This window comes from Pasteuria ramosa (genome assembly GCF_056496785.1).
On the sequence record NZ_CP143099.1, the window covers coordinates 1,633,087 to 1,690,757 of the forward strand.

Sequence of the window (57,671 nt, forward strand, 5' to 3'; positions counted from 1 at the left end):
AAACCAAGGTCTACGAAAAATCGTAGACCCATAACTAATGCCATTATCCTAAACGACAAAGCATAAATAATGCAAGCAAAACTAATTAGTAGCCTTTTGTAATAAACCTTGATCTTTAAGCACACCGTAAACCGTTTTACCAATTTCTGCAGGTGTCTTCGCCATATAAACACCAGCTTTACTCAAGGTATCAATCTTTGCTTTTGCTGTTCCTTGACTACCAGCAATAATTGCCCCAGCATGTCCCATACGTTTACCAGGAGGAGCAGTTTGACCGCCAATGAAACCAACCACAGGCTTCCGCATATGTTTACTTATCCATTCAGCTGCCTCTTCTTCGTCCGTACCCCCAATTTCTCCGATTAAAACAACAACATCCGTATCAGGATCAGCATCAAAGGCAGCTAAAGCATCGATAAAGCGCGTGCCGATCAATGGATCCCCACCGATACCTACAGCAGTTGATTGACCCAATTGCAACTTCGTCAATTGGTGCACAGCTTCATAGGTTAAGGTACCACTACGAGATATAACACCCACACGTCCTTTGGTATGTATATAACCAGGCATAATACCGAGGCGACAAGCGCCAGGCGTGATAATACCTGGACAATTAGGACCAATCAGTCGGGTTGTATGATGTTTTAAATAGTTACAAACATAAACCATATCCGAAACAGGTATACCTTCAGTAATACAAACAACTAAAGGAAGTCCTGCATCCGCCGCTTCAAGAATAGCATCAGCAGCAAATGGAGGTGGTACATAGATGATAGAAGCATTAGCATCTGTTGCCTGTACAGCTTCCCTAACCGTGTTATAAATCGGAATACCTTCTTTATCTGTTCCACCTTTACCAGGTGTAACACCTGCTCCAATTTTGGTACCATACGCTAAAGATTGCTTCGTATGAAACCACCCTGTATTACCTGTAATACCTTGAACAATAATACGCGTTGTATCATCAACCCAAATACTCATTTCTGATCACCCTCCCTCAAGCTTTCTTTGCTTGTTTAGCAGCCAAGACAGCTAATTCAGCACCTTCATCCATGGACATAGCCGTTGTAATCGGTAAATCACTATCATTTAAAATAGCCAAGCCTTCTTTCACCCTCGTACCTTCCAAACGAACAATCAATGGACAAACACGTTTAACATTAGCTACAGCCGATACAATACCCTTGGCCAAGATATCACAGCACACGATGCCACCAAAAATATTAATAAAAACCGCCTTAACTTGATCATCATCCATTAAAATCTTAAAAGCAGCTTCAACTCTTTCGATCGTTGCACCGCCACCTACATCCAAAAAGTTAGCCGGCCGACCGCCAAAATAATTTAAAATATCCATCGTCGCCATAGCTAACCCCGCACCATTAACCATGCAGCCTATTTCACCTTCAAGAGCCACATAATTTAAATCCTGCTGCTTAGCAGCTAACTCACGGGCATCCTCTTCCTCAGGATCGTGTAATTTACATATATCCTGATGACGGAATAATGCATTTTCATCAAAAATAATCTTTCCGTCTAATGCAACAACTTGACCATCCTTAGTAACAACAAGCGGATTTATCTCAATCAAAGAGCAATCTTTTTCCATAAATAATTTATAAACTTGTTGCAAAATATGCATCGTAGCTTTCATTTGGTGGCTATGTACACCTAGAGCATAAGTTAAACGACGTGCTTGGAAAGGCTGTAAACCTAACATAGGATCGATAACTTCACGATAGATACTTGCGGGATTTTTGAGCGCAGTCTCTTCAATGTCACCGCCACCCTCTTTGGAAACCACAAAAACAGGATGCTGCGTTACACGATCAATTAACAAACTAACATAATGTTCAGTGGCGATATCACAACCCGCCTCGATTAAAAGAGAATTAACTTTACTTCCCTTAGCATCAGTTTGTGGCGTAACTAAATAACTACCCAATAAATTAGATACATGCTCCTTGATCGCAGGTAAATTGCGGGCAATTTGCACACCGCCACCCTTACCTCTACCTCCAGCATGTACTTGGGCTTTAATCACCCAGCAAGAAGAAGAAACTTTTTTAGCGATCTCAGAAATATCAGATGTAGCATCGACGACAAACCCTTTAGGTGTCGGTATATCATATGCGCGAAAAAGCTCTTTTGCTTGATATTCATGAATTTTCAAAAATAATGCCACCCCTTTCAAAAAGGTGAATGATGGGTTTTGTGTAAATAAGAATAAATCATTTAAGCACTAAAAAAATATCCTCCAACAACAATAGCTAAAAAAATACCAGCCAAAATCATAAAAACACCGCCCGCGGAGATAAAAAAGTCAAGCAAATCACTATCGCCACTAGCCTCCTTATCTCTATGCTCACTTGCCAAGAATTTATCTTCGCTAAAATTAGTCGAAATATCCTTTTTATGCATTCCGTTTCACCTCGCCATAGACATATTTAGCAAAATTACATAGCAATTAAGCATAAATCGAAGATAAATTATATAACAAATAATTTAACATAATATTTTTATGTGAATATAAATAATATATAGCGAAATTATAAACATTACCACTAAAATCTTGTATAAATTTGACAGATTAATCAGCCATATTATTGTAGATAATTATTCTGTAGTAGAATAAATGATGTTTTCCCTTGCCAAACAACTTGCCAAAATCCTTTAAAGAGAATAAACATTATACACCACATCCACCCCTATTCTAGCAAGCTATTTAAGAAATGCAAAATAAAAAAAGAAACAATTTAAAGTTTATGACCTTTGTATACTTGCAAAGGTAGATCCATACCTCTAAAATGGACTCCAAATGCATAGCCGATTGCAATAATTATAACTAAATGATTATGGGTTAAAATCAAAGGAGGTAATTATAAATGCGTACGTGGGTAGATAAAGAAACTTGTATCGCCTGTGGTGCTTGCGGTGCTGCAGCCCCTGAGGTTTATGAATATGATGAAGATGGAATAGCGTTTGTTGTCAAAGATAACAACCAAGGCACTTGGGATATCGAAGAAAATCTCTCCGAATCAGTCAAAGAAGCTCAAGAAGGATGCCCAACCGATTCAATAAAGGTAGGCACACCAGAAGAAATAACAGCAGAGATGGAAGCAAACAACTAAAGGAAAAACCAAACACCTAGACAAATTTAATTAAGAAGCAATATATGACTAAATCCTACCTTATATCTAGTATTTTTAGAAGGAGGTTTAGTCCAGTTTTTGTTTTTGAAAAAATAAATAAAAGACAATAAAGCAAATAAACGAAAAAGATAAAAAAGAAATACAACAAAGATAAAAAAAGAAATCCAACAGAGATAAAAAATTAATTATTTAAAAAAAGTTAAAAATCATTAAATAATCATTTCGATTTTTTCTTCATTATTCACTTCTTTAAAAAACGATTTTATGATTTGTATATAAAATCTATAAAATTGCTATTTTTATAAAAGGGGTTCAACACTAAATGTTAAATCAACCGCTCATTGTGGATGCTTTTGTAGAAATTTCCACAGGTTCGCAAAATAAATATGAATATAAACCTGAAGATGGTTCTTTCCACCTTGACCGTGTATTGTATTCACCTATTCACTATCCTGCTGAATACGGTTTCGTACCAGGAACACTCGCCGAGGATGGTGATCCCCTAGATATTATGGTCTTAGTTACAGAACCAACATTTCCTGGTTGTCGAATTCGTAGTCGCGTTGTAGGTGTATTACATATGGAGGATGAGAAAGGCAAGGATGATAAGTTGCTTTCTGTACCAATAGGCGATCCTCGTTTTGCTGAGATACAAAACCTACAGGATGTAGCTAAACATACACGAAAAGAAATTGAGCATTTATTTCTTGTCTATAAAGATTTAGAGGGTAAAACCACACATATTAATGGTTGGGATGAACGAGAAGCCGCCATAGATATTTATAATAAATGCCGAGATCGCTTTAAGGGCCAAAAAATTTAGTATGAAAAAATGTAAAGAAAATACCACAAAAATATTCTCAGAAGCAAAAGTAATAAAAAAATAAAACTCCCGCTTCCCAACATTAGGAGGCAGGAGTTTTTTTATCATCAAAAGAGCAAATGATAAATTTATGCTAAATAAGTAGTACAAGCATATGGCTGTTGTGCATATGGTTGTTGTGCATATGCTTGTGGTGCATATGCTTGTGGTGCATATGCTTGTGGTGAATATGCTTGTTGTGGCTGTGGTGCGTATGCTTGTTGTGGCTGTGGTGCGTATGCTTGTTGTGGCTGTGGTGCGTATGCTTGTTGTGGTTGAGCATAAGGCATTTGTTGTTGTAATGTTGTTGTGCATGCTGTGTATTGTGGCTGTGGTGCATATGCTTGTGGTTGAGCATAAGGTGTTTGCTGAGTCGTCAAACATGTTTGTGGTGCTTGTGAAGTATATTGTGATTGCGCATAAGGTGTTTGAGGATAAACTGCTTGCGTAAAAGATTGAGCAAAAGGTTGTGGCATACCTGTGAATTGACTTATTTCCATATTAAAAACATCTCCTGTCTATTTTTTAATACTAAAAAGCAAATCTTGTCAAAAACGTATCCTAAAAAATAGGATATGTCCCTATGACTCCCTGTCCCGCCCTACAACCACTAAAAAGCAGAAAAAATAAATCTTGTCCAAAAAACTAATTATCTATAAAAATAAAGCAAAAACCACTAAATTATTGAAGGATTCTTGGCTGTGCTTGTGTCGGCTGATGTTGAGGTGGAATTGCAAAAGCAGGTATGTGTTGCTGATGTTGAGGTGGAATTGCAAAAGCAGGTGTGTGTTGCTGATGTTGAGGCGGAATTGCAAAAGCAGGTGTGTGTTGCTGATGTTGAGGCGGAATTGCAAGAGTAGGATTTGTTGCTAATGGATATCTAGACCATGTATGACCAGGTTGTTGTGCTTGTTGAGGTGCAACAAAACCTAATTCAGAATATGCTCTTCTAGCAAAGAATGAAGCTTGTTCCATCAATGCCATAGCTTTCTTGACCTGCTCTACAGCAGTCAAAGTAACTTGTTGTGCAGTATGTGGCGCAGTATGTGGCGCAGTATGTGGCCCAGTATGATGCGCAGTATGTGGCCCAGTATGATGCGCAGTATGTGGCCCAGTATGATGCGCAGTATGTGGCGCAGTATGTGGCGCAGTATGTTGTTGAAAATGCGACATTGGTTGATGTGCAGTATGTTGTTGAAAATGCGCCATTGGTTGCTGTGTTGTCATCATCGGTTGATTCCAAGACGACGCTACACTAACAGGCACCTGGTAAGGTACTTGAGCTCTAGCTTTTGCACTGGTCGGAAAACCACTTTGTGAAAATTGTCCTATTTCCATCTGACAGCTCCGTATCAATTGATTTAGTTGTTGAATTAATTGCACATTATTCGACTCTTGTTGATTCTTACGTTGTGTAGCATGATGATTTACTTGCTCGCGTTGTTGTAGTTGTTGGATAACAGTTTGTAACTGAGCCAGATTGGTACTAATCCGAGAAAGTGCATTTTTAGCCAACGGAAACGAATATGCCATAAAATGAATAACCTCCTTAACAATTAACTTCAACAACTCACCCTTTAAAATGAGTAAGTTATATTATCCTCAGACATTTATGATAAAAATATACTTAAAAATTAGCCACAAACTTAAAAAATCAAATGCTATGATGTGGATAAATGCTATATAAAGGAATTGGCACTACAGGAATAGGGGAAGGCGCAAAGGTTTGCTGTGGATGCGCAAAGGTTTGCTGTGGATGCGCAAAATGATGTGGGTAAGATCCCATCATTTGTGAATTATATGGCATAGGTTGATTGGTTTGTGGCGAAATAAATTGATTAACTTCTTGTTGACAATTCTGCGTCAATTGATTAATTTGTTTAGCCAGTTTACATGTACTAGCCTCATATTGCTGCTTTTCATGTGTCGTTTGATGATTGTCACCTGTGTGCTGTTCCAATTGTTGTGTTAATGTCTGAATTTTTTCTAAGTTAGCACGCATACGAACAGCTTGTGGTAACAAAGACATTTGCGGAAAAATAGAGGTTGATTGAATAACGTCTTGCTGACAATTACGTATTAACTGCGTAAGATGATTTACAAGCTGAACATTACAAGCTTCAGTATGTTCCTTCTGCTGCGTTGTTTGTTGACCGGTCTGCTCCAATTGCTGCAACTGCTTAGCCACAGTATGCAATTGCTCAAGATTTTCAATCAGACGGGTAAATGGGGGATTGCATTGCATATTTAACCATCACTCCTCCACTTAATTTGGCTAAATCAATAAAGATATAAAAACTTAAAGGTCCACACAAAAATCATCATTAACGATTAAACGAAAGATTAAACCACCTTACTGAATAAAAGGCGAAACATGATGCGCATGAGTACCTGTACTAATTTGTTGATGAGTTGTATAACCATACGGTACATCAGGCGCAGCTGATGCCTGGCCTACGATATGATTAATTTCCTGTTGAGCATTTTTAATCAATTGCGACATCTGTTGCGATAATTGCAAACTTAAAGCCTCTTTGTTCTCTTTTTGTTGCGTAGTATGATGATTTAAACTTTCCTTCTGTTGCAACTGCTGCAACACGGCCTGAACCTGATTTAAATTAGCATTCAAACGCGTGATTATCTCAGAACATGCGTAAGCAGTGAACATCTCATGCATCACTCCTTTGTGATTAAAAAAATGAATGAAATGCCTCTTACAAGCGCCATTATGCCACCAAAAAAAAACTTATATACATATTTTATAAACAAAAATAAAAATAAACATTTTTTAACCAAATTAATAATTATATCCTGATTTATAATTTAAAATATAGTTTGAAAACATAAATAACAAAAACATAAACGAAAGTAAAAAAAGTACAACCAACAAAAAAATCAACCTAAATATCCTAATAAAAGCCAAAAAAAATTTAGAGCTTGTCCAAAAAACATTATGTAAAAGAACGTTTAAGAACCTAATTAAACGAACTAAAAGCTATGATAACGGCTATTTTTTAATGGCTATTTTTTTTTATTTAAATTACCACATTAATAATCGTCTATATTAATATTTCTGGACAAGTCCTATATAAATACTGCTTTTAGACTTACTTTAGAGGTTTTAAAAAATATATCAAATATTACTTAAAAATAAAATTATTAGTTATATAATACTTAAATAAAGGGATAGCATATCAATGAATATTATACAAACTAATGAAAAAAATAAAAAAGCATAAGAAAGTAATAATAACGTATAAAAATATTATTTTAAGACGCAAAATACATACTTAATAACATTATAATCCCTTTTTCATTCCTTTTAAAATAATTATTTTTTTAAAATTATAAACTTTTAAGTTAGCAAAAACCAAAAAAATACATAATACACTAAAGTTAATTTAAAAAACTTTGTTATTTTTTTAAATTTCAAAGGCCAGAATAACATTTAGATTTACAAATTTAGATTTAAAAAATATTGATAGCAATAAAAGCTAAAAAAATTTATATAGGAGATGTTTATCTATGTTAGCATACTACAGCCCTACCCCACAATTTGCTGTACAAGCAAAACCTGCTTTTCCACAACCAACGAATATTGGTCCATCACCAATAGAAAGATGCCGCTTAGCTCAAGAAGCTAAAAATACTATCATTCAAACATTACCAGCTCTACAAGCAGCTATCCAAAAAATAGAGATGGCATCTTATCCTTACACAAGTCCTGCACCTACATTCGCTAAGCCATACTTACAGTAAGCAAAAAAACAAAATCCTGGCTTCCTTGGTATAAAGGAAGCGAGGAGTTTGTGTATTTAAATAATTTAATAAATAATTACGTAACTCATTATGAATCTTATTATTATACCATAATGGGTTATTTTTCTACGAAAATATAATTAAAAAAACCAAGAAATAAAAATGAAAATAAAAGTTCTTAAATAAATTAAAAAAAAGATAAAAAAGATAAAAAAGATAAAAAAGATAAAAAAAAATAGCTATATATAAAAATATATTATTCTATTATAATAAAATGACATCTATTATATAGTGCAAAACAAAAAAATAAAGAACTTATTTTAATATATTATTTTATAATAAATTTATAAAAATGATAAACCGATTTATCTTTAATTATTATCTAAATAATAAAAATATAAATCTCCTGTAGAAAAGGAGAATATGGGTGAAAAATCTCAAACGTCGTCAAACATGGGAACATGAACATCGAAAAAATAATTTTATTAAAATCTTATGGATATTAGGTGCATCATTGATAATTTTGATGATCATAGTAATAATTTTTATATCAATCAAATCAGATGATGAGAAAAAATCAACAAACGAAAATAACGACACAGAAACAAATACTAATATCGCATCACCTAGTAATCCTACAAATAATACTACCCAGACAGCGGGTAATCCTCCTTTACAAGATAATAAAGCTACAGACAACAAAATTTATACTACACAAAAAAATACTGATAATACCGATAATCAAACTACTGACCAAGATCAAACAAATACAAAAGAGGAAGATAAAAAAGCTAAACTAAATAGTACTGTAAAAGCCATGTCAACTACTGCATTAGAATTAGTTAATAATTATCGCGCAAAATTCAATTTAAAATCACTTACATACAATTCATCTTTAGAACAAATAGCCACAAAAAAAGCCTGTGATGTAAAAAATTGCGTAGAAGTATTGAAACTTGGGTTAGCTCATGACTGTCCTCCCTCCGGTCGTATTAGCGACATGTTAAAAAGAAATGGCATTTCATATATAACTAATGGTGAAAACTTAGCTGTTGGTAAATATAAACCTTCAAAAATCGTCATAGCATGGATAAAAAGCAAACCACATCTAGCTAATATTATTTACGCAAATTTTCAGTTTACAGCTGTAGGAATATGCATATCAAAACAAAATATTTACTGGGTACAACTCTTTTTACAAAAATAATATAAATCCAGTATAAATGCAAACAACAAAATGAGCTTGTCCAATAATCCATGTTAAAGAGTGTTTAAAAATCTAATTTAATGAAAAAAAAGCTATGATAATGGCTATTTTTGTGAATTAAATTAGACCATTACTAATCGGCTATATTAATATTTCTTGACAAATGCAATAAAATAAAAAAAAAACGAAAAATATAATTAATTAATATAAGAAAATATATAACTTAATTAATAAGTTAATACTTTTTAAAATACAAAAATGATTTCAACACCAAACATTAAATCCTAAGAAATTAAAATTATATTAGATGAATTGATAGATGAATTGATTTATATGATTTTAATTATTGCTATAAATAATATAAATATAAGTCTCCTGGTGAGAGGAGCATCCGGGTGACAAATCTAAGGCGTCGCCATAAATGGGAAAAACAACATCGTAAAAATAATTTTATTCAGATATTATGGATAGCAGGTGCCATATTTTTAATATTTGTTACCATAGTCATTGTATATACACTCAATATGTCAAATGATGAAAAATCAAAAAATGAAAATAAAAATTCTGAACAAAATAATGAATTGACTGTACCTAATGAAGCAACGAATAATAATGCTTCTACAGCAGACAAATTTGGTGAAGGGAATAAAAATAGCTCAAGTTATTCTAATCAACAAAATAATTATAATGATAGCAATAAAGATCAGGAGCAAACACTAGAAAAAGATACATTAAAAAAAAGTAAAGTAGATCGTGCTGTAAAGGCTATGTCTAATAATATTATAAAATTAGTTAATGATTATCGACAAAAATTCAATTTAAAACAACTACAATCCGATGAATCATTAGAAACACTCGCAATAAAAAAAGCCTGTGATGTAAAAAAATGTGTAGAAGTGTTGAAAAAAGGCTTAATTCATAATTGTCCTCCTTCGGGTGAAATTGAAAACATGTTAAAACAAAATGGGATTAAATACATCTTTGGCGGTGAAAATTTAGCTATGGGTAAATATGAACCTTCACGAATTGTTGTCGCATGGATAAAAAGCAAAAAACACTTAGATAATATTGTTTATCCCAATTTTCGATTCACAGGTGTAGGTATCTGTATATCAAAAAAAAATATTTACTGGACTCAACTTTTTTTGTATAGATAAAATTTATTTAATTAAAAAATATTTTTTGCATTTTAATTTTAAGAATTACTCATTTGAAATTTATACAAAAATAAAAATTTTATGTATAACCTTCCCCTTCTTAGCATAGGCATCTATATAAAAACTGCACAGAGGAGGGAAGCTAGTTGAGATACTTAGACTGGAAAAAAGAAAATTTAGTACCCCATTTTCAAACAGATCTTCAAAAAGGTTTAAATCAAAATGAAGTACATAAAAGACTTAAAAAAACTGGTCTTAATTGTCTTGAAACAATCCGCAGCCCTAAATGGTGGCAACAATTTTTATCACAATTTAAAGATGCAATGGTCGTGGTCTTATTATTGGCTACCACGTTATCTTTTTGTTTAGGTAAAATAATTGATGCCTTCGCTATCTTAGCAATTGTCATATTAAACGCTATCTTAGGAACCGTTCAAGAATTTCGTGCCGAAAAATCATTGAATGCCCTGAAAAAATTGTCTGCACCGATAGCTAAAGTAGTAAGGAACGGTAAAAAAGAACGCGTCGATGCTAAATCACTCGTACCGGGTGATATTATCAATTTATCTACAGGGGATCGAGTGCCTGCCGATATACGTTTATTAGAAACAAATAATTTGCTAATAGAAGAATCATCACTAACTGGAGAATCTATTCCTGTCACAAAAACAGAAGGTACCCTGCCTCACGATACACCTTTAGCAGATCGAACTACTATTGCTCATATGGGAACCATGGTAGTTAGAGGTCATGGTAAAGGTATTGTTGTGGGAACAGGTATGCATACACAAATGGGAAATATTGCAAAATTAATTAAACAAACAAAAAAAATGATCACCCCTCTACAAAAAAGATTATTACAATTAGGCAAATGGCTAATTTTTTTATCCCTGCTTTTAACACTCATCGTCGTCATCGCAGGTATAGCGCATGGTCAACCGATACAAGATATGTTTTTATCAGGTATTAGCTTAGCTATCGCCGCTATCCCTGAAGGATTGCCATCTATCGTAACCATTTCTCTTGCCCTTGGTGTCCAACGTATGATTAAACGTCATGCTATCGTACGCAAGTTACCTGCTGTAGAAACATTAGGCTGCGCAACAGTTATCGGAGCGGATAAAACAGGGACATTAACGGAAAATAAGATGTCAGTTACACATTTATGGTTAAATGATGGCCCTGTACGTATGACTGTAAACGGCTTAAGAAGTAATAACGGTGAAATGCCTAATCGTCAAACATTAGAACGTTTGTTAGTCGTTGCTGAAAATTGCAACAATGCGATACTATCAGATAAAGGATACGCTGAAGGTGATCCTACAGAAACAGCGTTGTTGTCATGGGCAAAAAATGTCAAAAGCTTGCATAACATAAAAAATTTAAAAGCAAATCGCTTAAAAGAAAACGCATTTGATTCTTTTAGAAAACGCATGTCTGTTGAAATACGCTTTATCGACGGTAAATATCGTGTTTGTGCTAAAGGTGCACCAGAAATTTTACTAAAATTATGTACTTTTGCTTTTAATGGTGAAAAAACCGTTGCTTTAACACCTAAATTGAGACAACATTTATTACAAAAAAGTCAAAACATGGCTAAAAAAGCTTTACGCGTTATCGCCTTAGCTGACCGTTTACATCCAGATAATGAAATGGAAGACAACTTAGTCTTCCTCGGTTTTGTCGGCATTATGGATCCTCCAAGAAAAGATGTCCTACAAACATTACAAGTCTTTAATAAAGCAGGCATTCGCACCATTATGATCACAGGGGATCATCGTTCAACAGCTGAAGCTATTGCTAATCAATTGAATATGCGACGTTTAGATAGTAAAACACTTGTTGGTGATGAAATAAACTTGATGACTGACGAAGTGCTCACCCAGGAAGTTGAACATGCTGATGTTTTTGCCCGTGTAACTCCTGAACATAAATTACGTATCGTAAAAGCTTTACAAAATGCTGGCCATATTGTAGCCATGACAGGTGATGGCGTAAATGATGCTCCAGCGATCAAAGCTGCGAATATCGGCATCGCCATGGGGAAGAGCGGCACAGATGTAGCTAAAGAAGCTGCAGCCTTGGTATTGTCAAATGATAATTTTTCTACTATCCTTGCAGCTGTTGAAGAAGGTAGAAGTATTTATGGTAATATTCGCAAATTTATCTGCTATCTCTTAGCAAGTAATGTCGGAGAAATTCTCCTTATGCTTCTAGCAATGCTAGCAGGATTACCTCCACCGCTATTGCCGATGCAAATTTTATGGGTTAACTTAGTAACAGATGGTCTACCTGCCTTAGCACTAGGTGTAGATCCTCCGGAAGAGAAAGTAATGCATAAAAAACCACGTGATGCCAAAGAAAGTATTTTTGCCCATGGCATCGGCTGGAAAATAGCAACACGCGGTCTATTGATTGCTCTGTGTTCCTTATTACCATTCCTTATCTCATTAGGAGAAAATCCATTGCAATTAGCCAAAGCACAAACAATTGCCTTTACAACCCTTGTGCTTTCACAATTAATTTTTGTCTTCGATTGTCGCTCAGAAGGTACTATACTACAAAGAAAACCATGGGATAATGGTTGGTTACTTTTAGCAATTGCCTCTTCTGCTTTACTGCTAGGCATCGCTATTTATAACCCATTGCTGCAAACAGTCTTCTCTACAGTCGACTTAGCCTTACGTGAATGGATCTTAATTATCATAATGTCGTTCCTACCTGTCGTTTTAGCCGGTCTTTTAGATAGGTGTCGCTTCCAACCCAAGAAACAATTATGTTCTTAAGAGGGGAATATTGATGTTAACTGAAGGATTGAATTTCACTAAAATGCATAGTTCAGGTAACGATTTCGCGTTTATATCGTCTGAAAAATTACCATCCAAAAAGGATCCTTTAGTTAACGCTATGATAAAAAAAATATGTCATCGGCATACAGGTATAGGTGCGGATGGGCTTGTCTTTGTTCAAACAAAAACACCCACCCAAGCCCCTCCTTTTTTAATTATGCGATATTTTAATGCAGATGGTTCATTTTCTCCATTATGTGTCAATGCTTTAATTTGTACTGCCTCATATTATAAAAAAAAATATTCAAACTTAAACAAGTTTTATATTAAGAGCCCCTTAGGAAATCATCAAGTCGCGAGCCAGAAAACAAATTTTAATATAAGCATTCAAAAACCGATTTTGTCACCAAATGATATTCCTGTAAAGTTACCAGAAGGAAAAAATATCTTTCAGATACCGGTTAAAATAAAAGACAAAATATATAATGGCACCGCAATATCAATGGGAAATCCTCATTTAATTATCGAAGTAGCTGAGATAACTAAATTCCTCGACCCGCAGATCGGAAAAGAATTGACATATCACGCTTGGTTTCCTGAACAAGTTAATGTTACTTTTGTACAAATAGACAAAAAAAATAAACTCCAGGTAATTACATTCGAAAGAGGTGTTGGTCGAACATTGTCCTGTGGATCCGCTGCTTGTGCAACAGTTGTCGCTTTAAAACTCCAAAAAAAATGTACAACTGAATCAATAGATGTACATGCTGCTGGAGGCACCTCAGAAATATCATGGTCAAATGAGGATAGCCCTGTTTATGTAAAAGGAAAAGGACATATCATCTATGAAGGCATATGGTTAAATGAAAATATTTCAAAAATAAAAGGATGAATAATGATGAACAACAATATAGATACTATGGAAAAACGTATGGCAAAGCTAGTATGTGCCGATGGCATTTCAGGCTTTGAAGATAACGTACGCAAATATCTAAAGGAAATGTTAACACCTGTTTCAGAAGTCATTTTATGCGATCGCTTAGGAAGCCTCGTAGGTAAAAAAACAGGTTTAGAAGATGGCCCACGTGTTCTAATTGCAGGACATCTAGACGAAGTCGGCTTCATTTTAACCGACATAACCAGTAACGGTTTCTTGCGCTTTCAAACAGTTGGTGGTTGGTGGTCACAAAACGTTTTAGCACACAAAGTACGTATTTCCACAAGATCTGGAAAAATTTTCGAAGGTATTATAGGTTCAAAACCTCCTCATTTACTTAAACCAGAAGAAGCAAAAAAAGTTGTTAAACTGGACGAAATGTTTATCGATATCGGTGCCATAGATGACAAAGAAGTCGCCGAATGGGGTATACGAGTTGGTGATCCAATTACACCAGCATCCGACTTTTATACCTTCGCTAATGGTCGTGTTTGGGGCGGTAAAGCATTAGATAACAGAGCTGGTTGCGCCATGGCGGTAGAAATATTAGAAAGACTCCAAAATGAGAAACATCCAAATATCGTCTATGCTGGTGCTTCCGTACAAGAAGAAGTCGGCTTAAGAGGTGCCCAAACACTAGCATACCGTGTAAGACCAGATGTAGCTTTCGCTATCGATGTTGGATGTGCAAGCGATACACCAGGATTTGATAATAGCAGTGCCAGCTTAAAAATGGGTCAAGGTCCTACCCTAGTAATCAAAGATGCCTCATTGATTCCCCATAAAGGATTACGTGATTTTGTCATTGACACAGCAGAAGAACTAGAAATACCTTTACAATTTGATGCCATGGAAAGAGGCGGAACTGATGGCGGGAAATTTCATTTAACAGGTATCGGTTGTCCAACAGTGGTCATCGGCTTTGCCACACGTTATATCCACAGCCACAACGCTTTAATGTCACGCAACGATTTTGAACAAGCTGCCAACTTACTAACAGCCCTCGTACAACGCATTGATCAAAAAATATTAAGTTCATGGATAAACTTCTAAATAAATAAACAAAAAGAATAACAAAAAAAGAATAAAATAATAAAAATAAATCAATGCCAAACTTAAATCATATGTAAATATACAGAGGCTGATTTATGGATATAGAAAATAATAACCTGCAAAGAAATATGATCACGCTGATCGTATGCCAATTCATCGTCGTAGCCTCGATAACGATGATTAATCCTTTTTTAGCTCAATATTTGCATACATTAGGAATTGAAAATCAAAATGAACTACAAACATGGTCAGGTATTATATCGTCAGCAACATTTATGATAACATTTATCGTTGCTCCTATTTGGGGCCGCTTAGCAGACCGCTATGGACGAAAGATAATGTTAATTCGTTCTAGTGCAGGTATGGCTGTAGTTATGTTTTTCATGGGTTTTGCCACCTCGCCAATGGAAGTACTCATTTTACGTCTTATAGATGGTCTATGGTCAGGTTTTATACCTGTATCCGTTTCATTAATCGCCGCTTCGACAGACAAAAATATGCTACATGCCCTTGGGATGTTACAAATAGGTACGGTAGCAGGTGTATCAGTTGGTCCAATTATAGGCGGTATTATTGCAGAATTTCTATCTTATCAAACAATTTTTTTTATCACCGCCGCTTCACTCATATGCGTGACATTGATTGTAATGTTGTTGATAATCGAAAAAAAACCAGAATACACAACAACAGAAAGCATATTAAAACAAAATAAACGCTTATTAAAAAACAAACCCATAAGATACCTTTTAGCCATTACAATCATTGTACAAATAGCTATGTTTGGACCAGGATCCCTACTATCTATTTTCGTCTATGATATACATGAACAAAACGCCAAATTCTGGACAGGCACCATGCTCTCTTGTACAGCAGTCGCAGCTACCATTTTCTCTCCACTTTTAGGACGCATAAGTAAAAAATGGGGCACCATAAAAATATTCAAATTCGCTCTAATAGGAGTCGGTATATCACTTATAGCACACTACTTCACGATAAATATAATCACACTACTCATTGTTAGATGCCTCTTAGGTATATCAATGTCAGGCTTACAACCATCTTTAAATACCTTAATAAGCCAAACAACACCTAAAAAAGAATTAGGCACCGTCCATGGATTACAAACTTCATCTATATCACTTGGACAAGCCCTAGGACCATTAATATGCGGCCCACTATCTTCAGAAATAGGCGGCATAGCAGGAATACGCACTGTCTTTTTTATCAATGGCGTAGTAATTTTCTTAGCTTTAAGATTTCTGTTTTTTAAACTATTTATTTTTTATCAAAAAAACATAGTTAATACTATACATGCAAAAAAAATAAGGCCATAATTTTTGATTTTTAAAAATTAAATTAAAAAAGTTCTTATAATATAAGAACGTTATTTTTTAGAAAAAAATTATTTTTATCTTTCAGGTAATTTCGCAGACTTATGCTTAATTACCTGGAAATGATAACTTATATTATTATGATAAATTTAATTATATTTATAAATAATCACAAAAATAAACTTCTCGTTTTTTTGCGATTATTTATCATTTCAAAGTTTATTTGAAAATTCAGAATTAATATTTAAATTGGTGATAATATAACCTTTAAAATATATGATTTTTGATCAAGAATGACTAAAATATATCCATTTATAAGAAATATTAATTTAATTTGATTGAATTTGATTGAATTTTATTATTCATTAGCAATTTTAAACCCTAAAAGATAGCTTAACCCATCAGTATATTTAACAGGTGAAAAAAATAGGGAAGTTAAATCCTATTTCCGAACAAATTTGAACAAATTAGCTTTATTTGTTAACCTAAAATTAATATGTATTCTTTATCTTACTGTTTTTTTGTATTTAAAACTTAGATTTTACAAAAATGATTTAGGTATGTCTATGTTTTTATAAGATATCGAGCTAAATCTAATCGATTAAACCTAACACCTTTATACTTTTTTTAGATTTTTTTCTTTGATGCATTCGCAATGTTGGTGTCATCATTCCTGATAACCTTTTAAATTTCATGTAATCTAATATCCCTGTTTTAGAATATTCCATGTTTATGTATTATGAAGATGTATTTGCCATATTTACTTCATTTATATAAATTTTATAATTGATCTTCAATCTACTATTATTACTTAAAAAACACAGCTATTAAATAACCATATTTCGAAAATATTAAAAAATCTAATAAAAGATTTTTGGTTTAATTTTATATTAAGTACTCAAAATAATTAATAATATAGACAATATTTTGATAAAAAAATATCGTTATTTTCGTAATTATATGATTTTAATTTAAATAAAAAGATTGTTTATTATAAAAATTGATAATAATAACTATATTTTTAAAACAACCTGCCTTATGATTTCAAGACAGATTGTTTAAGTTTTGGTAAGGGCTAACTAATGATAATAATGACGTCATTACGCTCATGCTTGCGCGAAGATTTGCTTCTTTTAGTAAAAATTCTGAAAGAGAATCTTGATGACGTTCAAAACTACTTTCATTTTTCAATAATCCGGTACGTTCTTCAGCATCTGTTCTTAGTTCATATATTTTATCAATTAAGTTACTCATATATACGTCGGGATTATCTTTATTTTTATATAAAAGGTATAACGATTGTTTCAAATTAGAAATATCATCCTCTGTAAAACCAATTTCATCGGGTGTATTATGTGTAAAAATTGCATTCGATAATTTAGTGTATTGTTGGTTAAATTCTTCTAATTCATTATCATATTTATAACGACCAAGATCCCTTATTATAATATCATTTAAATTATTTAACCAAGTTGGCTGGAACAAAATTTTATTTTGATTATATTTTAAATTAGCATATAAAAAATCTTCAACTTTTTTTCTGTTTTCAGGAGCTAATTTGTCATATTCTGACTCTATGATAGAGCTGCTAATTTTATTAATTATTGCTGAAGGTATGCCTAGAGTTACGAGATTCAGAAAATTTCCTAAGTATTTTGCGTTTGGTATATCAGAGAAAGCACCTTGTAAGTTTGCTATATTTTTTAAATGTGGATTTTTATTGATAATATGATTTTGTAAATTATTATCCACATTTTTGGCATCCAAATCTTTTTCTAAAAACTTCTGATAGTCGTATAAAGCAGTTTGTGTTATAAGTTGCGATATTACTGAGGCTGTCTTGTTTATATTAGTTATAAACATTTCTTTATTTAAATCATTTATATATTTAATAGGATTTTCCATTTTTAAAGCTAATGAATCTATTGCTTCCTCTAGAATAAGCGAATCAGCTTTAGAAATATCTGAAGACGACTTATAATTACGCATAAATTTATTTTTATGAAGATAGTATTCTAAATAAATATCGTCATGATCTTTTAATTTCAAAAAATCTGGATCTTCATTCAAATTCTTTCTTAATGATGACAAAACGGAAGTCGATGGTTTATCGAAATAACCTTTCAAGGTTTCTTCAATTAAAGAAAGTTTTAGTTTATCTTTCGATAGATTAAGTTCTGAGAAACCTTGCAAATCTTTTTTTGATATATAATAATTTCCCCCCTTATTTATTTCATTAAATAAATATTGGATGTTGCTTTTATCTATGTCCCTAATGTCTATATTGCTTTTGCCTGAAGAAAGATCGAATATTTTAGTATAAGCATCATATATATTTTTTAAATTAGAATTAACAAGATTTAGTTTCATTCTTTTTATAATATCATTAATCGAACCTGATCCTATAATGAACTTAAGGTCATCTCTAGATAATACAGTATGCCGATAATTATCTAGCTGCTCAATTGAACCCGATCTTTTCAGGGCTTCTTCTAGTTCAGGGCTAAGATAACTACCTAAAAGAAGATTAATTCTGTTTGCAAGTAACTTGAATATATCCGAATCCATACTTAATTCTGAATCAAGATAATTATTAATATCATGACTTTGAAAGCTATATTTATTCTTAGTAATTTTATCATCTTCAAGTATTTTTTTAACATCTTCAAGTTCAAGTTCATCATCGATTGTTTTAAGATAATCATGTAAATGTTTAACAAATATCTCGTTATTAGAACTAAAAAAACTGATTACATAATTAAATAGATTCTCGTTTTTTTCTAGATTTTTTTTAGCCATAATGTATTCTTTAGTATTATTTATATGTTTATCAAATACATTATTATCTTCTTTATCTGTTGATAATTGGAAATAATCCAAGACTTTTTTTCTAGTTTCAGAATAATTTGATCCTAGCAAATTTGCAAAAAAATCTCTATATTGAGATAAATATATTTGAACTTCTTTTTGTGTTACCTTAGGAATTTCAATATTATACATAAAATGTTCTTCGAACTTATACCATAAATCCCCCTTAGAACCTTCCCTATATATCTCAAAATCCATAATGCCAACTCTATCCAAGTAATCTAAAAATACTCTAGCAAATCTTAACTGATCGCTTTTTAAATAGCTTGGTGATTCATAATCGAAAATACCTAGATTGTCATAATTTTGCAAAGTGGGGTTATAATTAATATCTTCGATATTATTACCATTGATATCCTTTATATCCTTCTTAATCCGATCTAAAATATTTTGTTTTAAATTCGGGATATTATCAAATGATAATTCTTGCTTAGGAAATACTTTCTTCAAATAATCTTCTATTCTGTTAGCTAAATAAATATCTTCTTTTAAGATATCATTATCATTACTATCTAAAAAATCTATCAAATTTCTCAATTTTATATTATTAATATTGTGCTCTTTAAATTTAGAATTTTTATCCATGATATCATTTTTATCTAAATTTAAAATATCTGATCCATACTCATTTAACCTTTGGTATTCTTTTAAAATATAATTCACATTTTCATGATGATTTTTACTTGTGCTTTTAATAAAATCATCTTTATAGAAAGACATTTTTCTTTGGAATTCCGCGCTCAATCCCTTATTGATAAAATATTTTCCATCTATGTCAATGCCAGTGACTTTCAGACTTTTATGAAGATCATCATTAATCTCTGGTAACTTAATTCTGATATTATATTTAATTTCTAGATATTCGATAAAGTCTTGCCATGCTATATCTTTATTATCAAATTTATACATATTCATGAATATAAATAATTCTTTATAAAATATACTTATATTAATTTCAGGCATTTTAGATAGTTCTAAACTGTCGTTTAAAGACTTGAATATTTCCAAAGCCGAAGATTTAAACTTTTGTTGTTCTGTATTAATATATGCGTAAAGTTTACATCCGTTCTGTGACAGAAATGGCGTTATATTTTTTTCAAATGTTGTGTAAAATTTATCAAAAATCGTTGATTTAATTTCGTTTTTGTATTCTTTGTACTCTTCTCCAAAAAAAGTCTTTATAAAATAATCAGTAAAACTATCGAATATAAGCATAACAGGATTGTCAGTATTTTCATTATCATCACATTGGAATCGATAAAAGAACGACCCTAAAATAGATAAAAATTGATTATTAGTCATATTGGAGACATTATTTAAAGATAAAAACCTTTTCATATTTGAGTCTACATATTTTTTTAATTTATACATAGGTTTGTTAAATTCTTTAAATATATCTGTCTTTTGAAATTGATTTAAATTTTCATATTTAAATTCTTGCCTCAAAAAAAATCTTAATTCTTCAATATCTTCTATAGAATCAAAACCTAGTTTTTGTGCTAAAAATTCTATAAAAGGATCCCAAATCTTATCTATATAATAACTGTACTCAGGAATTTTTGTTTGTAAAAATTCCTGTAAAAACCTATAAAAAGTTTGAGAATCCAGTCGTTGAAACTTATACTTATATTGACTAAATTTATCTAAATTATCATCAGTAATAAAGCTATGGACTTTAATGCTTTCATTTATTTTATAATAAAGTTCATATATATATTTGGTTTGATTTAAAAATTGGTTAAAGGTCTTTTTAGGTGATGTTTCAACTTCTTTGAAAAAAGTATTTTCTAACTTTGTATTTAGATCAATATTATTTTTCTTAATAATAAATAATTCCAGGTCTTCCCATAATTTTTGACTATATCTTTCTAACAAACTATCTGACCATCCCTGATCAGCATGTGGATGGTTTATTTTTTGATTATATAATACATCTAAAGCATTATTATTAGGTTGGTTTATAAATTCTAAAAAGTCCTTTAAAAAAGATAACCTGGAAATTTTAATAATTTTTTGCGCATTATTTTTTTTATCTTTTTCATCCACATCTTTATTCTTTACATCCGTTTTATCTTTTTCACCAACATCTTTATCGTTTACATTAGAATTCTTAATCTCTTTAGATAAATCAGGGTTTTCTTGATAAAATCTGCTAATATACTCTTCAATTTTTAAATTTATATTATCGAACGACAATTCTTTTATCGAAAAATTCATATCAGGATTTAATATTAAAATTTTGTTGATAAGGTCTTGTAAAACTTGACTTACATTCGTCGGAATACTATGATTATTGCTTATTTCTTTACTTAGAAAATCAATGAAATCGTCAATAGTCTTCAAAACATTGCCTTTTGTATATATATGAAGACCTGTCTTACCTATATCCTCAGAACCTTGAGCAATTGATGTTACACTGTCCTTATTTGTAGAAGCAACGTCATTATTATAAGTTGGATTATTATCTTTTTTATATATAATACTTTTGATCAACGAACATATGTAATTTCTATAGCCAATTGCCTCAGAATTCCCAGAATAATTATATCCCTCAAACAAATCTGTTATTCTTTTTAGAAAAACATCATAATCAGCTTGATCGATATTATCATAATTTTTTTTCAATATATTTAAAACTACTATACTTATCTTTAGTTCATTTGGGCTTTTAGAAAATATATCTAATATTTCTTTATCGAGATTTTGATTTGTCGAGGTTTGGGAATTATCCTCATTAGCCGCGGTTATAGAATGATTGGTTAATATATGTGATGATGAAATGAATGTTGAAATCAGAATTATATTTTTTATTTTATTTTTCATAAATATTCTCCTGCCATATAATATGGTAAATATAAATAAAAACCATATCATTATAATTGCTCAGAATTCTTTGTTCATTATTACGATAATTATAATATATAAATATCGTAATTTCCATATTTTTTTTGATTAAATATAAAATAAAAAATATGAATCATTGTTAAATATAGATTAACCTAGAAAATATGATAAATTTTTTTAAATTAAAATACCATAAAATAAAGTACGTGTGCCCAATACCTATTAGTACATATTATTGAGATTTATTGTTATTTTTGAAATTTCATTAAAAATATTAAAAAAAGTCCTTTCATAGCATTTTTAATATATATAACCACGTCAAAAAATCAACCAAATTAAATTTATTTATTAAATTAAAATTAATACTGTACATTCCGGAAAACGCAGTAAAAAATTGTAAATTAGATTTTAAGAAGGAAAACAGATATAAAAATAGAAATATATTTCTCCTATATGTAAGATATAATTACCAAAAATAAACAACACGGAGGGGAAAAAGGATGTCTAATACAAATAATTTACCACAATAAAGAGGGTTTGAGCAAATGTTGTAAAGAATGGAAGCTATCAATCTATTTTACCAAGCCTTCTTTAAATAATATTACAAATATATGTTAAATGGAATATTATCTGATGGTTTTAAAGGTATATTGACAGATATTCATCGTGAAAGCTTGAATAATAGGGATAGAAGAAGTATCAGCGATATTCTTTAAAAAGGTAAATTGGATGAAGGATTTTTAAAAAGAATAGTTCGTCAAGTTTCTTATGATGAAATCCAAAAACAAGCTAAGAAAAATGACCAACCAATCTTTTGTATAATTGACAATAATGTCTGTAGAAAAACAAAGCCCTCGTCACAGGCTGTTAATTCTATAGAAGGAGCTAGTTGTCATTATTCTTCATTAGATAAAAAAAAAGTTTATAGTCATGCCGTTGTTCAAGCGATGCTGAGTACTGGTGATTCGATATATCCATTCGCTACAGAAAGATATGTCCCTCAAAAAAACAAAAGAAAAAACAAAAGAAAAAACAAAATAAAATAATAAATTTAATATAGCTGTTGATATAACTAAATAATTTACTTAATTATATAAAAAAATATATTTTTTTATATAATTTTAGCATGCTTCAAAATCAATTTTTGACACAAATGCTCAAAAAGGTTGTTAGGTGATTGCTGGATTAAAAACCAATCACCTGTTTTATCCAAAAGGAATTAAGCAATCTCTAACTGAATTTGCTGCCTATATCAAAAAGTCAGATACTAATGTTGTGACCATAAAAAATGGCCATTATAGGGTATATCTTTATGAGGGAAAGCTTAATAACATTGATAATGCTGTTGTTATTCTTGCTCTAGAAGATGTTAAAGGTTTTGATCCTGCTAAAATGAGAGCTTTTATTAGCACAGATATAACGTTGAGTAATGAACAAATACTAAATTATTATGAAAAAAGATAGTCAATTGAAACTTATTTTAGAACAGTAAAAGTGAATCTATCTCTCGATAGATATCAAGTTAGATCCACAAAGTCCTTGGATCGTTACTTTTCTTTGATATTGTTTTTTCAATGTTATGTGTATATATAGGCGAAGTAAATCTGCTTAATGGTATAAATATATATAAAAAAGAAAAGAAACAAAAAGCTGTTTTATTAAATATATATATGAAAAAGCTCAATAAGGTGTTTCTCTTAGCCAAATTCAAAAACAAATAAGAGTGGCATAGGGAAACTGCATCTAAAATTAATTTGCAATTTTTGACTGCATTTTCCAGCATGTACAGATTAATAGATATATTTAATCCTAATATTTAATTTTATATTAAAATTAAATTACACATAAATGGTCAAGTAATGTCTATTTTTGTTTATAAAATCGTAAAATATAAAATTTTATAAACTTTGAAAATACCTTAACATTTTCTAATTCTTATTAAAAATTTAAATTTTTTTGTTTTTTCTGAATGTAAATTATGAATTTGTCTTTTAAAAGCAAAGTAATGAAAAGTAATGAAAAGTAATGAAAAGTAATGAAAAGTAATGAAAAAAAGATAGTTATGCTTTTTGCACACTATCAATACACCCCGCTATGTCCATATCTAATTTATTGATTTCTGCATTACCTTTCGCACGAATAGGAACGCTAACATTCACAACCATGATTTGATTACGCAGTTTTGATTTGGGAATAATTTCAATTTGTCCAACGACATCGTAATTAAAAGTATGGCACAAAGCAGTTATTTGCTTGCGAAATTCGCGTAGCCGTTGCCCATCAATTCCCAACCGTTGATAACCAAGCAAAAGGGAAAGTCGGTCATCAGCACGCGCAGCTGTAGGGACTGTTTTCAAACGCTCTAACAGTCTCTTTAGATACACGCACAAAATATTATCCCCCCTTATGAACAACACGACCTCACCCTCATTAAAAAACAATTTTATTTATGCTATATTAAAAATCCGCTTCAGTTTAGCGATAAATGTATTGGTTGAAAAATTCAAATCTAAAAATTCAACTTCTTCACCATGTAAACGACGCGCTATATTAGCAAAAGCTTGTCCTGCTAAAGAATGGTTATCCAAAATAACAGGTTCACCTGTATTAGAAGACCTTATAATACTTTTATCTTCCGGGATAATACCTAGTAAATTAATAGCCAAGTGATTTTGAATCTGCTTAACACCTAGCATCTCTCCGCCGCGTACCATCTGGGGTTGTATACGATTAATTAAAAGATCGATATCCTCAATACCCGCTGATTCAAGCAAGCCAATAACGCGATCTGCATCACGTACAGAAGGAATCTCTGGATTAACAACTAAAAGAGCACGATCTGCAGGAGCAATAGCACTACGGAAACCACCTTCGATACCTGCTGGAGAATCAATTAAAATATAATCAAATGTCTGGCGCAAAGAATCGACAATACCCTTAACCTGATACGGTTCAATCTCCTCTTTATACCTGGTCTGTGCTGCCGGGATAAGGACAAGGTTGCTATAATGTTTATGGCGGACTAATGCTTGATGCAAACGACAAGTTCCTTCAATAATATCGATCAAATCATATACAATACGATTTTCTAACCCAAGCATTAAATCGAGTTTGCGTAATCCAATATCAATATCCATTAAGCAAACTTTGTAACCCATTTTAGCTAAACCTAAACCGACAGAAGCCACTGTGGTTGATTTGCCGACGCCGCCCTTACCACTTGTAATAGTGATAACAACAGCAGATCTATGCATCGGTTAGGTCCCCCTTTGCTTCAGTTTTAAAAACTTAACATTGTGTCAAATCTTTTGATAATATATTTTTCAAAAATTTAGTTAATAAAATTCAATCAAAAATTTATTAATATGATGATAAATAATTTTAGCATCATATTATCATAAAGATCAATCTTAACCCAAAAATACCAAAATTTGACTGCAAAATGAAAAAACATAAACTAAATTTTATAAAAATAATAAGATGTGACAAAATACCAGAAAAATAAGTTTATCCAAAAAACAAAAGAAAATTTTTATATTATGTATTGGAAAATATTTAAAACTTAAAAATAATAAAAAATATCAAACATAGCTAAACTAAAATAGATCCTAATAAAAGTAATAATTCAACTTTTTTAATTATCTTCCTGCAAAATAAACAAAGTCATAAATTATTTAACAACCAATTGTTTGAAATATCTTAAGCAAAAAATAAGAAACAAACATCCATTTTATAGCTAAAAAATATATGCCTTTGAACATCTTCTTAACATCTTCTTAACTTCTTCTTAACTTCTTCTTAACTTCTTCTTAACTTCTTCTTAACTTCTTCTTAACTTCTTCTTAACTTCTTCTTAACTTCTTCTTAACTTCTTCTTAACTTCTTCTTAACTTCTTCTTAACTTCTTCTTAACTTCTTCTTAACTTCTTCTTAACTTCTTCTTAACTTCTTCTTAACTTCTTCTTAACTTCTTCTTAACTTCTTCTTAACTTCTTTATTTTATTATAATCGCTTCATCAAAAAGCAAGCGATTATAATAAAACTAAAAATAGGAAAAAAAATAAGAAGCATCAATTATAAATATAAAAAAACTTTAATATAAAAAATATTAAATTACCACAATATTTAATAAGCGCGCAGGAATAAAAACTAATTTAACAACTTTTTTATCCTTCAACCAATTTGCCAGCTGCGGTTTAGCGGTCTCAAAAACAGCTTCTTTTGTCGCATCATGAGGTAGCGTTAATTTCGATCTAACCTTGCCATTAACTTGAATAACGAACATAATCTCTTCCTTATGTAAAATATGTTCGTCCCATTTAGGCCAAGGTGATATATGTACACTTTGTTTATGACCTAAATAGTCTTGCCATAATGTTTCTGCTAAATGAGGTGCAAAAGGTGCTATAAGGCGCGCTAAATGATTTAACGTTGTGATTGCCGTTTTTTGTGATACTTTATCGATAGATTTTTGTAATGCATTTGTTAATTCCATGATAGCACTAATAGCTGTATTACAATGCCAGCGTCCATCTAAGTCCTTAGTAACTCGTTTAATCGTTTGATGAAGCTGATAGTACAATTGTTGTTGTACACCTTCTTCTACTTTATCATTATCGTTATTATCCTCTGTATATAGCGCTAATTTATCGTGTTGATATAAATTTTCTAAACGATTAAGGAAACGATAACAACCACGTACACCTTCATTATTCCATTCAATATCTTTTTCCGGTGGAGCAGCAAAAAGAATGAATAAACGAGCTGTATCAGCTCCGTACTGCTCTATAATGCTCTGCGGACTAACCACATTGCCTTTTGATTTAGACATTTTAGCACCATCTTGAAGCACCATACCTTGGGGTAACAGACGGGAAAAAGGTTCTTTAACGGGTGATTGCTCCATATCATAAAGGACTTTTGTTAAAAACCGCGCATATAGAAGATGTAGAATAGCATGTTCCACACCACCGATATAAATATCCACGGGTAAAAAAGCAGCAGCTTTTGCTGGATCAAAAGGCTTTTCTGTGTTATGTGGATCTATATAACGAAAGAAATACCAGGAAGAATCAATAAATGTATCCATCGTGTCAAGTTCACGGTATGCCTGTTCATGGCAATTAGGACAAGATGTTTGGGCAAACTTCGTCGATGTTAACATCGGATTCTGCTTAGAAGAAAAATCAATATCTGTCGGTAAAATGACTGGTAATTTTGCCGGCAATATACCACATTTAGCACAATATACAATTGGAATAGGGGTACCCCAATAACGTTGCCTTGATATAAGCCAATCACGTAAGCGATAACAAACTTTTTGCTTAGCTAAATTGCGTTTCTGCAAACATTCCAGAAAAAATGCTGATGCCTCCTGATTAGATAACCCAGCTTGCTCATAACCATCAGCAATCTTACCTATGCCTAAATATGGCTGATCTTTCTTAACTGGTTCATCACCTTGGATAACGTAACGGATAGGAAGTTGATGTTTTTTGGCAAATGAAAAATCAGTTTCATCATGACCAGGAACACCCATAACAGAACCTGTACCATACGATGAAAGTACATAATTAGCAATCCAAAGCGGTACTTGTTCACCATTAAGAGGATTAACCACCATCTTACCCGTATAATGACCGAGCATCTTATCATCATCATTGGCATAATGCTTTTGCTTTAAAAAAAGGATAGCTTTTTGATCTGCATCATCCATCTTTTGCATTAACTGATCAACTAAAGGATGATCAGGCGCAATCGCAACATAAGTTACGCCAGGCAAAGTATCTAAACGCGTTGTAAAAATAGTTAAAGAATCATCATCAAAAGCAAAAGAAACTTCAGTACCTTCACTACGTCCGATCCAATTACGCTGCATCGTCTTAATATGTAAAGGCCAATCAAGTTCATCTAGATCATCTAACAATCGCTGTGCATATGACGTAATACGTAAAAACCACTGTTCTAACTCTTTCGTAACCACCTTAGTATCACATAACCAACATATACCTTGATGTACCTGTTCGTTTGCCAAAACCGTCTGACAATTAGGGCACCAATTAACAGGTGCCTTTTTACGGTATGCTAAACCTTTTTCATAGCAAAGTTGGAAAATATATTGTGTAAATCCATAATAATCAGGCTTCGAAGTATTAACATAACGTTTCCAATCATAAGACAAGCCCATACTATAGAGCTCTTTCTTGAAACGCTCAATATTGTTAGATGTCCAAATATCAGGATCAATACCCCTTTTCATCGCTGCATTTTCAGCTGGCAACCCAAAAGCATCTGCACCCATAGGATGTAGAATTTTTTTACCCTGCATGCGATAAAATCGGACAAGCGCATCTGAAATAGTATAAACGCGCAAATGACCCATATGAAGACCTTCACCCGACGGATATGGAAATTGCGGCAAAATATAACGTACATCATGATCAGTACAATCATCGCCTAAAACATCAAGCTCATTTTTAGCCCAATACATCTGCCATTTTTTTTCTGCAGATAATAAACGATTCGATTCACTTTTATCCTGCAAAAATATCCGTCCCTTCAAGTAACCTGTATTGGCACAAGTTTCGCATCTCCCCAAAGACGTTCTAAATTATAAAAAGTACGTTCATCACGATGAAAAACATGCACCACAATATCACCAATATCTACTAATACCCAACGAGCAGAACGATAACCTTCAACGCTATAAATTGACAATCCATGTTTATGTAACTTTTCTTTAATACCGTTAACAATAGCTTGTACCTGCGTACTAGACTGACCATGACAAATAAGAAAATAATCGGCAAATGATGCCACTTGCTGAACATCCAAAACGGTTAATCCTTGCGCCTTCTTATCATTAGCGGCATCAGCTACATACTGAACAATCTGCATTGTATTCACGCGGTTTGCACCACCCCATTTAGAAATATATCAACAAAAGACAGAGACAAAGATAAAAACAAAAAAGAAAAAGAAGAAAAACAGAAAGAAAAACAGAAAGAAAAACAAAAAGAAAAACAGAAAAAATTTAATTTAAACTTAAATTAAGCTTAATTAAACACGTTAAATTAAATTGGAAATAAACAAACAATTAATATAAAAATAATCATTTAATAAGACCGGTCATATATATGAACAAAATATTCATTGTAAGCCAAAATAGTTAAAGGATGGATCATTTTCTTTTTATTAGCCAAATAGATAATACTTTGCCTCAAGGCTTCTCCTAATGCTTGCGTCATATTGTCTGGCAAATAAGCACGTATGTCATCAACACCTTCATAACTACGAGCAGATTCTGTAAGATCAGCTAGATAAATCACCTTTTCTAATAAACCCATCCGCGGTCTACCAACGGTATGATAATAAATAGCATCTAATATGCCTTGATCATCAATCTTTAAATCATGTTTAGCCCATAAAGCTGCTACAGGGCCATGCCAAATATCTACAGGATATATAAGCCAATTAGGTAAAAATTTCTCTAGGTAAATAAAAAGCTTATCATAAGACCACTCTTTACACGCATCATGTAACAAAGCAGCAGCAATCACACGATCTTCGTCAATAGAATGTAATTTTGCTAATCTTAAAGCGTGTTCACAAACACGCTTTGTATGTTGCCAACGTTCATCAGACATCATCTGAGGCAATCGATCAAATAAAGCTTTTTTTATCATAACCATATAAACCCTTCTGCTGAGCATACAGAATTACTTTTTCTGGTACTACGTAACGTACAGAATAACCGGCTGCGAGATGTGCGCGAATCACTGATGAAGATAACCATAAGCCCATTTTTGGTTGTAAAAAATAACAATTTGGATGACCCTTAAGATATTTGTTACGGAAAACAAATCCTGGTCTTTCCACAATTACTAATCTAGCATAATCTAAGATTTTCTCCCAATGATACCACTCATGTAAACTATTAGCAGCATCAACACCCAACAACAAAGAAAAAGTTGCTTTTGGATACTGATTAACCAACTGCGCCAAAGTATCTACTGTATAAGATGGTCCTGCACGATCAAGTTCGATATCACATAAACGTACCCTTTGATTACCGCAAAGCGCCAATCTAGTCATTTCAACTCTATGGATAGACTGTGTTATCTTTTTTTTTATGAGGTGGATTAGCGGAAGGGATAAACCATACTTCCGTCAGCTTTAGCATGTCAAGAACATACTCGGCTAACCAAAGATGCCCTTGATGAATGGGATCAAACGTCCCACCAAGAAGTCCTATTTCCATGCTTCCTCCTAAGTTAAATGTATAAAAATGAAATTTTATCATAATTTTTGACATCAATCAAAAAACAAATATAGTTCAATTATCAAGAACTTCCCTAGCCCATCTAGCTAATACAGGATAAGGTAATGTTCGCCTAAACCAGATATTCAACGTCTCAGCTAACTGATAGATAAACATACCAAAACCTGTATGTACAGTAATACCTTTTTTCTTCGCACCCTTAATCCAAGGCGTCAATCGGTATACAAGATCACTAACCAAATGTTGCTTTCTCAGCCAAGCAACAGGAAAAGGCTCATGCTTGTTATCCCAACCGATAGGTGTAGCATTAACAACTAAGTTTACCTCAGGCAAAATCTGCTTTATCCTGATCCAAGGAACAGCTTTGCCAAAACAACTATTAGCTAATGTTTCCGCTTTAGCTAACGTACGATTAGCTATATATAATGGCTTAATACCTAGCCTATGTAAAGCCAAAACCACTGCTGAAGCGGCACCTGATGCACCGAGAATTAAAGCTGCGTTATTTTTCAAAGAACTCACATCATGCTCCGTGGTCAGTGATCTCTGATAAGCTAAGCTATCTGTGTTATAGCCAACCATTTTACCAAAGGAATTTTTCCAAACAACATTAACAGCCTTGCTTGCAATAGCTGTGCGATCTAAGTCGTCTAGTAAAGGCATAATAGTTTGTTTATGAGGCGCTGTAACATTACATCCATAGAAAAAACGATTTCCCTTACTAGACATAACCCAATGGGCCAAATCGTCTGGTTTTAACCGCACAGCTTCATAAATATGATCCTCATACCCTATTTCGCAAAAAAACCTGTTAAACAATGAAGGCGACAAAGAATGATTTACAGGATCACCAATAAGACCTAGCCATCTTCTTGGCATACATTCACCTTACCTAACACCGTTATACGCTCACTAACAGAAATACCCTCAGGAAACCAAACTTTAATCTCACCATGAGTATATCCGCCTACTGTAATAAACCCTAAACCTGCGATGACGATATCTTTTCGATAGCGATCTGTCAACGAAATCATCCGTGAATGCCACGTTAATTTACTGGCTAAAGCACCCGTAGGAGGAGATAGCATCTTACCTCGATGCTGTAACCATAATAAACGAGCATTTTTTTGCTTTGTCCGATGTACAAGCAACCTATTAGCTACATATACAATACACGGCTGTCTCTCGCCTGCTTCAATATCTAAACGTAATAGTCCGCCAATAAATAATGTTTGACCAGCAGCTAAATGATGTATCCTAGGACGTAAAGGCTCTGAAGGTACAACTTTAACCGCATCTTTAGCCGGTAACCAATCACTTAAACGATCTTTCTTAACAACCCCAGGTGTATCATAAATCACTTTATCATGATAATTTATACTAACATTATCCAAAGTAGTCCCCGGATAAGCCGAAACCGTACTATAACGATTTTCGGGTAATAAACGGTTAATCCATGTTGATTTACCTACATTCGTAGCACCTAATACACATATATGCTTCGTTTTAGCCCTACACAACAACTCTTGTATAACATCCATCCCAAAACCTGTACGCGAACTACATAAATATACAGAACGTGGTTTAAAACCTTGCGCTCTAGCATCCTGACGCAATTTTGTAACTAGCCTTTTTGGAAAAAAACGCGTAGGTAACAAATCAACCTTATTACCAATAACCCAAAAATCTTGATCGCGCACAAGAGGTGCCAGATCACGCAACCAACTACCTGAAATATCTAATAAATCAATTAAATGTAACACCAAACACGGACGACGCAAAATAACTTTTAGCTTTTGCAAACACTCCTCTTCTGTTTGTGTTACATTCTGATATTTATTATAATGGCGAATTTGAAAACAACGTTGACATACAACATCTTCTTTGGCCAAAGTACTAGCTACAACATACCCGGGAGCCTTTTCTATATCTGTTTGCATTGTAATACCGCAACCACGACAACGAGATATGGTTAATTTCATAAATAATCACGTCTTTGCCCATAAAAACGAAATAGCAAGTAAAACAACAACCTTTCTAAATTACGATTAATATAAGGCCACAAACCCTTACGGAGAGCAATAGGTTTCACTAAAATCGTATGTAAACCCATCAAATTACCACCCAGGATATCAGTCAATAACTGATCACCAATAATAGCAGCTTCATTAGCATTAATATTAAGTATTTTTAATGATTTAATAAAAGAAACACGCAAAGGCTTATGAGCTTTATAAATATAAGGAATAGATAATGAACGAGCAAAATTATCGACGCGTAAACGATGATTATTTGAAATAATAATAATCTTAAAACCTTCATCTTGCACATGCTCTAACCATGTACACAAAGAAGGTGTTGGTTCTTTATGTGCAAAAGAAACCAACGTATCGTCCAAATCTAGTAACAACCCTTTAATACCCATATTTTTTAATTGCATAATATTAATTCTATAAATAGATGAAAACATCATATTAGGTAATACAAGTTTCAACAAAGAACATATCATCCCCTTATAAAACTAAAGATAATTAGCATAAAATTATCTTCCAAATCCGTTGTAGCCCTATATTAATTAACAATAATGAAAAAAACAAACCCGTCTAAACATATTTTAGCCTGCAAAGACCAATGGATGCAATATTAATGTTTTCATCTATAGCGATATGGCTATATTTTTATTATTAAGATAAATATAAAATGCGTAATAAATCACAAAATATTCTTCAAATACCAAAGTTTACATTATAAAAATAATTATATAAATTAACAATCAAGCAAATCAAGTCAATATCAAAATGAATATAAAATATATTTTCATTTAAAAAAATATTGCTAAATTTAAGAACAAAAATAAATAAATGCGCCAAACGTGATCTTAAGAATTCCGCTAAATAATGCTCATAAAAATTAAATATCGAACTAGTAATTATTAGGATTTAAATCATTTATATTAATTAATATTAATAGTCTTTAGCCAAAATTTGAAATAAAACTTTTATACTATCAATAATAATGAAAATTATTTTATATCATCTTAGGACTTGTCCAGAAATATTAATATAGCCGATTAGTAATGGTGTAATTTAAACACAAAAATAGCCATTAAAATAGCTTGTTGTAAATTAAATTAGATTATTAAACACTCTTTAACATGGGTTATTGGACAAGCTAACTATAATACACACGAAATACTCGTATCCTAATCTGATAATTTTCTTTTTAAGCACATTAATATATGGTTGTGCTGCTAAACATTATAGCTTATGGTAATCTATGTTAATGCATTTAATAAACAATTTATTAGCATTTTCAATATATTGCTTGTGGTCATAATTTTGATTTTTTAAAAATGAACCTAAAAAATTTTTCTAATTTTAAATATTTATATTATAAATTCAATTTAAGAAAACTTTGAACAAATTATATTTATAAAACTAAAATATAGACATTCATTATTCTATTGTTGTATTTTATTTTTAAAGCAAGAGAACCCCGGAATGTCTATTTTTGTTTGAAAAATCTTAAAATATAAGATTAAAAAATTTCAGGATAAAATTTCAAAATTTTTAATAAAAATTTATATTTTTTTTACAATTTTTTCTTTGAAATCGTCTGATAAACTTAACAATACATATTTCATAATTATTAATGCGTATTTAAATTACTCATTATCAAATGTTTATATTTTATATATTCAATTTTTATATATTCTAATGTTATATATATGACATTTTTATCATCCCTATTATATTAATAGCAAAAATGATCTTAATTTGACTATGTACTTACCAAGTAATATAGCTGATTATTAATGATGTAATTTAAATCAAAGGACTTGTGCCTAAACTTTAATGCAATGTGTATTTGAGACTAATAAAGTGTTTTCAAAGATGTTATTATCATTACTTTCATGATTATATTTTATCATAAGTGTTAAAATATCAATAAACATGTTTTAATAAGGAAACTAAGTTTTACTTATTCCTCTTATATGTTTAATTTAATTATTTAAATTTAAATAATAGCTAAAATTATATTGATTTGATACAATTGATTGTTCGTGTAAATTGTCTGAATTTTTTAATTTATATTTTTGGATTTTATATAAATTTTTTGAATTTATCTAAAGATAAATGATGATTGAATATTGCTGAGATTAGATCAAATTGCTTTGAGAAATTTTTCAGTTTATTACGATATCTATTAGCAATAAGCTTGAATCTTTTTAGCCATCCTATAACTCTTTCAACTAAGGATCTTTCTTGGGATAAAATATGGTTATAGTCTTTTTCTTCTTGGCTTAAAACCTTGTATTTACTGTTTTGATAAGGTATAATCGCATACAAATGATATTGGTTTAGGCCTTTAAAACCTGAATCACCTAGCAACGTTGCGTTTTCTGATAATGGAATACGTGATTTTTTGTAAAGATTAAAATCATGTACGCTACCAGGAGCGTAATTTGTAAAATAAATCTTGGCAGTTTTAGAGCAAATTAAAATTAAGGATTTCTTACTTGTTTGTTTTTTACGTCCAGATAAATAGGGTTTGTAATTCACCTTAGGACGTTGAATGCATATTTCTGTACCATCTATAATGAATCTGCCATATGTTAAGCTAGGTAGATATTTTTTCATATTTTTAGGATTTTCTTTATTAAGTACTTTTGTTGCGACAGCTTGTACCTTTTTTATAGTTTTATTAACAGTACTGCTAGTAACATCGAAAGTTTTTGCAATACTTCTATAAGTACGACCAAAGAAAAAATTATGAAAAAACAATAACACTTGATTTTCCGGGTCAAGTATGTTTGTTCTACCCCCTTTTTCATGGTTTTTCAAGTCATATTTTCGCACACTTTATACTATAATTGAAAAGGTTATTTTATCGACGCCTACGGCGGACATAAATTCTTTTTCTGTTAATTTTGCTATTTTTGCATATTCCATATTTACATATCTCTTGTTAATATTAGACATAGTTATCTGCTCTTTTCTTTTAGTGTTAAATTCCATATTAATAGTAGTATATATACATAAAAAAAACAACACAATTTAATAATAGTGTTGTTTTTTTTATGTATATAAAGAAATAGCATTTTAATTTAAAGATATCAAAACACAAAAATTTATCTTTTTTCATATCTTAATGAAATTCCAAAAAAATAATAATATATATAATATTTTTTAGTTTATTCAGATTATTATAACAATATAGCTCATAAATAAGAATAGATATTGAAATTTTATATTTTTAAAAAAATTTAAAAATATCCATAAATGACAATTGTTCGTCTTAATCACATGTATTAAAGTTTAGGCACAAGTCCAAAAAATAAACATGCTGATAAATTAGATTAGGTTCTTAAATTGTATTTATACGGATTTTTGGAACAGTTCTATAAATCGCTTCAAATAAAATAAACATTATTAAAATAGCAAGCTATTAAAACAAAAAAAATCTTTACAAAGCTAAAAAAACTTGAATAAGCATAATGTTTTTCGGATAATTCTACATTATAAATATATAGAGCTTGTCCAATAACCCATGTTAAATAGTGTTTAAGAACCTAATTTAATGCACAAAAAGCTATGATAATAGCTATTTTTGTGTTTAAATTACAAAATTACTAATCAGCTATATTAATATTTCTGGACAAGTTCATAAAATAATATTAAATATGAACTTCTATGAATTTTGCGATTTGTCTTTTACTTGTTAATTACCATGATCTGTTTTAGATATAGGCCTGTACGAATTTTTAAAACAAATCAATTAAGCATATTTTTTTATTTATAATGTATTAATATTTATAAAATAAATTTAACTAATTAAGTTAAAAACCATAATAAAAACATCATTATTTACCCAAATAAAAAAGATAAAAAATTAATAAAATTAAAAATAACATTAAAATCAACAATGTTGTTTATCATAAGGCACAACAAATATAATTTTATTTTTTATTAAAATTGGATGCATTGCTCCATTTTCTTATAACTAAAATTTATTGATATCATAATTGTATGAAAAAATAATTTAAAATATCCATAAACAGTACTAATATAATTTTTAATAAATAAATTGTTATTTATAATAAATAAATTACAATTTAAATAAATGTTGATTAATCATTTAAAAATACCATGGTAATATTGATAATAATAAACTTATGAACAAATCATTTTGTAATCAACTTTTAAGTTAATTGAGAAATATAGTCATATATAAAAAACATAAATCTTTATTAGTGATCACACTAAAAACCCTTTAATGATCATCATAAATAACTAATGATACTTATACAAATATCAACCCAATAGGTATCTAATACAGCTAATCAATGATCTAAAATTATCTATCATAACTTTCTACCAAGTTTATCAATATCAGAGATATATAATCATTAATCGATAAAATCTTAATAAATATAATAATTTAAAATATTTGTTCTTAATTACTAAGAACAAATAAAAAAACATCGCTTATTTATTTTACATAATTAAACTAATAGCTCAAATCATAAATATGAATATTATAAAAATATAATTTAATCCTTTATTTTATTAAAACAACAAAATATTTAGTAATTTTTATTTTTTTATTAAAACGCAATGAAAATATAACACCAATTATGAAAATGACAATTTTAATTTATATTGCATTTTAATCTAAACAATATTTAGCAAACAAAAATAAGTGCCATTTTCTAAAATACCCTATCAACATCTACGTTCATATGCAGGGAGATATATAAATGCTCAGCTTAATAGCCGTTATAGGCACATTAATTAAAAAATGCTTATTAATCGCATACGTAAAACATAATGCCTTTCCGCAACCTCTATCTGAAGAAGAAGAAAATACATATCTGACACGTTTTTTTGAAAATCAAGACCAAGAAGCTCGTAGTTTATTAGTTGAACATAACTTGCGTTTAGTAGCACATATCGTCAAAAAGTTTGAAAATACAAGCGAAGATACTGAAGACCTTATATCTATTGGTACCATAGGACTTATAAAAGCCATTGAATCATACCAAAGAAATAAAGGCACAAAATTAGCAACATACGCAGCCCGATGTATAGAAAATGAAATACTAATGCATCTACGTTCATTAAAAAAAGTTTGTAAAGATGTTTCCCTACACTATCCCATTGGCGTAGATAAAGAAGGAAACGAAATTATATTAATAGACGTATTAGGAACCGAAAAAGATGATGTTTTAGATTTCGTACAAACAAAAATTGAAAAGATGAAAATATACCATTATTTTGATATTTTATCTGCAAGAGAACAAGAAGTCATAAAAAGACGTTTCGGTTTAGATGGCCAAAAAGAACAAACACAACGTGAAATAGCTAAAATACTAGGTATTTCACGTTCATATGTTTCTCGTATAGAAAAAAGAGCATTAATAAAATTGTTTCAAGAATTTTATCGCGCAAGAAATAATTAAAACAAAATCCATTGTGATAAATTATCATAATGGATTTTAAATAATCAAGCTTTATACTTAATTTTTTATAATAATATTAACAATACGCAAAATTATATATTATAGCCAAAATATTAAGATACATTCATTTTAAACTTGATTTAAAATTAAAACAAAACCCCTCATAAATTATAAATTATTTTATTTCCGCCTATCCTTAAACGACAAGTTCTTTAAACATCATATCTAATATATAAAAAATAATTATTTTATTTAATTAAATTTATATTATTAATTCTTAATATTCTTAATAATTAATATTCTCAAGCACTAATATGCTTAAGCATTAATATTCTTAAGAATCGAATGTAGTTGTACTATCGATGAACAGATTAATAGAAGCTTTGATTTAATAATCCCAATATTATAAATTTAAATTCCTGACATCTTCTTTATAAATCTTTTTTATAGAATAAACTTAAAAATTATTTTTATCCTATAAAATAAATTTATAATAATAAAGACAAAAAATATAAATTAATGATTTTATTACATCATTATAAATTAGAACTTTTAATAAAAAAATTATATATAAAATTATTTTTTTTAATATAATAACCTTAATTAACATATTGTAATGAATTCTGAGCCAATGTATCTGGTTTATATGAATCCGCGCTATCCCCCCCGCTTCTAACAGGCGGGGGGCCGTATTAGGACTACCTATAGGACTTGGGTAATCATATTCCCTACATTGGCCTCTGATAACTAAAAAATGAATTATCTATCGGTGAATTATATTTAGCAAACCAACCAGCTCCAGGTGCGGGCGGTAGAGATGATGAATAATATGGATAACTCGATTTGGATGATGATCTATATGACGCAAGCCGACTATCTATTGGAGAAAACGATGAAGAAGGTGTAGATACTCCAGCTCGCGGTGGCGAGGTCATTGAATACCATCCTTGACCATCAAATTTTGCCTGCGAAGATGTTGATGAATTATTAGAAGAGGAAGATGAACATGTTGTATCATCGCGCCTACAACTTAGTTTATTTCTATGATCCCCACGAATACTATCAGGTGTTTTCTTAGAACGAAACCAATTGTTTATACCACTAAATAGTTCCAAAAACATGGGCCATTTCTGTAATTTAGGCATATTATCTTGATATCCCACATCTACATATTCGTTCTTTTTATAGTATTCTTTTTGTGCATATTCTTTATTTTTTTATATGAAATAATTGGTTTTTTCAATATCTACTTGCAAATTTTCATCTAGCAACGTCTTTAAAAAATTATCTTGCAAATATATTTGTTCATTGTAAATAAATTTTATTTGGTAATTCCAATATCTAAACAATTCTTGAAATATTTCTGAACATGAACTTTCTCGTTTCTTAAGAAAAGCATCTGAATCTTTTTGTGTATACCTGTTGTTTATTTCAATATAATTTTTAAATTCATAAAAATCACTATGGTTTAAAGGTTTAGATAAATACTTGTTACAATTCAACATCCAGTTATAAAAAATATTCAATTGATTTAAAATATCGTTATTCAAAGCATGATCTTTTTGTAACTTAGGTAATTCAAAATTAAGATTAAAATAATAAGCAGTAAGATAAAATTGCGTCTTAAAATCTTTCTTGTTTACCAAATACGAAAGTGTATTAGCCATTTCCTCGTAAATATGGTTATACCCATATTTTTCTAATCGATTTTTGATATTTTGTTTTACTTGTTCAAGGTTAAAACCAAAAACTTGAATCAACCCTTCTCTAGTTAAATCGAAATAATTAGTAAGTTCTTTTATATCCTTGTTATAGAAAGCATCGTATAATTTTATAAATTTATCATTATATTGGCTATTATTATCGCGGCTGCTTTTATTAAAAATATGTGATAAAGCCTGATAATAATCTGATATTATTTTTTTATTAATTTCATTATCTAAAAATTGTAATAATAGTATATAAAATTGCGTTTCAGAACTGCGAGGTTCACTGACTTGATACTGCTCACCTTGATCATTAAGTTGTTTTTTATGCATATAGTTATTATTTTCGGCATAGGAAGGGTTTAAAAATAAAGTAGAAAATATAAAAATATTTGTTGTGATATAAAATTTAAAATATTTACTATATTTAATTTCCGTAATATTAAATAAACCCTCCGGGTTTAGTTCGTTTTTTATTTTTAAATATAATTTAATGATTAAGCAAAAATCCGCTCTTCTTATTTATATCCTAAAATAATCTTTGTTTATCTATCTATTTTTATGAAATTATAGTATTGTTAATTACATACTTCTATAAAATATTATTTTTTAAATCCAAAAAAGACTAAAACATTTTAATAGGTTAAAGTGCTTTTGTAGTTTGTTTTTAAAAAAATACAAAAGACTTGCGCCTAATCACAGTATAAGAGATTAATATAAACAATTTTTATTTTAAAAAACAACTATGTCTAATATTAAAAATAAATATATAAATACAGAATATAAAAAAATAATCATTAGATAGAAACAACTTATAAACATATATGATATTTTTAGATTAAAATTACAATAAATTTATTTTTTTATATCCAAACACTATTTATGGAATCTAAACACCAAAGTATCCATTATCATAGCTTTTAATGCCTTCTATGAACTAGTTAATGATTGATTTTTTTTGCTGATATCAATGCTCTAAATAGTCCCCATATATTATCGATGGTGTTGATGATAGCAATAATGTTGATAAAAGATGTTTTCAACTTGATTTATTTCCATATTTTTTAAGCATCGGAAGCGATGTTTTTAATAAATAATTAATTTGTGATGCCGATGACTTTACAAGATCACTATGAACCTGTTCTTCTGATAAATTTATTAAATACTTCCTCATATTTATGATAGGTATAAATTTGTGATGAAGACCTACAAGTAGCGCCAAATCTATTGATAAAAATAGCTTAATTATTAAAGATGAAGAAAATATTAAATACTTACTTAAGTTACGTTTAAATTACTGTAATTACCAAAAAATAAGGCCATAATTTAGGATTTTTAAAAATTAACTTAAAAAGTTTCTTATAATCTAAATTAGTTATTTTATAATTAATTACTAGTAAAATAAGAATTTATATATTTATATAATTATAATAAATCTATATTTACAACCAGTCACAAAATAAACCTCAAATTATTAGGTTTTTTACCGCAGGATAACTCAAAAAATATGTATAGGTTTAGAATAATTTGTTGAATAAGAACTTCCCAATCTTGATGATGATACTCCGTGTGACTAGCTATAGAAGAAGTAGATATGCAGACAAAACCATCCATCTCCAGATATGGACGAACCCTGGTTATCTGAATTTCCAGCACAGCTAATCAAAATACAAATAGTTAATGAACTTAAAAATAAATAAAAACTTAATTCCTTGAAAAAAAATATATTATCCAAAATATTCAATTAATAACATTGCGCAAATCATATTTCATAATTTTTTTAATTACATTATCATTCATATATATTTATAAAAAAATATAACCATTTTTATAAATGTATTTTTTTAAATCACTTTCTATATGATACTTTTTTATAACACAGTATCCAATTTATTGATTTATAATAATATAAATAATAATCAATTCGTTTTATTTTTTAATAATTTATATAATTTTTAGAAAATAAAAAAAGAAAGGGGATACCCTTCCTTTTTTTATTAAACTTCCATAATGATAGGTAAAATCATCGGCCGGCGCCTTGTACGTTCAAAAAGAAACTTGCCTAAAGAATCACGTATACACGTCTTAAAAAAAGTCCACTCACTTATTTGTTCACGTTCAGAAATACATTTTTGAATAGCTTGTCCAACAATGTTCTTAGCTTCTTCTAGTAATTGCTCAGATTCACGCACATATACAAAACCTCGAGAAATGATGTCAGGTCCGGAAAGAACGGAACGGTTTAATTTGCTTAAAGTCACGACAACAACAAGAATACCATCTTGAGATAAGAGTTTTCGATCACGTAAAACAATATTCCCTACATCACCCACACCCAAGCCATCAATCAATACTTTACCTGTGAAAACCTTAGATCCTAAACGCGCCTTTTGCTGGAAAAATTCAACAATATCCCCGTTGTCACACAGGAAAATATTCTCAGCGTTTATACCCAAAGACTCCGCTAAACGCGAATGAGCGCTTAGCATACGATATTCACCATGCACAGGAATAAAATATTTGGGTTTTAAGAGGGAAATCATCAGTTTTAAATCTTCTTGCGAACCATGACCTGAAATATGAACATGCGAATTAGCGCTATAAAAAACCTTTGCACCGATCCTCAATAACTGATCGACTGTACGTCCAATCAATTTTTCATTACCAGGTATCGGGGTTGCAGCAATAACAATCGTATCCCCTGGTAAAATCTCCACCTTACGATGAGAAGAATTAGCCATTCTCGTTAAAGCAGACATCGTTTCACCTTGACTGCCTGTAGATATAATAGCTACCTTATCTACAGGCAAAAGCCCGATATCATCTAAGTCTACTAAAAGTCCATTAGGAATATGTAAATAACCTAGCTCAGAGGCAATATGAACGATATTAACCATACTTCGACCAACAACAGCTAATCTTCGACCATATTTTTGACAAGCATTTACAACACCCTGAATACGATGAATATTAGAAGCAAAGGTAGCTACAATAATCCGCTTATCAGATCGCTGAAAAACTAACTCCAAACCCTCAGCTACTGTTTTTTCAGAACCGGTAAAGCCAGGCCTTTCAGCATTTGTACTGTCAGACATTAAACAGAGTACGCCAGCTTTACCAATTTCCGCTATCCTACCCAAATCAATCGGTTTACCATCTACAGGAGTCATGTCAAAACGAAAATCTCCCGTATGAACAACAGAGCCCTCTGGCGTTGATAAACAAACACCTACAGAATCAGGTACACTATGACTAGTTGCAAAAAAAGAAGCTTTCATCGAGGAACCAAGTTTAATCTGTGAATCAGAACGAATAACAATCCTTTTCACTTGATATAACATATGCGCCTCACGCAACTTATGTTCAATTAAACCCATCGTCAATTTAGTCGCATAAATAGGCACCCTAATTCTACGTAAGATATAAGGCAAACCACCTATATGATCTTCATGACCATGAGTTAAAATAATACCCCTTAATTTGTCCTGATTTTCCACTAGATAAGATACATCAGGGATCACAATATCAATCCCTAACATACCCTCATCAGGAAACATGAGACCAGCATCAATCACAACAATATCTGATCCATACTGAACAACATACATATTCTTACCAATCTCATCTAGTCCACCAAGCGCAAAAACCTGTAATTTACCCCGTTGATTACTTAACAAACGTTTACCCCCTAAAAACCGCCGACCAACTTTCTTCCCGAAACGTATACACCACTTATCTCCTAAATTATAAGCGAATTAAAAAGCACTATGCAACTATCATCCAATAAAAGCTACTTTAAACATTTTCAACATTTTTATTTTGCTTTTATATTTTCTTTATTCTTTCTTTAGTCGTTCTTTGATCTTTTCTTTTTATTTTCTCTTATCTTTTCTTTTTATTTTCTTTTATTGTTTTAATCTAGGTTTGGTTGGTGTTTACTTTTCATAAATTGACATCTATAAAAAATTAATTAACTTTTCATTTAAATATTTTCTTTCGCATTCTGTCAAAGGTACTAATGGCAATCTTACATGCGAACCACAGATACCTCTACAAGATAAAGCGTATTTTATAGGCACTGGATTCGCTTGAATAAAGATATGTGTAAAAACAGGCCAACATTGATAATGATAGGTACGAGCTAGAACCAGGTCACCTTGTTCTACAGCTTCAATCATTTTTAAGATCAACAAGCCGCACAAATGGCTAGCAACACTGACGATTCCTTTAGCACCAAGCGCAAGCATAGGTAATGTTAATGGATCATCACCACTATATACGTTTACATCTTTAGGTAATTTTTGGATTAAAGAACTTATTTTAAGCAGGTTGTTCGATGATTCTTTAATAGCTTTAACATTTGGAATCTCAGCCACAGCTAAAAGTGTTTTTACATCCATGTCGACAGCTGTTCGTCCTGGAATATTATAGATCATAACCGGTAAACTTGTAGCTGCAGCCACGGTTTGGAAATGAAGTTTAAGGCCTTCTTGAGAAGGCTTATTATAATATGGAGCTACTAACATAACTCCATCTAAACCAGATGAAGTCGCTGCTTCAGTTATTTTGATCGATGTAGATGTACAATTACTACCCGTACCAGCCCATATAGGGATACGACCATCGACCGTTTCTTGAACAATCTGCCATAGTTGTTTACGTTCTTCTAAAGTAATTGTAGGAGATTCACCTGTCGTACCAGTTAAAACCAGGCCTTCACTTCCTTCATCTAGAAGATGTTCTACAAGTTTGATAACAGCTTTTTTATCAAGTAAACCTTCATCGGTAAAAGGTGTAACCATGGCTGTTAATAGTCGTTTCAAACCTCATTCCTCCATATAATCTATCTATTAGATAAATCAAAATGTTGATGCAAAGATAAAACAGCTTTTTTCAAAGATAAATCTGGTACTAAAACCCAAATTGTTATATGAGAATCAGATGATTGAAAAATCTGTACCCCTGCCATCGTTAACGCTGTAACAACACGCGCCATTACCCCAGGAATGCCTGCCATCCCTGCCCCTACAATGGAAACTTTGGCACAGTTAGGTCTCTGTGTGGGCTTGAAACCAGCTTTAATTAATAAATTCATAACTTTTTCTGCATAATTAGCCGCAACTGTATAAACAATTTTATTTGGTTTAACATTTATAAAATCGACAATAATATTATTTTCTGCCATAAGATCAAAGATCTTTTTAGCACAATTCATTCTTTGTAGTGACTCATGATTATCTTCATAATCATCGTTTAAAGATATCGAAATTTGTGTAATATTTCTCATATAAGTAATACTAGTAACGGTATCTTGGGGTAAAGGAGCCAAATTACAACTAACTTGTAAATTATCCGCTACCTGCGTGCCTAAATTTTTACTATTAGTTGACCGAATACGCAAAGGTATACGAGCATTCATCGCGATAGCCACAGCACGTGGATGAATAACCTTAGCACCCAGTTGCGCTAATTGGCATAATTCTACATAACTGATATGATCCAAAGGCCTTGCATCACTTACTAATCTAGGATCAGCCGTCATAACGCCTTCAACATCAGTGAAAATATCAACTCGATCAGCATGTAAAGCTGAGCCCAAAGCACAAGCAGTTGTATCACTACCACCTCTTCCTAAGGTGGTTATTTCGCCGTTGATCGAAATGCCTTGAAAACCCGTAACAATAACCAGACGATTTTGCAGCAATTCTTGTTCAATCCTCGTCGGGGTCACAGCTATAATATGAGCATGATTATGCCTAGATTCAGTCAAAATGCCAGCCTGTCCGCCAGTCAGAACGACACTTTTCAAACCTTTTTTGTTCAATAAAGCAGCCAAAACAGATGCTGATATAATTTCTCCACAACACATTAACAAATCTTTTTCTCTAGCGTTTAAGAAAGCACCTTTATACTCAACTAGTTGCAAAAGCGTGTCTGTTGCATAAGGATCACCTTTACGACCCAAAGCAGAAACGACAACTACAGGCATAAATCCCTCATTTTGTGCATCTTTAATATGATCAAATGCAGCTTCTCTTAAAGCTTCTGTTGTCAAAGAACTGCCACCAAATTTTAAGATCCTAATACGCATCATTTAAATTAATTACCCCCAAAAGCTGCTACGCATCCAATTGATTATTACTATTGAGATAACCAATGTTCAGCAATTTGCACAGCATTTGTTGCTGCTCCTTTGCGCAAATTATCTGAGACAATAAAAAGATGTAATCCTTGTTCGTCATAAACATCCTTACGCAAACGACCTACATGAACAAAATCATTACCCACAGCCTGCAAAGGCGTGGGATAACATTGGGTCTGCAAATTGTCGGCTAACTTAATACCTGGGGATTGAAGCAATGTTTGTCTTATTTTATCCATTGTAAATGGTTGAGCTAATTCTACATAAACTACCTCGCTATGACCATGAGCTATAGGTAAGCGTACACAAGTAACTGCTACAGGCAAAGAAGGTAATGAAAGAATTTTTTGCGTTTCATTAATCATTTTCATTTCTTCTCGGGTGTAACCATTATCCATAGGCATATCAATCTGAGGCAACACATTGTCAATGATTGGCTGCGGTTTGCATCCAGCTACTGGTAAAAAACGCGCTTGCAAAGTTTTATGAGCTAAAAGTGAAGCCTGCTGTTCTCTTAATTCAGCTAATGCCTTATCGCCTGCTCCGGAAACAGCTTGATATGTGGAGACAAAAACTCTTTTTAAACCGAATAGATCATGTAAAGGTTTCAAAGCAACAACCATTTGGATCGTGGAACAATTAGGATTAGCAATTAGACACTTATGTTGTGGAATCTCCTGCGGATTAACTTCGGGTACAACCAAAGGAACCCCTTGATCCATGCGAAAAAAACTCGTATTATCAATCACCAATGCTCCCTGCTTTAGAGCAACGGGGACAAAGCGACGACTAATATCCCCTCCTGCACTAAAAAAAACAATATCAACATCAACAAATGATGCATCAGTAGTTTCTTCAACAACATAAGTCTTGTCATTCCAACGAATATTTTGTCCAGCTGAACGCTTAGAAGCTAATAATTTAAGGTTTGTTAAAGGAAAAGAACGTTCTTTTAACACTTTTAAAAACATTTTACCAACCATGCCAGTAGCACCAACAATAGCAACTCGTAGTTGTTTGATCTTTTTAACCATTGACATAATAATATCCCACCTTTAAATGGATAAAAGATCAACATATAATTTCATATTTAGTCTAAATTATAAGATTAATGGTATAAGTATATCAACCATTACAAGCTAATGTAATACCTAAAACATCTTCTGATAAATGACCTCGCAAAAACTTATCTTCAACTAACCTACTGCGATTAACATTTACATCCACTAAAGGATGAGGAATAAATAGCGGTTGAATTTGTTTACCTTTCAACGCATAATGACATGTATCCATTATAAGAGACATATGCGCCTTTAACGATTTAGGCTTTCCTAAAGGATCATCTTGCCCCATAGGTACAAAATAAATATCCTTTGATGTAATTAGTCTAGCAATATTACTAAGATTCAAACCTAAAGCGTCATTGGTGGAAATCGCAATAACTACAGGTCGATGATTACGCATTTGCGCCTTCGCTGCCATAAGAACAGGACCATCTGTAAAAGCTTGCGACAATCGAGCCATTGTATTACCTGTACAAGGAGCTATCACCAAACAATCTAATAAACGTTTTGGACCAATAGCTTCTGTTTCAGCAATCTTTGTCCAAGGCTTATGACCTGCTGCTTCTGAGATCCGTTCACACCAATCATGAGCCTCCCCAAAACGACTATCTACTTGAGAAACAGTGTTTGACAAAATAGGGATAATCTTGACTTTTTGTTGGCGGAAATAAACTAATTGATCAATAACTTCATCATATGTACAATGAGAACCCGTAAAAGCAAATCCAAATGTTAAATCTCTAAATTTCAATGCAGACTCATCCCTTCATCTACCAGATAAAATTTCGACTATAGCGTCTGCTAATAAAAAACCAGCTGTTTGAGGCGCAACTTTTCCAGGCAAAGCAGGGGCAAGCATACTTTTCAAACCACGTTTAGCGACATATGTATGATCTAAACCTCCAGGAGAAGAAGCTAAATCTAAAATCCAAGTATGTTTAGGCAAAGCATCAATAATATCAGATGTGATAACAATCGATGGTACTGTATTAAATAACACATCAGCTCTAACAGCAGCACTTAAGTAATCATTAAACACCTGAAAACCCATCGCAATCCCTTGAGCTCGTTGCACAGGATTGCTTGTGGTAACAATTACTTTAGCACCTAACAAAAGTAATCTATGCGCAAGAAATAAACCTACACGACCTAAACCAACAACCCAACAAATAGACCCATGCAAAGTAAAAGGGGTATGCTGAATAGCTAGCATAATCGCCCCTTCAACAGTAGGAATAGCATTTTTAATCGCTATATCATCGCGTTCTAATAGTTCAACAAGAGAGATATGATAACTTTTGCATAATCGGCGCAAATAATTAGATTCTACACCTGTAAAAACCGTAGCATTTTGGGGTAAAGCACCTAAATGTTCACCTTTTAAAACAAGTTGTTTATCAGAAAATTTACTGAAAACATTACCCTCGTTATCTAAAGAAGAAACTGGCAAAACTAAAACTTCCGTCTCCGTTAGAGCACAAGTAGATAAATCACTATAAGAAACATTATCAGCCGTATACTTGAGCTCATCAAAACCAAATAAAACTAATTTAGCCCTTTGCGTTAACAAACGTTCCATAATCGCTAACTGACGATCATCCCCGCCTAAAATAGCAATTTTTTTGCCAACAAGCATTTTCTCAAACCCCCTTTACTAAGAAAAAAACAGCAAAAAAACGATAAAAATAGGCATAAAAGTAATATTTAATACCTTATGACTATGTGTATAATTTGGTTACCCAAAAAACAGAAAAAGACCTCTAAACACCCGTATGACCAAAACCACCTTCCGCTCTTTCGGTTTCATCCAATATATCAACATCTAATAATTGCACACATGGTAAAGCTTGAATAACTAACTGCGCAATACGATCACCGCACTTAATAACAAAAGGCACATCACCCAAATTAATCAACAAAACCGCGATTTCTCCCCGATAATCAGCATCTATAGTACCGGGAGCATTTAGAACAGTAACACCATAATTTTTCGAAAGACCACTACGAGGTCTTATTTGTCCCTCATAACCATCAGGTAAAGAGATCGAAATCCCCGTAGGTATCAATGCCCTCTTAAAAGGTAACAACGTAAAATCATCATCTAAAAAAGCAGCTAAATCAAACCCACTAGCCTGTTCAGACATACGTCTAGGGAGAGATACACGCTCTGTTTTACGCAAAACTTTTATATATATAATCCAACACCACCTCATAAATAATTTCCGCTGTTTTTAGCAATCATCTAATTCTTCATAATTCTACATGATTCTTTATTTTTAATAATTATTTATTTTAAACATTTTTTTGTTTTTAATTAAAATATTTAATCAAACAGTTTTTTTGCTTTGAATAAAAAAATAAATAGCAATACTTACTCTAGCAAAAATCTTTCTTTGAAAAAACTAAGAAAAAAATGCTGCAAACGATATAAGAAAAAACGAAATCCAAAAGCAAGTAATCCAAAAATAAAAGCTATATTAGGAGAAAAACTTGTCACAAGCACCGCACCCCAAGAAACACTAAACCAGCCAATACTTCTTCCAAGTGCAGGATAAAATATTTCTGCACACAAAAAAACAGCCCACCCTAAAAAACCAAGCATCCAGATTGAAGTCATTTGAGCCCATAGAAATGATAAGAAAAACATCTCTATCAAAGGTAAAAATACAAAAAAAGACCTTAAAAACACTTTCATTACTTAATTCACCCATTTTTTATCCCAAAAAATAAATTTATCAAAAAAGACAAGATAAAAAAGCAAGATAATAAAAACCAATGAAAAAACTCTGACTAAAGAATTACTTACTTGTAAATACAAAAAAACAAAAAATATAAATTAAAGTTTAATCACAAATCATATTAATAAATATCAATAATTCATAAAAATCTTAAAATATTATGGTATTACCAAAGTTTTCGATAACTGATATTTTAAGATTTTACAAACACAAATAGACATTCCTAAATACTCCGCGTAAAATGTAAGTGTTACGTACAAAATACAACAGGAGAATACAGAATGTCTATTAACCGTAGATTAACAAATAAATCTCATGCGGTCAAATTTTTTCGTAAATTAGATCTACCTTCCCGATTTTCTGCACCTGTTTTGAATTCTCCTTTGTATAAACAAATCATATTCAAACTTAGATTATAATAATCTTTTTAAGTTCCTTATTTAAAATCCAAAAATGATAGCCTATTTTTTTTAGAAATTAAATTAATATGCCAATATATAAAAGGTATAAATTTTTATATATTGGCATATTAATTTCCGATAATCTATACCAATAAACTATATTAGACTTTTTAAGACAAATCCCTAGAAAACAAGAAAATACTAAGCTTAATCTATCCTTTACTATAATTTAGTAATTAAAGTAATAACATAAAAACAATATACTTTGATATACTAAAAAATAATAACTTTAAAAAAAAAATAAAAAAGATGATCAATTGAAAATTACTTCTAGAAAATTAACAGTTAATCTATACATAACATTAGATCTACAAAATCCTTATATAGCTACTTTTCTTTTGTAGTGCTTTTTCAATGTATTGCATACATATAAATGAAAGAAAGCTAATTAATATTCTAAATATATACTTAAAGCAAAATAAATGCTGTTAGATAAAATATATTTACCAAAAAACACAATATGAGCGTATCTTTATCTAAGTAAAAAATTAATAAAATTTCTATCAAAACAACGACATATTATCCATGTATTTTTAGATGAAGTAAATTGGGATATTAACCCCAATTTACGAAAAAATTTGACCAAATGAGATCTATTTGTTAACCTACAATTAATAGACATTCTTTATCCTCCTGTTGGGTTTTGTTAGGACACTTATATTCTACACAGGTGATAGAGGAATGTCTATTTTTGTTTGTAAAATAATAAAATATAATATATTGTAAACTTTGGAAATATAATAATATTTTATTATTTTTATTAATAATTTACATTTTTTTGCTTTTTTTTGCATGTACAGTATATAAATGCTATTTTTAGAATAATTAAAAATAAAGCTGCTAAATTACGAGCTTGTCCAATAATCTATGTTAAAGCTTGTTTAAGAACCTAATTTAATGAACAAAAAGCTATGATAATGGCTATTTTTGTGTTTAAATTACAACATTACTAATCTGCTATATTAATATTTCTGTCCAAGTCCTACTCTAAAAACAAAAACACTATTTTGTAAAAACAAATAATATTAAAACTTAGATTATAATAATCTTTTTAAGTTAATTTTTAAAAATAAAAAATTATGGCCTATTTTTTTTTGGCAAGTACAGAATTAATAAACATTCTTTATACTACTTTTGCATTTGTTATAAAACTTAAATTTTACACAGGGGATTAAGAAATGTCTATTTTTGTTTGTAAAATCTTAAAATATAATCTATTGTAAACTTTGGAAATACAATTTTATGATTTTTATTAATAATTTACATTTTTTGTTTTTTTGCATGTACAGTAGTAATATAGATATAGAAAAAAAACAACACTATTATTAAAGTGTGTTGTTTTTTTTCTATATCTAAAGACGTTATATTTTAATTTCAAGATATAAATACACACAAATTTATCTTTTTTAAATTTCATATCTTAATTAAATCCCAAAACTAGTAATAATATATATAATATTTGTGAGTTTATTCAGATGATTATAACAATAAAGTTAATAAATAAGAACATATATTGGAATTTTATTTTTTTTAAAAAATTTTTAAAAATACCAACAAATAACAATTATTGGTATTAATCGCCTGTACTGTATTTAAGAACAAGTCCTTTATGTTTTGAAATAATCTTTGAAAAATAAATAAAAAATATGATCCGTATATAATTTTATTTAAGTTGTTCTTCTACAAAATCTATCCAACCTTGTCGTCGATAATAATCGGTTGGCATGCTGAAAATTAAACTTGAAACACGCAATAGCATAAACAAATAAATAAAAAACATCAAACAAATAATAATGCCCATTAAAAATATAGCTGAAAATGTATCCGGAAACCATTCCCATAAATAAATCGAAAAAATAGGAAGACTAGGTGCCAAAAATACATACATGAAAATAATAAAAAATAAAACTTTATTAGATAATTGATAATCTAATCCATATTGGCTATGCAAATAAGATTTTTCCATTTTTTTCTGTATAATCATCAGAATACACCAAATTAAAAATCCTATACGTATACCCCAAAGAGATGGCCAAGTGAATACAAGCGAAATTAAAGCAATAATCAACGTTATTTTGCTAAGCACATATAAAGCTAAAAAATTAAATTTCGTGGTCTTCTTATTGTTCGAATTAGCTATACTGTAACAATTGCCATAATAATCAATAATGCGATTCCAATACATCGATCTATATGCTTGATAAAAATTAATATAAAATGATTTAGCATCTGTTGGGATTTCATGCAATAACCCTAAAGCCCAATTTGGATCATTTTCATATTTAGCTTTAAACCGAAGATAATTATGAGCAAATTCCTCTTTCATATTATAAGGTAATCTTCTAAACATATTATAAGCAGCATTTTTATCATTCACTAAGTTAGCCCATAAAATAAATGTAAAAATCAAAATAAACAGAATGATTTGAACGATAAAAAAGGTTTTTAAATTTTCTATGCTCAAAAGAAAATTTAAAAATAAATCCAAAATATCACCTTGTAAATTTTCTCGAAATACCCAAAGGAAATTCTGGAAACACAAAAGTAATCCAAATAAAAATAAACTTTGTGTAAAAGAATCAAATATTTTCATAATTTTAATTGTCTTATCCTTATCATGCAAAAAATAATTATCAAAATTACGCAAAATAAACACCTCATTCCATAATTAACATTTTGAGCAACTCAATGAATAAGCAAACAGTTATCTGTAAACCACTTTATGCATTTTATCATAAATTTAGAATTTTGATCATGAATTTAAAACAATTCCCTTAAAATATGTTTTTTTAATAAATAGCTAATAAATATGTTAAAAAAATTAAAAAAACAAAACTTTAGTTTAAATTATCTAAGCTAAAATTTTGTTTTAATAAAAAGATTAAAAATTACAATGAGACTTACACGATATATTCATAGGAATCGAACAAAAACGTCCTGCAGCTGTAGCGCACATTAAAAAACACGACAACATAGCAGGCCAAGCCAATACTAAAGAAGTACAGGCAATCTCACAAGCAATCCCTGACAAACCATCACAGGCTACCATATGTCCAATCCTACATATACCACAACTTACTTCGTCCCCTCGTTTAGAACGTTTATTTCCTTCAGTAGCTAAAATATGTTCTGACTTACTTCCATTAGAAAAATATGTGCTTTTTTGACCATCTTTTTCAATATTAGCTATAGCTATAAAAGTACCATCTTCAAATTTACCTCTAGAATAAACAACTTGTCCTACAATTGCTTCCGTATCACGATCATAAACATCACGCACCATAAAACCATGCGTCATATCAGTACCACTTTTAGCTATTAAATTCGCTTTCCATTCATCAGGTATAACTTTATCTGTAAAATTAAGTCTAAATCCAGAAGCGTTTTCTAAATTATTACTTATAGATAAACCATGTCTTTCGAAATAATCAGATAAAGATTTTAAACTAGGGTAATCTTTATCTAAATTTTTACTCACTCTCTCCTTAGAAAGATACCTTACTTTAACCCCTTCTAATGGATCACCCTTATCTGAACAAACAAGAGGAACAGCAGCCTCTGTATTTTCTTGTCCATTTCCTGCTACAAATTTATCAACACTCGTAAAAGCATTACCATTATCATTTTTCAAAACAACTTCCCCAAAAGAAAGCGAAAATGAAGCCACCATCATAGCTAAAGAACTAGATATAGCTAACATTTTTTTAAATATATACTTTGGACACAAAACAATCATCTCCTCAAATATTTAGATTGAGGTGTTTTGTATAAATTTAAAAATAATTTATTATTCATATATGAAATGAAGTGAAGTGAAGTGAATATAAAAATTTTATGTATTATACAATAATATAATGATAGGTTTTGATGATATCATCCCAAAGATGACTATTATAATATAAAGATGATTTTATACAAAAACCTCTTATATTTAATATTGCGAATATTAAGAACTATGAAAATCATATCATATAAAACATTATAATACAAGTATCTCCTAACTTCTTTTATATGCCTTAAAATCAAAGATATGTTTTGTAATATCGAAAAAAAAATTAAAAACATTAAAAAAATTAAACATATCACAAAGCATATTATAAAATTTCCTATGAAAACAAATAATTATAAACTATTTTTTAAACCCGATAAATATATTTAGTAATCTAGATGAAATAATAAAACGCCAACCCAGATACAATAAAATATTAGATAGCAAAATATATATTGAAACATATTCCGAACCTATATCAATTGCATTAATATAGGTGTCGGTAGCTGCAGATAAGATGACTCCATAAAATAAGAAAATCAAAAATAATCCCCTATTTAAACTAGTATGATCCATCTTCGTCTCACACCAAGAAGACTCGAATGATTTCTGTAATTTGATTAAAAAACACCAAAGAAAAACACCCAATAAAACGATAAAACCAAAATATTGAGGCATAATGAACATTAAGATAAAAGTAGCTATTATAACTATAAAGCTAAGGTAGTAAAAAAGAAAAAATCGCGATTTGCTAATTTTATTTTTCTTATAAGCAGTTCTATAAAAATTATCAAAGCAATCATAAATATATAACCAATCTTCTTCAGATGAAATTCTCGATAAACCATCTTTATAATCATTTGCGATTGATTTTTTATGCAAATTACTTCTCTGATTCATTCTAATCTTAGCTATCACCAATATAAATATCGCAGGTAAACAACCAATGGCCACGCCAAAATAAATAGATAGGTAGTTATCTAAAAAATAATCAAAATTATCAACGAGGATAAAAAGGAACCATAACCATGAGGAGAAAAAAAACGCAAATACCGTATAATAAAAAATTTTAAATTTCAAAATATTGCGCTTAATATCCCTTGAAAAATCTAAATCTAATTCAGTCATAATGAAGCCTCCTTATACTATAAATTAAATTTTTGACCAAAATATAACTATACATAAAATTATTTTTTTTGATTGGGAATAATAATTTAATTACAACTAATGTATTAAATATCCCCATGTCGATATTTTAAATATATCCCAAAAAACCATTGTTATCATCGTTGCTTTTAAAATTTTATCATAAATTCAAAAAACAACGATGATGATGTTTATATATTTAAAAATATATAAACACTAGTATTTTCATTATAAATATATATTATTAATCTTTTTAAATCTCTTTCAAAAAATCATAAGCAAATTCTTTTAATTACCTATATTTATATTTAAATTAAAATAATGTTTGTTTTTTGGACTTGTCCAGAAATATTAATATAGCCAATTAGTAATTGTGTAATTTAAACACAAAAATAACCATTATAATAGCTTTTTGTGCATTAAATTAGGTTCTTAAAAACTCTTTAACATGGGTTATTGGACAAGCTCTTTATATTTTAAAACTATTTATGTAATTTAAAAAAAGTAGCCATTATAACAGCTTTTAGTTCATTAGATTAAGTCCTTAAAATCTGTTTATATTGTTTTTGAGACAAGCTCTATGAAAAAAAAGAGTCAATTGAAAATTATTTTAGCACAGTAAAAGTTACCCTATCTCTCGCTAGATATCAAGTTAGATTCACCCAATACTTGGATTGTTAATTTTCTGTGGTATTATTTATTTCAATGCGTTATTGTAGATAATTAAAATTGATGAAGGTTTTAAATCTATAATAAAAAGAAAAAATGCTATAGAATAAAATATATATGCACAAACTAAATCTGGCGTTTCTATTAGCTAAATCCAAAAACAACTAGGAGTTATATAGGGAAAATCCACCCGAAATTAATTTGCAATTTTTTACTGCATTATCCTACACATATAAGATTATAGATAAATTTCAAATATAATACCCAGTCCTTCTTATAGTCTTTAGGAAAACACTATAATAAGTACTATAGTTGATCCTTCCATAATATGAGTTTGGCAAAAAGTCTAATTATCAGAAAGTAAGGTTTATTTTTCCTCTTAACTTTCTTGATTATCTCTTCATAAACAACATCCTGCGTAGCTTTAATAAATATTTTTTTATCCTATTTTTAATTAGTCATCATATAACTTAATGAATCCTATTCTAAAAGTTTTTTTTATGAATATAAGACAAATTTCCGCTAAAATCCCAAGATAACCTACCATCTATAATATGGAAAAGATAATTAAAGATCGGTGCAAAAAATTGTAATATTAAAAACAATTCATGAAAAAATTCGACTAAATTAGATTTTTTGTTAACCTAAAATTAATATATATTTTTTATACTCTCGTTGTATTTTGTTTATAAAACTTACATTTTACATAGGAACTAAATTAATGTATATTTTTATTTATAAAATCTTAAAATATAATATATTGTAACCTTTGGAAATAAAATAATATTTTCTTATTTTTACTAATAATTTACATTTTTTTGCTTTTTTTGCATGTACAGAATTACACACAATAAATTTAACATCGATTAACTTTCCACTACTTTTTCTGATAATATTTTTCCATCTTTAGCGGGTTGGCTGTTTTCTACCCTATCAGTTTGGTTGTTTCCATCTATAGAGGGTTGGGTGGTTTATTCTATAGCAGTTAGCATGTTTTCAATAAATTGTTCTTCTAATTTAAATATTTTTTCCTCCAGATCAAGAGATAATTTTTTGGATTTTAAATCTGTATAATTTATATTTAATAAGCCTCTGTAATAAAGAAATTTATTAGATAAGTTTTGTGATTTCTCCTGAGCTTGTTTTAATATATCAATATCTGATTTGCTTTTAATGCTATTAAGTGCATTTTCTGCATCTTCTAGCTCTTTTTGTGCATATTTTTCTATTTTAGTCTTTAAATCATTATTCAAATTATCGAATTCACTATGCAAATTTTAACATTGTTTATCTATATTTTTTATATCTTCTTCATAAGAATATCCTTGTAATTTATTCTTTGCATTATAATCTTTTAGCAATATTAAACTTCTAGAAATTACATCCATTTTTTCTTTTATAAATTAATATTCATTGAGATCAAATATATCATCAATATTTCTGATTCTATTTATTCCAGTCTATATTTGAATAATAAAATCTTTTGAAATAAATCGGTTTAATTCTTTGCTAAATTCTAATGTTTGATTATGAAATTCAGAATATAATCACTTTAATTCTAAATTATTCGACAAATTATCTAAACTATTATACGGATTGATTTATTCAAAAAATTCATAAATTAACGATTTTAAATTTTCTATAATTCCATTTCCAATTTCTGATTCAATGTTAAACTTTATCACTTGATCTCGCATTGATTCTAGTCGTGATGGGGCTTCTGCTATTTTGGGTTGAATTAATCTATACCAAAAATCATAATTTTTTTATTTCCTCATTCGCAATTATTTATTTATCATCTAATTTGATTTTGCCTTTTGACAACGAAACTATATTATTATCTGATGATTCTAAAATATAATCATAATTACCACTATCGTATTCGATATTTGATGCAATTTCTAAAAATTTTAATTATTGAGATATTTTTTCAAATAGTGAATGGATATATTGTAGATTATTAATTCTTTCATTTTTTTCAGATGTTTTTTAGCCTCTTCTAATTGATAAACTGCTTTCTTAATCCTATTGTATATAAATACATTTAATTTTTTATAAAAATTTAATAATTTATCCATTAAATTGTTTAAGTTATCATTTACAGGTGATAACCTGTGATCAGATCTATATGTCATTGGAATAATTTTTTCTAATTCAACAATTATTTCTTTTGATTTTTTAAAATAATATATACTGTCTTCTTTTAGATTATTTTCCAATCCTGCGAAATCATTTTATAACTGTTGATTTTTTTTGCCCATTCTTCTATATTTA

General features: G+C 30.3%; 49 protein-coding genes and 1 pseudogene (1 of these 50 running past the window's edge). 13 read left to right on the top strand and 37 right to left on the bottom strand.

Annotated features, from left to right (window positions below):
* Positions 1-81: 81 nt before the first annotated feature.
* The 3 genes from sucD to VS182_RS06875 form a co-directional block, all read right to left on the bottom strand.
* Complete coding sequence (sucD, locus tag VS182_RS06865; protein WP_479484413.1) at positions 82-981, bottom strand: succinate--CoA ligase subunit alpha; 900 nt, start codon at positions 979-981, stop codon at positions 82-84.
* 16 nt (positions 982-997) lie between these two features.
* Positions 998-2,173, bottom strand: coding sequence for an ADP-forming succinate--CoA ligase subunit beta (sucC, locus tag VS182_RS06870; protein WP_479484414.1), 1,176 nt, complete (start codon positions 2,171-2,173; stop codon positions 998-1,000).
* 62 nt (positions 2,174-2,235) lie between these two features.
* Entirely contained in the window at positions 2,236-2,421 is a 186-nt protein-coding gene (locus tag VS182_RS06875) for a hypothetical protein (RefSeq protein ID WP_479484415.1), read from the bottom strand.
* Between the two features lie 464 nt (positions 2,422-2,885).
* Between VS182_RS06875 and VS182_RS06880 the strand changes: the two genes are divergently transcribed.
* Both VS182_RS06880 and VS182_RS06885 read left to right on the top strand, forming a co-directional pair.
* On the top strand, positions 2,886-3,131 hold the full coding sequence (locus VS182_RS06880; protein WP_479484416.1) for a ferredoxin: 246 nt from the start codon (positions 2,886-2,888) through the stop codon (positions 3,129-3,131).
* Between the two features lie 343 nt (positions 3,132-3,474).
* Positions 3,475-3,975, top strand: a complete 501-nt coding sequence (locus tag VS182_RS06885; RefSeq protein WP_479484417.1) for an inorganic diphosphatase — start codon at positions 3,475-3,477, stop codon at positions 3,973-3,975.
* A gap of 128 nt (positions 3,976-4,103) precedes the next feature.
* On the opposite strand, the gene VS182_RS06890 is transcribed toward VS182_RS06885, so the two are convergent.
* From VS182_RS06890 to VS182_RS06905, 4 genes are all read right to left on the bottom strand, one after another.
* Positions 4,104-4,514 carry a hypothetical protein gene (locus VS182_RS06890; RefSeq protein ID WP_479488661.1) on the bottom strand — a complete coding sequence of 137 codons (411 nt, stop codon included), beginning with the start codon at positions 4,512-4,514 and terminating at the stop codon, positions 4,104-4,106.
* 181 nt (positions 4,515-4,695) lie between these two features.
* Complete coding sequence (locus VS182_RS06895) at positions 4,696-5,547, bottom strand: hypothetical protein (RefSeq protein WP_479488662.1); 852 nt, start codon at positions 5,545-5,547, stop codon at positions 4,696-4,698.
* Positions 5,548-5,668: 121 nt separating this feature from the next.
* Positions 5,669-6,259 carry a hypothetical protein gene (locus VS182_RS06900; RefSeq protein ID WP_479484420.1) on the bottom strand — a complete coding sequence of 197 codons (591 nt, stop codon included), beginning with the start codon at positions 6,257-6,259 and terminating at the stop codon, positions 5,669-5,671.
* 108 nt (positions 6,260-6,367) lie between these two features.
* On the bottom strand, positions 6,368-6,682 hold the full coding sequence (locus tag VS182_RS06905; protein ID WP_479492553.1) for a hypothetical protein: 315 nt from the start codon (positions 6,680-6,682) through the stop codon (positions 6,368-6,370).
* 857 nt (positions 6,683-7,539) lie between these two features.
* Here VS182_RS06905 and VS182_RS06910 point away from each other — a divergent pair.
* The 7 genes from VS182_RS06910 to VS182_RS06940 all read left to right on the top strand — a co-directional run bounded on the left by VS182_RS06910 (position 7,540) and on the right by VS182_RS06940 (position 16,250).
* Positions 7,540-7,773 carry a hypothetical protein gene (locus VS182_RS06910; RefSeq protein ID WP_479484422.1) on the top strand — a complete coding sequence of 78 codons (234 nt, stop codon included), beginning with the start codon at positions 7,540-7,542 and terminating at the stop codon, positions 7,771-7,773.
* 427 nt (positions 7,774-8,200) lie between these two features.
* On the top strand, positions 8,201-8,980 hold the full coding sequence (locus VS182_RS06915; protein ID WP_479488663.1) for a CAP domain-containing protein: 780 nt from the start codon (positions 8,201-8,203) through the stop codon (positions 8,978-8,980).
* Positions 8,981-9,375: 395 nt separating this feature from the next.
* The gene (locus VS182_RS06920; protein ID WP_479492554.1) at positions 9,376-10,137 is read left to right on the top strand and encodes a CAP domain-containing protein; all 762 of its coding nucleotides are present in this window, start codon (positions 9,376-9,378) and stop codon (positions 10,135-10,137) included.
* Positions 10,138-10,283: 146 nt separating this feature from the next.
* A complete protein-coding gene (locus tag VS182_RS06925; RefSeq protein WP_479484425.1) occupies positions 10,284-12,923 on the top strand; it encodes a cation-translocating P-type ATPase in 2,640 nt (879 codons plus the stop codon).
* A 13-nt stretch (positions 12,924-12,936) separates the two neighbouring features.
* Positions 12,937-13,818, top strand: a complete 882-nt coding sequence (gene dapF, locus VS182_RS06930) for a diaminopimelate epimerase (RefSeq protein WP_479484426.1) — start codon at positions 12,937-12,939, stop codon at positions 13,816-13,818.
* Positions 13,819-13,857: 39 nt separating this feature from the next.
* Positions 13,858-14,916, top strand: a complete 1,059-nt coding sequence (locus VS182_RS06935) for a M42 family metallopeptidase (protein ID WP_479484427.1) — start codon at positions 13,858-13,860, stop codon at positions 14,914-14,916.
* 95 nt (positions 14,917-15,011) lie between these two features.
* A complete protein-coding gene (locus tag VS182_RS06940) occupies positions 15,012-16,250 on the top strand; it encodes an MFS transporter (protein WP_479488665.1) in 1,239 nt (412 codons plus the stop codon).
* A gap of 1,041 nt (positions 16,251-17,291) precedes the next feature.
* On the opposite strand, the gene VS182_RS06945 is transcribed toward VS182_RS06940, so the two are convergent.
* Positions 17,292-21,938 carry a hypothetical protein gene (locus tag VS182_RS06945; protein WP_479492555.1) on the bottom strand — a complete coding sequence of 1,549 codons (4,647 nt, stop codon included), beginning with the start codon at positions 21,936-21,938 and terminating at the stop codon, positions 17,292-17,294.
* Between the two features lie 746 nt (positions 21,939-22,684).
* On the opposite strand from VS182_RS06945, the gene VS182_RS06950 reads away from it, so the two are divergent.
* Both VS182_RS06950 and VS182_RS06955 read left to right on the top strand, forming a co-directional pair.
* Positions 22,685-23,005 (top strand): hypothetical protein, encoded by a 321-nt coding sequence (locus tag VS182_RS06950; RefSeq protein WP_479492556.1) that lies wholly within the window; start codon positions 22,685-22,687, stop codon positions 23,003-23,005.
* 127 nt (positions 23,006-23,132) lie between these two features.
* Positions 23,133-23,423, top strand: coding sequence for a hypothetical protein (locus VS182_RS06955; protein WP_479492557.1), 291 nt, complete (start codon positions 23,133-23,135; stop codon positions 23,421-23,423).
* A gap of 596 nt (positions 23,424-24,019) precedes the next feature.
* Here the strand turns inward: VS182_RS06955 and VS182_RS06960 are convergent.
* The 11 genes and pseudogenes from VS182_RS06960 to VS182_RS07010 all read right to left on the bottom strand — a co-directional run bounded on the left by VS182_RS06960 (position 24,020) and on the right by VS182_RS07010 (position 35,258).
* Entirely contained in the window at positions 24,020-24,349 is a 330-nt protein-coding gene (locus VS182_RS06960; RefSeq protein WP_479484432.1) for a hypothetical protein, read from the bottom strand.
* A gap of 57 nt (positions 24,350-24,406) precedes the next feature.
* The gene (minD, locus tag VS182_RS06965; RefSeq protein WP_479484433.1) at positions 24,407-25,213 is read right to left on the bottom strand and encodes a septum site-determining protein MinD; all 807 of its coding nucleotides are present in this window, start codon (positions 25,211-25,213) and stop codon (positions 24,407-24,409) included.
* Positions 25,214-26,067: 854 nt separating this feature from the next.
* Positions 26,068-28,503 carry a leucine--tRNA ligase gene (gene leuS / locus VS182_RS06970; RefSeq protein WP_479484434.1) on the bottom strand — a complete coding sequence of 812 codons (2,436 nt, stop codon included), beginning with the start codon at positions 28,501-28,503 and terminating at the stop codon, positions 26,068-26,070.
* Positions 28,504-28,517: 14 nt separating this feature from the next.
* Positions 28,518-28,856 carry a ribosome silencing factor gene (gene rsfS, locus VS182_RS06975; protein ID WP_479485168.1) on the bottom strand — a complete coding sequence of 113 codons (339 nt, stop codon included), beginning with the start codon at positions 28,854-28,856 and terminating at the stop codon, positions 28,518-28,520.
* A gap of 218 nt (positions 28,857-29,074) precedes the next feature.
* Complete coding sequence (gene yqeK / locus VS182_RS06980; RefSeq protein WP_479484435.1) at positions 29,075-29,650, bottom strand: bis(5'-nucleosyl)-tetraphosphatase (symmetrical) YqeK; 576 nt, start codon at positions 29,648-29,650, stop codon at positions 29,075-29,077.
* A pseudogene (gene nadD, locus VS182_RS06985) lies at positions 29,622-30,153 on the bottom strand (nicotinate (nicotinamide) nucleotide adenylyltransferase); the annotation flags it as partial. The gene yqeK and the pseudogene nadD, both read right to left, overlap by 29 nt.
* 141 nt (positions 30,154-30,294) lie before the next feature.
* Positions 30,295-31,119 (bottom strand): shikimate dehydrogenase family protein, encoded by an 825-nt coding sequence (locus VS182_RS06990; protein WP_479492558.1) that lies wholly within the window; start codon positions 31,117-31,119, stop codon positions 30,295-30,297.
* Positions 31,101-32,222: a ribosome biogenesis GTPase YqeH gene (yqeH, locus tag VS182_RS06995; protein WP_479484437.1), complete on the bottom strand. Its 1,122-nt coding sequence runs from the start codon at positions 32,220-32,222 to the stop codon at positions 31,101-31,103. The genes VS182_RS06990 and yqeH overlap by 19 nt, the downstream gene beginning before the upstream one ends.
* Complete coding sequence (locus VS182_RS07000) at positions 32,219-32,737, bottom strand: YqeG family HAD IIIA-type phosphatase (RefSeq protein WP_479488678.1); 519 nt, start codon at positions 32,735-32,737, stop codon at positions 32,219-32,221. The genes yqeH and VS182_RS07000 overlap by 4 nt, the downstream gene beginning before the upstream one ends.
* 1,606 nt (positions 32,738-34,343) lie before the next feature.
* Positions 34,344-35,099: a transposase family protein gene (locus tag VS182_RS07005; protein ID WP_479492542.1), complete on the bottom strand. Its 756-nt coding sequence runs from the start codon at positions 35,097-35,099 to the stop codon at positions 34,344-34,346.
* 3 nt (positions 35,100-35,102) lie between these two features.
* Entirely contained in the window at positions 35,103-35,258 is a 156-nt protein-coding gene (locus tag VS182_RS07010) for a hypothetical protein (RefSeq protein ID WP_479492541.1), read from the bottom strand.
* A gap of 1,742 nt (positions 35,259-37,000) precedes the next feature.
* Between VS182_RS07010 and sigK the strand changes: the two genes are divergently transcribed.
* Positions 37,001-37,702, top strand: a complete 702-nt coding sequence (sigK, locus tag VS182_RS07015; protein ID WP_479488679.1) for an RNA polymerase sporulation sigma factor SigK — start codon at positions 37,001-37,003, stop codon at positions 37,700-37,702.
* Positions 37,703-38,430: 728 nt separating this feature from the next.
* Here sigK and VS182_RS07020 read toward each other — a convergent pair.
* From VS182_RS07020 to VS182_RS07070, 11 genes are all read right to left on the bottom strand, one after another.
* The gene (locus VS182_RS07020) at positions 38,431-38,847 is read right to left on the bottom strand and encodes a hypothetical protein (protein WP_479492559.1); all 417 of its coding nucleotides are present in this window, start codon (positions 38,845-38,847) and stop codon (positions 38,431-38,433) included.
* A 72-nt stretch (positions 38,848-38,919) separates the two neighbouring features.
* Positions 38,920-39,741: a hypothetical protein gene (locus tag VS182_RS07025; RefSeq protein WP_479492560.1), complete on the bottom strand. Its 822-nt coding sequence runs from the start codon at positions 39,739-39,741 to the stop codon at positions 38,920-38,922.
* A 706-nt stretch (positions 39,742-40,447) separates the two neighbouring features.
* Positions 40,448-40,582 (bottom strand): hypothetical protein, encoded by a 135-nt coding sequence (locus VS182_RS07030; RefSeq protein ID WP_479492561.1) that lies wholly within the window; start codon positions 40,580-40,582, stop codon positions 40,448-40,450.
* A gap of 823 nt (positions 40,583-41,405) precedes the next feature.
* Positions 41,406-43,016 carry a ribonuclease J gene (locus tag VS182_RS07035; protein ID WP_479492796.1) on the bottom strand — a complete coding sequence of 537 codons (1,611 nt, stop codon included), beginning with the start codon at positions 43,014-43,016 and terminating at the stop codon, positions 41,406-41,408.
* Between the two features lie 348 nt (positions 43,017-43,364).
* Entirely contained in the window at positions 43,365-44,231 is an 867-nt protein-coding gene (gene dapA / locus VS182_RS07040) for a 4-hydroxy-tetrahydrodipicolinate synthase (RefSeq protein ID WP_479488682.1), read from the bottom strand.
* A 20-nt stretch (positions 44,232-44,251) separates the two neighbouring features.
* Positions 44,252-45,499 (bottom strand): aspartate kinase, encoded by a 1,248-nt coding sequence (gene dapG, locus VS182_RS07045; protein WP_479485169.1) that lies wholly within the window; start codon positions 45,497-45,499, stop codon positions 44,252-44,254.
* A 50-nt stretch (positions 45,500-45,549) separates the two neighbouring features.
* Positions 45,550-46,590: an aspartate-semialdehyde dehydrogenase gene (locus VS182_RS07050; protein WP_479484444.1), complete on the bottom strand. Its 1,041-nt coding sequence runs from the start codon at positions 46,588-46,590 to the stop codon at positions 45,550-45,552.
* Between the two features lie 85 nt (positions 46,591-46,675).
* Complete coding sequence (locus VS182_RS07055) at positions 46,676-47,365, bottom strand: dipicolinate synthase subunit B (protein ID WP_479488442.1); 690 nt, start codon at positions 47,363-47,365, stop codon at positions 46,676-46,678.
* A gap of 15 nt (positions 47,366-47,380) precedes the next feature.
* Entirely contained in the window at positions 47,381-48,250 is an 870-nt protein-coding gene (gene dpsA, locus VS182_RS07060; RefSeq protein WP_479492562.1) for a dipicolinate synthase subunit DpsA, read from the bottom strand.
* A gap of 124 nt (positions 48,251-48,374) precedes the next feature.
* The gene (dut, locus tag VS182_RS07065) at positions 48,375-48,827 is read right to left on the bottom strand and encodes a dUTP diphosphatase (protein WP_479488683.1); all 453 of its coding nucleotides are present in this window, start codon (positions 48,825-48,827) and stop codon (positions 48,375-48,377) included.
* Between the two features lie 158 nt (positions 48,828-48,985).
* Positions 48,986-49,309: a hypothetical protein gene (locus VS182_RS07070; RefSeq protein WP_479492563.1), complete on the bottom strand. Its 324-nt coding sequence runs from the start codon at positions 49,307-49,309 to the stop codon at positions 48,986-48,988.
* 324 nt (positions 49,310-49,633) lie between these two features.
* Here VS182_RS07070 and VS182_RS07075 point away from each other — a divergent pair, with 324 nt between their 5' ends.
* Positions 49,634-49,771 (top strand): hypothetical protein, encoded by a 138-nt coding sequence (locus VS182_RS07075; RefSeq protein WP_479484449.1) that lies wholly within the window; start codon positions 49,634-49,636, stop codon positions 49,769-49,771.
* Positions 49,772-50,285: 514 nt separating this feature from the next.
* Here VS182_RS07075 and VS182_RS07080 read toward each other — a convergent pair.
* From VS182_RS07080 to VS182_RS07110, 7 genes are all read right to left on the bottom strand, one after another.
* Entirely contained in the window at positions 50,286-50,435 is a 150-nt protein-coding gene (locus tag VS182_RS07080; RefSeq protein ID WP_479484450.1) for a hypothetical protein, read from the bottom strand.
* A gap of 1,041 nt (positions 50,436-51,476) precedes the next feature.
* Complete coding sequence (locus tag VS182_RS07085) at positions 51,477-52,190, bottom strand: hypothetical protein (protein WP_479488684.1); 714 nt, start codon at positions 52,188-52,190, stop codon at positions 51,477-51,479.
* A 504-nt stretch (positions 52,191-52,694) separates the two neighbouring features.
* A complete protein-coding gene (locus VS182_RS07090; RefSeq protein WP_479492564.1) occupies positions 52,695-53,513 on the bottom strand; it encodes a hypothetical protein in 819 nt (272 codons plus the stop codon).
* A 429-nt stretch (positions 53,514-53,942) separates the two neighbouring features.
* The gene (locus tag VS182_RS07095) at positions 53,943-54,710 is read right to left on the bottom strand and encodes a hypothetical protein (RefSeq protein WP_479484453.1); all 768 of its coding nucleotides are present in this window, start codon (positions 54,708-54,710) and stop codon (positions 53,943-53,945) included.
* A 1,658-nt stretch (positions 54,711-56,368) separates the two neighbouring features.
* Positions 56,369-56,650, bottom strand: a complete 282-nt coding sequence (locus VS182_RS07100) for a hypothetical protein (protein WP_479484454.1) — start codon at positions 56,648-56,650, stop codon at positions 56,369-56,371.
* 657 nt (positions 56,651-57,307) lie between these two features.
* On the bottom strand, positions 57,308-57,616 hold the full coding sequence (locus tag VS182_RS07105; RefSeq protein WP_479488686.1) for a hypothetical protein: 309 nt from the start codon (positions 57,614-57,616) through the stop codon (positions 57,308-57,310).
* Positions 57,601-57,671, bottom strand: the end of a protein-coding gene (locus tag VS182_RS07110; protein WP_479484456.1) for a hypothetical protein. 97 nt of this gene lie beyond the right edge of the window; 71 of the gene's 168 nt are visible here — the last part of the coding sequence; its start codon lies off the right edge, out of view; the stop codon is at positions 57,601-57,603. Before VS182_RS07110 ends, VS182_RS07105 begins: the two co-directional genes overlap by 16 nt.

Bases quoted from the DNA above. Each gene is read 5' to 3' on its own strand.
- yqeK (WP_479484435.1), bottom strand. From the start codon at position 29,650: ATGGTTATGATAAAAAAAGCTTTATTTGATCGATTGCCTCAGATGATG.
- dapF (WP_479484426.1), top strand. From the start codon at position 12,937: ATGTTAACTGAAGGATTGAATTTCACTAAAATGCATAGTTCAGGTAAC.
- dpsA (WP_479492562.1), bottom strand. From the start codon at position 48,250: ATGCTTGTTGGCAAAAAAATTGCTATTTTAGGCGGGGATGATCGTCAG.
- VS182_RS06905 (WP_479492553.1), bottom strand. From the start codon at position 6,682: ATGTTCACTGCTTACGCATGTTCTGAGATAATCACGCGTTTGAATGCT.
- VS182_RS06990 (WP_479492558.1), bottom strand. From the start codon at position 31,119: ATGCCAAGAAGATGGCTAGGTCTTATTGGTGATCCTGTAAATCATTCT.
- VS182_RS06900 (WP_479484420.1), bottom strand. From the start codon at position 6,259: ATGCAATGCAATCCCCCATTTACCCGTCTGATTGAAAATCTTGAGCAA.
- dapG (WP_479485169.1), bottom strand. From the start codon at position 45,499: ATGCGTATTAGGATCTTAAAATTTGGTGGCAGTTCTTTGACAACAGAA.
- VS182_RS06945 (WP_479492555.1), bottom strand. From the start codon at position 21,938: ATGAAAAATAAAATAAAAAATATAATTCTGATTTCAACATTCATTTCA.
- VS182_RS06895 (WP_479488662.1), bottom strand. From the start codon at position 5,547: ATGGCATATTCGTTTCCGTTGGCTAAAAATGCACTTTCTCGGATTAGT.
- VS182_RS06890 (WP_479488661.1), bottom strand. From the start codon at position 4,514: ATGGAAATAAGTCAATTCACAGGTATGCCACAACCTTTTGCTCAATCT.
- VS182_RS06935 (WP_479484427.1), top strand. From the start codon at position 13,858: ATGGCAAAGCTAGTATGTGCCGATGGCATTTCAGGCTTTGAAGATAAC.
- VS182_RS07050 (WP_479484444.1), bottom strand. From the start codon at position 46,590: ATGTCAATGGTTAAAAAGATCAAACAACTACGAGTTGCTATTGTTGGT.
- VS182_RS06940 (WP_479488665.1), top strand. From the start codon at position 15,012: ATGGATATAGAAAATAATAACCTGCAAAGAAATATGATCACGCTGATC.
- VS182_RS06885 (WP_479484417.1), top strand. From the start codon at position 3,475: ATGTTAAATCAACCGCTCATTGTGGATGCTTTTGTAGAAATTTCCACA.
- VS182_RS06880 (WP_479484416.1), top strand. From the start codon at position 2,886: ATGCGTACGTGGGTAGATAAAGAAACTTGTATCGCCTGTGGTGCTTGC.
- VS182_RS07090 (WP_479492564.1), bottom strand. From the start codon at position 53,513: ATGTTAGCTATATCTAGTTCTTTAGCTATGATGGTGGCTTCATTTTCG.
- rsfS (WP_479485168.1), bottom strand. From the start codon at position 28,856: ATGCAGATTGTTCAGTATGTAGCTGATGCCGCTAATGATAAGAAGGCG.
- VS182_RS06910 (WP_479484422.1), top strand. From the start codon at position 7,540: ATGTTAGCATACTACAGCCCTACCCCACAATTTGCTGTACAAGCAAAA.
- VS182_RS07010 (WP_479492541.1), bottom strand. From the start codon at position 35,258: ATGGAATTTAACACTAAAAGAAAAGAGCAGATAACTATGTCTAATATT.
- VS182_RS07070 (WP_479492563.1), bottom strand. From the start codon at position 49,309: ATGAAAGTGTTTTTAAGGTCTTTTTTTGTATTTTTACCTTTGATAGAG.
- minD (WP_479484433.1), bottom strand. From the start codon at position 25,213: ATGCATAGATCTGCTGTTGTTATCACTATTACAAGTGGTAAGGGCGGC.
- VS182_RS07075 (WP_479484449.1), top strand. From the start codon at position 49,634: ATGTCTATTAACCGTAGATTAACAAATAAATCTCATGCGGTCAAATTT.
- sucD (WP_479484413.1), bottom strand. From the start codon at position 981: ATGAGTATTTGGGTTGATGATACAACGCGTATTATTGTTCAAGGTATT.
- VS182_RS07035 (WP_479492796.1), bottom strand. From the start codon at position 43,016: ATGTATGTTGTTCAGTATGGATCAGATATTGTTGTGATTGATGCTGGT.
- VS182_RS07080 (WP_479484450.1), bottom strand. From the start codon at position 50,435: ATGTCTATTAATTGTAGGTTAACAAATAGATCTCATTTGGTCAAATTT.
- VS182_RS07025 (WP_479492560.1), bottom strand. From the start codon at position 39,741: ATGCATAAAAAACAACTTAATGATCAAGGTGAGCAGTATCAAGTCAGT.
- sigK (WP_479488679.1), top strand. From the start codon at position 37,001: ATGCTCAGCTTAATAGCCGTTATAGGCACATTAATTAAAAAATGCTTA.
- VS182_RS07020 (WP_479492559.1), bottom strand. From the start codon at position 38,847: ATGCCTAAATTACAGAAATGGCCCATGTTTTTGGAACTATTTAGTGGT.
- VS182_RS07095 (WP_479484453.1), bottom strand. From the start codon at position 54,710: ATGACTGAATTAGATTTAGATTTTTCAAGGGATATTAAGCGCAATATT.
- VS182_RS07030 (WP_479492561.1), bottom strand. From the start codon at position 40,582: ATGAGGAAGTATTTAATAAATTTATCAGAAGAACAGGTTCATAGTGAT.
- dut (WP_479488683.1), bottom strand. From the start codon at position 48,827: ATGAGGTGGTGTTGGATTATATATATAAAAGTTTTGCGTAAAACAGAG.
- yqeH (WP_479484437.1), bottom strand. From the start codon at position 32,222: ATGAAATTAACCATATCTCGTTGTCGTGGTTGCGGTATTACAATGCAA.
- VS182_RS06875 (WP_479484415.1), bottom strand. From the start codon at position 2,421: ATGCATAAAAAGGATATTTCGACTAATTTTAGCGAAGATAAATTCTTG.